At 66.9% G+C, this 56,934-nt stretch carries 49 protein-coding genes and 1 tRNA gene (1 of these 50 only partly in view); 38 read left to right on the top strand and 12 right to left on the bottom strand.

The genetic code is table 11. The features are described 5' to 3' along the window. Positions 1 to 90: 90 nt before the first annotated feature. The 6 genes from ACVOMM_RS13475 to ACVOMM_RS13500 all read right to left on the bottom strand — a co-directional run bounded on the left by ACVOMM_RS13475 (position 91) and on the right by ACVOMM_RS13500 (position 5,925). Positions 91 to 2,280, bottom strand: a complete 2,190-nt coding sequence (locus ACVOMM_RS13475) for a YjbH domain-containing protein (protein ID WP_065175567.1) — start codon at positions 2,278 to 2,280, stop codon at positions 91 to 93. Next, on the bottom strand, positions 2,280 to 3,032 hold the full coding sequence (locus ACVOMM_RS13480) for a capsule biosynthesis GfcC family protein (protein ID WP_481526358.1): 753 nt from the start codon (positions 3,030 to 3,032) through the stop codon (positions 2,280 to 2,282). The genes ACVOMM_RS13475 and ACVOMM_RS13480 overlap by 1 nt, the downstream gene beginning before the upstream one ends. A 5-nt stretch (positions 3,033 to 3,037) precedes the next feature. After that, positions 3,038 to 3,727 (bottom strand): YjbF family lipoprotein, encoded by a 690-nt coding sequence (locus ACVOMM_RS13485; protein ID WP_180875942.1) that lies wholly within the window; start codon positions 3,725 to 3,727, stop codon positions 3,038 to 3,040. A 1-nt stretch (position 3,728) separates the two neighbouring features. Further along, the gene (locus tag ACVOMM_RS13490) at positions 3,729 to 4,835 is read right to left on the bottom strand and encodes a polysaccharide biosynthesis/export family protein (RefSeq protein WP_461289052.1); all 1,107 of its coding nucleotides are present in this window, start codon (positions 4,833 to 4,835) and stop codon (positions 3,729 to 3,731) included. Positions 4,836 to 4,912: 77 nt separating this feature from the next. Beyond that, positions 4,913 to 5,245: a hypothetical protein gene (locus tag ACVOMM_RS13495; RefSeq protein WP_053516758.1), complete on the bottom strand. Its 333-nt coding sequence runs from the start codon at positions 5,243 to 5,245 to the stop codon at positions 4,913 to 4,915. A gap of 77 nt (positions 5,246 to 5,322) precedes the next feature. Further along, complete coding sequence (locus ACVOMM_RS13500; RefSeq protein ID WP_180875943.1) at positions 5,323 to 5,925, bottom strand: phosphatase PAP2 family protein; 603 nt, start codon at positions 5,923 to 5,925, stop codon at positions 5,323 to 5,325. A 109-nt stretch (positions 5,926 to 6,034) separates the two neighbouring features. On the opposite strand from ACVOMM_RS13500, the gene ACVOMM_RS13505 reads away from it, so the two are divergent. The 3 genes from ACVOMM_RS13505 to ACVOMM_RS13515 all read left to right on the top strand — a co-directional run bounded on the left by ACVOMM_RS13505 (position 6,035) and on the right by ACVOMM_RS13515 (position 7,447). Beyond that, positions 6,035 to 6,111, top strand: a tRNA-Arg gene (locus tag ACVOMM_RS13505). 886 nt (positions 6,112 to 6,997) lie between these two features. Beyond that, entirely contained in the window at positions 6,998 to 7,180 is a 183-nt protein-coding gene (locus tag ACVOMM_RS13510) for a hypothetical protein (protein ID WP_053516755.1), read from the top strand. A 132-nt stretch (positions 7,181 to 7,312) separates the two neighbouring features. Continuing rightward, positions 7,313 to 7,447: a hypothetical protein gene (locus ACVOMM_RS13515; RefSeq protein ID WP_258012811.1), complete on the top strand. Its 135-nt coding sequence runs from the start codon at positions 7,313 to 7,315 to the stop codon at positions 7,445 to 7,447. 15 nt (positions 7,448 to 7,462) lie between these two features. Here the strand turns inward: ACVOMM_RS13515 and ACVOMM_RS13520 are convergent, their stop codons facing one another. After that, positions 7,463 to 7,822, bottom strand: a complete 360-nt coding sequence (locus ACVOMM_RS13520) for a response regulator (protein WP_053516753.1) — start codon at positions 7,820 to 7,822, stop codon at positions 7,463 to 7,465. Then, entirely contained in the window at positions 7,819 to 8,973 is a 1,155-nt protein-coding gene (locus ACVOMM_RS13525; protein WP_053516751.1) for a two-component system sensor histidine kinase NtrB, read from the bottom strand. Before ACVOMM_RS13525 ends, ACVOMM_RS13520 begins: the two co-directional genes overlap by 4 nt. A gap of 152 nt (positions 8,974 to 9,125) precedes the next feature. Here ACVOMM_RS13525 and ACVOMM_RS13530 point away from each other — a divergent pair, with 152 nt between their 5' ends. The 6 genes from ACVOMM_RS13530 (at position 9,126) to ACVOMM_RS13555 (ending at position 16,404) form a co-directional block, all read left to right on the top strand. Further along, a complete protein-coding gene (locus tag ACVOMM_RS13530) occupies positions 9,126 to 12,227 on the top strand; it encodes a response regulator (RefSeq protein WP_461289054.1) in 3,102 nt (1,033 codons plus the stop codon). Then, positions 12,224 to 13,048 (top strand): CheR family methyltransferase, encoded by an 825-nt coding sequence (locus ACVOMM_RS13535; protein WP_065175572.1) that lies wholly within the window; start codon positions 12,224 to 12,226, stop codon positions 13,046 to 13,048. Before ACVOMM_RS13530 ends, ACVOMM_RS13535 begins: the two co-directional genes overlap by 4 nt. After that, a complete protein-coding gene (locus ACVOMM_RS13540) occupies positions 13,048 to 13,623 on the top strand; it encodes a chemotaxis protein CheB (protein WP_128988641.1) in 576 nt (191 codons plus the stop codon). The genes ACVOMM_RS13535 and ACVOMM_RS13540 overlap by 1 nt, the downstream gene beginning before the upstream one ends. After that, a complete protein-coding gene (locus tag ACVOMM_RS13545) occupies positions 13,620 to 14,747 on the top strand; it encodes a hybrid sensor histidine kinase/response regulator (protein ID WP_180875945.1) in 1,128 nt (375 codons plus the stop codon). Before ACVOMM_RS13540 ends, ACVOMM_RS13545 begins: the two co-directional genes overlap by 4 nt. A gap of 89 nt (positions 14,748 to 14,836) precedes the next feature. Next, on the top strand, positions 14,837 to 15,265 hold the full coding sequence (locus ACVOMM_RS13550) for a BLUF domain-containing protein (protein ID WP_053516741.1): 429 nt from the start codon (positions 14,837 to 14,839) through the stop codon (positions 15,263 to 15,265). 83 nt (positions 15,266 to 15,348) lie between these two features. Continuing rightward, positions 15,349 to 16,404 carry a linear amide C-N hydrolase gene (locus tag ACVOMM_RS13555; protein ID WP_180875997.1) on the top strand — a complete coding sequence of 352 codons (1,056 nt, stop codon included), beginning with the start codon at positions 15,349 to 15,351 and terminating at the stop codon, positions 16,402 to 16,404. On the opposite strand, the gene ACVOMM_RS13560 is transcribed toward ACVOMM_RS13555, so the two are convergent. Next, on the bottom strand, positions 16,401 to 17,174 hold the full coding sequence (locus tag ACVOMM_RS13560; RefSeq protein ID WP_053516738.1) for a DUF6491 family protein: 774 nt from the start codon (positions 17,172 to 17,174) through the stop codon (positions 16,401 to 16,403). The two genes, ACVOMM_RS13555 and ACVOMM_RS13560, sit on opposite strands and share 4 nt — an antisense overlap. 80 nt (positions 17,175 to 17,254) lie before the next feature. On the opposite strand from ACVOMM_RS13560, the gene ACVOMM_RS13565 reads away from it, so the two are divergent. The 6 genes from ACVOMM_RS13565 to thrC all read left to right on the top strand — a co-directional run bounded on the left by ACVOMM_RS13565 (position 17,255) and on the right by thrC (position 24,116). Beyond that, positions 17,255 to 17,950 (top strand): helix-turn-helix transcriptional regulator, encoded by a 696-nt coding sequence (locus ACVOMM_RS13565; protein WP_481526359.1) that lies wholly within the window; start codon positions 17,255 to 17,257, stop codon positions 17,948 to 17,950. A 126-nt stretch (positions 17,951 to 18,076) separates the two neighbouring features. After that, positions 18,077 to 19,027, top strand: a complete 951-nt coding sequence (locus ACVOMM_RS13570) for a DMT family transporter (protein WP_180875947.1) — start codon at positions 18,077 to 18,079, stop codon at positions 19,025 to 19,027. A 138-nt stretch (positions 19,028 to 19,165) separates the two neighbouring features. Beyond that, complete coding sequence (locus tag ACVOMM_RS13575) at positions 19,166 to 19,300, top strand: hypothetical protein (RefSeq protein ID WP_258391179.1); 135 nt, start codon at positions 19,166 to 19,168, stop codon at positions 19,298 to 19,300. Positions 19,301 to 19,384: 84 nt separating this feature from the next. Then, positions 19,385 to 21,889 carry a bifunctional aspartate kinase/homoserine dehydrogenase I gene (gene thrA / locus ACVOMM_RS13580; protein ID WP_180875951.1) on the top strand — a complete coding sequence of 835 codons (2,505 nt, stop codon included), beginning with the start codon at positions 19,385 to 19,387 and terminating at the stop codon, positions 21,887 to 21,889. Beyond that, positions 21,886 to 22,800: a homoserine kinase gene (locus tag ACVOMM_RS13585; RefSeq protein ID WP_180875952.1), complete on the top strand. Its 915-nt coding sequence runs from the start codon at positions 21,886 to 21,888 to the stop codon at positions 22,798 to 22,800. The genes thrA and ACVOMM_RS13585 overlap by 4 nt, the downstream gene beginning before the upstream one ends. Positions 22,801 to 22,829: 29 nt before the next feature. Continuing rightward, positions 22,830 to 24,116, top strand: a complete 1,287-nt coding sequence (gene thrC / locus ACVOMM_RS13590; RefSeq protein WP_459061950.1) for a threonine synthase — start codon at positions 22,830 to 22,832, stop codon at positions 24,114 to 24,116. 91 nt (positions 24,117 to 24,207) lie between these two features. On the opposite strand, the gene ACVOMM_RS13595 is transcribed toward thrC, so the two are convergent. Then, positions 24,208 to 24,960, bottom strand: coding sequence for a Crp/Fnr family transcriptional regulator (locus ACVOMM_RS13595; RefSeq protein ID WP_053516731.1), 753 nt, complete (start codon positions 24,958 to 24,960; stop codon positions 24,208 to 24,210). A 138-nt stretch (positions 24,961 to 25,098) separates the two neighbouring features. Between ACVOMM_RS13595 and hisS the strand changes: the two genes are divergently transcribed. The 17 genes from hisS (at position 25,099) to cueR (ending at position 45,132) form a co-directional block, all read left to right on the top strand. Beyond that, positions 25,099 to 26,496, top strand: coding sequence for a histidine--tRNA ligase (hisS, locus tag ACVOMM_RS13600; RefSeq protein WP_481526360.1), 1,398 nt, complete (start codon positions 25,099 to 25,101; stop codon positions 26,494 to 26,496). A gap of 188 nt (positions 26,497 to 26,684) precedes the next feature. Next, positions 26,685 to 26,993, top strand: coding sequence for a YerC/YecD family TrpR-related protein (locus ACVOMM_RS13605; protein ID WP_481526361.1), 309 nt, complete (start codon positions 26,685 to 26,687; stop codon positions 26,991 to 26,993). Between the two features lie 33 nt (positions 26,994 to 27,026). Continuing rightward, complete coding sequence (hisG, locus tag ACVOMM_RS13610; RefSeq protein ID WP_053516728.1) at positions 27,027 to 27,938, top strand: ATP phosphoribosyltransferase; 912 nt, start codon at positions 27,027 to 27,029, stop codon at positions 27,936 to 27,938. Beyond that, on the top strand, positions 27,935 to 29,230 hold the full coding sequence (hisD, locus tag ACVOMM_RS13615) for a histidinol dehydrogenase (protein WP_065175580.1): 1,296 nt from the start codon (positions 27,935 to 27,937) through the stop codon (positions 29,228 to 29,230). The genes hisG and hisD overlap by 4 nt, the downstream gene beginning before the upstream one ends. Then, the gene (gene hisC / locus ACVOMM_RS13620) at positions 29,227 to 30,321 is read left to right on the top strand and encodes a histidinol-phosphate transaminase (protein ID WP_481526362.1); all 1,095 of its coding nucleotides are present in this window, start codon (positions 29,227 to 29,229) and stop codon (positions 30,319 to 30,321) included. Before hisD ends, hisC begins: the two co-directional genes overlap by 4 nt. Next, a complete protein-coding gene (hisB, locus tag ACVOMM_RS13625) occupies positions 30,318 to 31,391 on the top strand; it encodes a bifunctional histidinol-phosphatase/imidazoleglycerol-phosphate dehydratase HisB (RefSeq protein WP_283219089.1) in 1,074 nt (357 codons plus the stop codon). Before hisC ends, hisB begins: the two co-directional genes overlap by 4 nt. Continuing rightward, complete coding sequence (gene hisH, locus ACVOMM_RS13630; protein ID WP_053516724.1) at positions 31,388 to 31,990, top strand: imidazole glycerol phosphate synthase subunit HisH; 603 nt, start codon at positions 31,388 to 31,390, stop codon at positions 31,988 to 31,990. The genes hisB and hisH overlap by 4 nt, the downstream gene beginning before the upstream one ends. Then, positions 31,987 to 32,721 carry a 1-(5-phosphoribosyl)-5-[(5-phosphoribosylamino)methylideneamino]imidazole-4-carboxamide isomerase gene (gene hisA / locus ACVOMM_RS13635; RefSeq protein ID WP_053516723.1) on the top strand — a complete coding sequence of 245 codons (735 nt, stop codon included), beginning with the start codon at positions 31,987 to 31,989 and terminating at the stop codon, positions 32,719 to 32,721. The genes hisH and hisA overlap by 4 nt, the downstream gene beginning before the upstream one ends. Then, positions 32,715 to 33,491: an imidazole glycerol phosphate synthase subunit HisF gene (gene hisF / locus ACVOMM_RS13640; protein WP_481526363.1), complete on the top strand. Its 777-nt coding sequence runs from the start codon at positions 32,715 to 32,717 to the stop codon at positions 33,489 to 33,491. Before hisA ends, hisF begins: the two co-directional genes overlap by 7 nt. Beyond that, on the top strand, positions 33,481 to 34,101 hold the full coding sequence (gene hisIE, locus ACVOMM_RS13645; protein WP_461289056.1) for a bifunctional phosphoribosyl-AMP cyclohydrolase/phosphoribosyl-ATP diphosphatase HisIE: 621 nt from the start codon (positions 33,481 to 33,483) through the stop codon (positions 34,099 to 34,101). Before hisF ends, hisIE begins: the two co-directional genes overlap by 11 nt. A gap of 124 nt (positions 34,102 to 34,225) precedes the next feature. Beyond that, complete coding sequence (locus ACVOMM_RS13650) at positions 34,226 to 35,815, top strand: calcineurin-like phosphoesterase C-terminal domain-containing protein (protein ID WP_253118761.1); 1,590 nt, start codon at positions 34,226 to 34,228, stop codon at positions 35,813 to 35,815. Between the two features lie 157 nt (positions 35,816 to 35,972). Continuing rightward, entirely contained in the window at positions 35,973 to 36,995 is a 1,023-nt protein-coding gene (locus tag ACVOMM_RS13655; protein WP_197600508.1) for a glucokinase, read from the top strand. Between the two features lie 50 nt (positions 36,996 to 37,045). Beyond that, entirely contained in the window at positions 37,046 to 38,044 is a 999-nt protein-coding gene (locus ACVOMM_RS13660; protein ID WP_481526364.1) for a glycosylasparaginase, read from the top strand. Next, positions 38,041 to 38,781: a copper homeostasis protein CutC gene (locus ACVOMM_RS13665; protein WP_065182698.1), complete on the top strand. Its 741-nt coding sequence runs from the start codon at positions 38,041 to 38,043 to the stop codon at positions 38,779 to 38,781. Before ACVOMM_RS13660 ends, ACVOMM_RS13665 begins: the two co-directional genes overlap by 4 nt. Before the next feature lie 295 nt (positions 38,782 to 39,076). Continuing rightward, the gene (locus ACVOMM_RS13670) at positions 39,077 to 42,034 is read left to right on the top strand and encodes a TonB-dependent receptor plug domain-containing protein (protein ID WP_481526365.1); all 2,958 of its coding nucleotides are present in this window, start codon (positions 39,077 to 39,079) and stop codon (positions 42,032 to 42,034) included. 151 nt (positions 42,035 to 42,185) lie between these two features. After that, on the top strand, positions 42,186 to 44,678 hold the full coding sequence (locus ACVOMM_RS13675; RefSeq protein WP_481526366.1) for a heavy metal translocating P-type ATPase: 2,493 nt from the start codon (positions 42,186 to 42,188) through the stop codon (positions 44,676 to 44,678). Between the two features lie 13 nt (positions 44,679 to 44,691). Then, the gene (cueR, locus tag ACVOMM_RS13680; RefSeq protein WP_053516714.1) at positions 44,692 to 45,132 is read left to right on the top strand and encodes a Cu(I)-responsive transcriptional regulator; all 441 of its coding nucleotides are present in this window, start codon (positions 44,692 to 44,694) and stop codon (positions 45,130 to 45,132) included. 88 nt (positions 45,133 to 45,220) lie between these two features. On the opposite strand, the gene ACVOMM_RS13685 is transcribed toward cueR, so the two are convergent. Next, entirely contained in the window at positions 45,221 to 45,415 is a 195-nt protein-coding gene (locus tag ACVOMM_RS13685) for a heavy-metal-associated domain-containing protein (RefSeq protein WP_481526367.1), read from the bottom strand. 157 nt (positions 45,416 to 45,572) lie between these two features. After that, entirely contained in the window at positions 45,573 to 48,647 is a 3,075-nt protein-coding gene (locus tag ACVOMM_RS13690) for a TonB-dependent receptor (protein ID WP_481526368.1), read from the bottom strand. 530 nt (positions 48,648 to 49,177) lie between these two features. Between ACVOMM_RS13690 and ACVOMM_RS13695 the strand changes: the two genes are divergently transcribed. The 6 genes from ACVOMM_RS13695 to ACVOMM_RS13720 form a co-directional block, all read left to right on the top strand. Continuing rightward, a complete protein-coding gene (locus ACVOMM_RS13695; protein ID WP_481526369.1) occupies positions 49,178 to 51,643 on the top strand; it encodes a GH92 family glycosyl hydrolase in 2,466 nt (821 codons plus the stop codon). 96 nt (positions 51,644 to 51,739) lie between these two features. After that, positions 51,740 to 52,792: a LacI family DNA-binding transcriptional regulator gene (locus tag ACVOMM_RS13700; RefSeq protein WP_180875969.1), complete on the top strand. Its 1,053-nt coding sequence runs from the start codon at positions 51,740 to 51,742 to the stop codon at positions 52,790 to 52,792. Between the two features lie 59 nt (positions 52,793 to 52,851). Continuing rightward, on the top strand, positions 52,852 to 54,165 hold the full coding sequence (gene fucP, locus ACVOMM_RS13705) for an L-fucose:H+ symporter permease (protein ID WP_053516708.1): 1,314 nt from the start codon (positions 52,852 to 52,854) through the stop codon (positions 54,163 to 54,165). A gap of 7 nt (positions 54,166 to 54,172) precedes the next feature. Beyond that, complete coding sequence (locus ACVOMM_RS13710) at positions 54,173 to 55,168, top strand: carbohydrate kinase family protein (protein WP_481526370.1); 996 nt, start codon at positions 54,173 to 54,175, stop codon at positions 55,166 to 55,168. Further along, a complete protein-coding gene (locus ACVOMM_RS13715; RefSeq protein ID WP_065182689.1) occupies positions 55,165 to 56,391 on the top strand; it encodes an AGE family epimerase/isomerase in 1,227 nt (408 codons plus the stop codon). The genes ACVOMM_RS13710 and ACVOMM_RS13715 overlap by 4 nt, the downstream gene beginning before the upstream one ends. A 36-nt stretch (positions 56,392 to 56,427) precedes the next feature. After that, positions 56,428 to 56,934: the 5' portion of a beta-mannosidase gene (locus ACVOMM_RS13720; RefSeq protein WP_481526371.1), read on the top strand. It continues 2,175 nt past the right edge of the window; 507 of the gene's 2,682 nt are visible here — the first part of the coding sequence; it begins with the start codon at positions 56,428 to 56,430; its stop codon lies off the right edge, out of view.

Genomic DNA, 56,934 nt, shown 5'->3' on the forward strand with positions numbered 1-56,934 from the left:
CATTCAACGGTGGGTCCTCACCCTGGTGGCCCCCCCCGGGGCCCCGGCCCGCCGGGCGGCGTGGGCCCCCCCCTGCTGCGTTCCGGCAGGTCAATCGTCGATCGAGCGGATGTTGTCGTAGAAGAATCGCTCGTCGCGATCGCCGGTGATGTTGTACAGCGAATATTTGCGGCTGAGCATGGCGCCACCGTCGCGGATCAGGGGATTCCAGTTGAACGCGGCTCGTCCGCGTGTCGACCGTGGCAGGAATCCGTCCAGCGGGACGCTTATGTAGATTCCCTTGTCGAAACTGCCTTCGCCGAAATCGCGTGCGGAAACGTTGGTCTTCGTTGCATAGGCACCCATCGTGACGCCATTGTCGAAGACGCGGGCGACGTCCAGGGTTGCGCCCCTGTCCCCGGCCAGATACTGGCCGACGGACAGCGAGCCGACGATGCGCTCGCGGGCGTCGAAACTGTAGTAGAAGGTGGCGTGCCCGGTCGTGACCTTGTAGTCGCGCAGATCCCAGCGCTGATCGAAGTCGCGTTGCTGCACGCGATTCAGGTTCGCGCTGACGGCCCATCGCTCACCGCCGGGACGATACAGCAGTTCACCGCCTACGCCGGCATACATCCACTCCAGATAACCCGCGTAGGCGATGCCATAGAGATCGCGGCCCAGACGCCCAGCCACATTGAACTGCAGATTTGGCAACACTACGTCCGAGTCCACCATGTACCTGCGCAGATCGGTGCGCACGCGCGGGAGTCGACTTGGGGCGTTGTACTTGAACTTGTCGTAATTGTTGATCAGGTTGGCGCTGACGGTTCCTGTAAGCCACATGTTGGGGCGTACGAACAGGCTTCCGGAATAATTGGCGGCAATCTGGTAAAGGATGAAACCATCCGGGCCACCGAGATTCTGTCGGTAGCCGATGTTGAAGCCGCCGCCATAGGGGCGTGTCCTGGGTTCATACAACGTCTGGCGAGTGACGTCGTCGGGAGACTGCACCTCGGTGCTGCGACGTAGCACGTCCTCGCTGACTCGACCATCCAGATAGCCCACGAGGGCATCGCGGGCGACGGAGGTGTCCACGATGGGCATTCCCAGTCGTGTTGTCCGCAGCGTGAACCACTCGTACTCGTCACCCGTCGCATTGGCCAGGATGCGGCCGGCGCGGCCCAGGCCCTTGGCGTTGTGGAGGTATCGGTTCTGGTAGCCGTCCACGTAGAGCTCATCGCCGCGGCGGGAGATGCGCTCGACCCGGAAGCCCGCATTCTGGGTGAGGTCGGCGCTGATGGCAGCCCAGTCCGGGCCGCCTTCTGCTGTCGTGGCGCCGGCGTCGGGCACTGCGGTCGCGGCAACCGCGGCTGCCTGCGGGTCGCGAGGCACGATCCGTTGCGGCGGAGGATCGAAAGGCTTGGGCGCAGACACTGCATGGCCGGGATTGCCGCGCCAGGTCAGCGAGAACATCGCCGCGTCACCGCGTTCCCACGCGGCGGTGAGTTCCACGTTGCGGTTGGGGACGTACACCAGCCCCACGTTGATGGGGGTGCGCTGTTCCAGATTGTTCCCGCGCGGCTCACGGCGGTAGTCGTTACCGTCGTACTCGACCTTGACCAGCAGCGAATCCAGCGGCGTCTGATAGGTGATGCCGCCAAAGACGCCGACCGGGCCCTTGAACATGTTGTCCAGACCAAAGCGACCGGCGTCGTTGATGTTGCTGCCCGCGATGGGGCGTCGATTCTTGAATCGATCGTCGATCGCTCCCAGCGGATTGGCGAAATCGCCGCGGTTGCCGATGTAGCCGGTCGCCAGGCCGATGGAGGCGTCGATGGGCCCCAGATTCTTGCTGGCAACCAGATATTCGCTGGAGAAGAAGCCGGTACCACCGAGGTCGCGTACACCGAAGGCAAGCTCCGGCAGCCATCGTGATTCCTGCCAGAGCCGCAGCTTGAAGTCGATCGATTTGTCCTTGTAGTTCTGGTCTCCCGCGATGTTCGGACCATAGCGGATGTTGGACACGTTGATGTAGCGGAACGTGCTCTCAAGCCAGGGGAACGGTTGCAGCGTGAGGTTGTAGCGGCTGTACGGGGAATTGTGCGAGGCCGTGAAGCTGAGGTCGCCGTCGGGCGCCATGCGTGCCGTCGGTGTCTGCAGGAGGCCGATGCCGCCCCATTCGTTGGCGGTCGGCGGAGGGGCTTCCTGGGCCTGCAACGCGGCACTCAGTGACAAGGCGAGCGCGGTCAGCGCAAAGCGGGCTGGGCGCGGCACGCGTGCACGCTGGGGAATGTCGGTCATTACGGGCTGACAGGCTGGGTGGCGATGAAGGTGGCAAGATCGTTGTTGAATGCCGGGTCGATGGATTTCAGCACCGATTCGCGCAACGGAACATAGATCGAACCGCCAGGGGCGACCGCCTGGGGATCCGCGCGGTTCCAGAGTGCAATGCCCTGTTGCTGAACCCGGCCATCGGGTTGCACGATGTAGAGCGAGTCGGGATCGGCGGCCGCGCTGGGTGGGCAGTCACGCAGATAGTCCCGCGCATCGCGCTGCGGGGAGTGGTGGACAGTGCAGCTGGTTCGGACCGCGCCGAGGACCGTGATGTGATCAGGTCGGACGGGAATGCGGAGTACATCGCCGGCCATGAGCACCGGATTGCTCTGCGGCTGCACCTGCATCAGGCGTGGCGAGATCACCGTCGGTACACGTCCGGTTGCAGCGTGCGCCTGTACCCATTGCTGGATGGCCGCCGCGGTTTCGACGACGGCCGGATCCGCGTTGAGCTGAAGCTGCGTCAGGCCATGCAGGATTCCGGCACGCAGTCGGACCTGTTCAACGAGCGCCTGGCGGCGAAGATAGCTGCTGCCGAGCAGATAGGCGTCGGCCGCAGGCTGGGCCTGGACAACCGCATCGGCCAGTCGCCGCTCCGGCTGGATGGCCTGGTCACCGGGATGGGCCACCGCACCCTCGACGCGGACGGTAGACGGTGCCTGCGCCAAGCACAGTGACGGTAGTGCCGACAGCATCAGGCAGAGAATTCGAGTGTTCATGCCTGTCATCCCTTCGGGGCACGGTAGGGCTTGAGCTGGGTGAGTTCCACGACGTACCCGGGGGCAAGATGCTGCCGGCTCTTCCAGATGAATCCGGTCGCCGGGTCCGCCCAGTAGATGTTCTGCGCGTCCATTCCACCGCCCTGGAGATGCTCGACGAATCGCTGCAGGGTGCGGGTGCGGCCGAGAATCCTGACCTCCTCGGTGGCGCCGGGTGTCAGCGTGCCGGTGACGACAACGCCGAGCTGATACGACGACATCCAGTCGTATTGGCGTTGCACCTGTGCCGGTCCGCTTAACGAAGTCAGGCGGTCGAAGGGGGACGCGCCGATGATCCGCGTCTGCAACTGACGTCCCAGCCCGCTTGAGCCCAGCAGCACGCCGTTGCCGTCCAGCTCGATCACGGCATGCGTGCCGGCGTACCACTGCTGCCGGCCACCATCAACGTAGCCAAGAACGGCCACCGCGGTCAGGTCACGTGTCTCGACCAGCACCTGCGGGAAGCGATTTGCCGCCACGGTAGCGGGGCTGACCTCAACGGGCTTGTGCAGCAACAGCCGGAAGCTGTCCGCCGTTGCCCGGCTGCCGGTGGTGCAACCGGCAAGCACGAGCGCCACGGCGATCAACGCTATGCGCAATAGACGGCTTGAAGTGCGTCGGAATGAACGCACCGAGGCTGCTCCCGTGCGCGCCATGTCAGTTGTCCCTGACTTCGGTTCCGGTGCGCGCGGCCGTGTAGAGGATATTGGTGAAGGGCAGCAGCTGGTTGACGAAGCGGTTCCAGCGGCTCACACCTGCGGCGCCGACAAACACCACGTCCCCGGGCTGCAGCTTGAACTGGCTGCCAACGGCAAATGCTGTTGGTGAGCGTGCTTCCAGCTGATAGATCACCGAAGGCTCCTGCTGCAGATCGGTGCTGCCGCGGATGACGTATACCGCATTGCCATTGGCCGTCTGCTGCAGCAGCCCGCGTGCACGACCGAGCGCCTGGTTCAATGTGACGTCGCCAGTCCGGAAGCTGTACGCGCCTGGCAGGTTGACCTCGCCAACGACGAAGACCTCCTTGCGATCCAGATAGGGGATATAAATTGAATCGCCATCCTTCAGGAACAGCTGGCGCCCACCATGTTCCTTGGCCAGACTTTCAAGGTTGATGGTGTAGCTCACTCCGTCGCGGCTGAACTGGATGCCCGAGAGATCCGCCTGGGCTGCGTTCAGTCCGGCCTGGCTGATGGCATCGGTCAGGGTAAGCGGCGAGGTACCGAGTGGGACGGGCGAGGACCGCTCGGCCGCGCCGGTGACCCACACCCGCTGGCTGCCGTAGTTGAGGACCGACACATCCACCTGCGGCGATTCCACGTACTGCGCGAGGCGCCGGCTGATTTCCTCACGGATCTCAGACGGGGTCTTGCCCGCCGCCTTGACCTTCCCGATGTAGGGGTAGAACAGCGTGCCATCGCTCTGCACCAGACGACCGGCGAGCGCGCCCTGTTGTTGGGAGCCGGCGGGTACGGTGAGTTCAGGGTGATCCCAGACCGTCACGTAGAGGATGTCACCGATGCCGACCTGGTAAGGGGAAGGCTGGTAATCGAAAAGCTCGGCAGGAAGCGTCTGTTCGTTGCGAGCTGCATGCTCCTGGGCGATCAGCTTGGAGGTGATGGTGACGATTTCCAGTCGGCCATCGTCGCTGCTCTGCGAAGTGACATCACTTCGGCGCAGGTGCTGACCTGGCGCGAATGCGCAGCCGGAAACGGCCAGCACAGTGAGTGCAGTGGCGAGAATACGGAGAGGCTTCATGTTCATGTGGTGGGTTTCCGACAGGCATAAAAAACCCCCGCCGTGCATTGCCCGGCGAGGGCTTGCTCGAACAGCAGGGCGAATCAGCCGCCGGTGCCGCCGGTCCCGCCAGTGCCACCCGTACCGCCGGTGCCTGGGCCGCCCGGACCCGGACCACCGGGTTCGCCGCCACCATTGTCGTCGCTGCCGCTGCTGCTGTCGCCACCGATGCTGTAAGCCACAGCTGCGGCTGCAATGCCGACTACAGTGGTGCCGAAAATGGCAGCGTTCGAATAGCCAGCGGCTTCAGCGCCGGCGGTCACTTCGGCAGCCGGGGTCTCGGCGTCAGTGGTTGCCTGCGCGTCCTGCGCGAAGGCCATCATCGGGGAGGCGGAGAATGCCGCCAGGGCCAGAACGGCGATCGTCTTCTTGAACATGGGAGAGGCACCTACTCCGTTAGGGAAAATTTCACCCCAATCTTGCGGCGGAAGGCCCGCAGTGTCAAGCGCCGGGTTCAGTTCCCGAGGTCATGCCGCTCATGCGTGCTGCTTCGCCCCGACAGCAGCTTGGCGGCGTCCCTGATGAGATCGTGTGTCCGAAGATCCGAAATGGCCGCCGGAACCACCAGCCCCGTCACGCAGGCCAGCAACAGCACCCGGACTTTCGGCCGCGAGTGGGCGACCGATGTCCCCAGCACCGCGCAGCTTGCAGCCAGGCCCAGAGCCAGGCCGGAGATGACCTCCGATGTCGAGTGTGCCTGAACAGGCAGTCGTGAATACGCGATTGCACCGGCCAGCAGAGAGCCTGCAGCGAACCAGCGGAGGTCCCTGCGTTCGCCAGTGCTCACCGTCAGCCATAGAGCCACCGGGTACACCACGCTGGACATGGCGGCGTGCCCGGAAATGCCGGTGAAGTCCAGACGCTGAATGCCCAGCCCCCAGCCCATGAACGCCAGCTTGGAGGCCAAGGTCAGTCCGGCGGTCACGGCGATGGCGACGGCCCAGCGTCGCCTCAAGGACGATTCGCTTCGCGGCAATGCCAGCAGCAGCACCATGGCCATGGGCAGCAGCCAGCGGCTGTCGCCCAAATTGGAGAGGAAAAGCCAGAACTCGGACATCCGGTGGGACTGATGTGGGGGCGGCCAGCATACCTGCCGCCGATGGCGCGGCGATCGTCGGTGGCTTGGTCCATTCAGCTGGACGCGGTATGCTTTACCGCTTGCGCAAGGCCCCGTAGCTCAGCTGGATAGAGCGTCCCCCTCCTAAGGGGAAGGTCGCCCGTTCGAATCGGGCCGGGGTCACCATCGGTCAATTGCCCGCAGATGATCAGGCGGGTACCGCTTCTGCTTGCGGCGTGCTGTCTTCGCTGCGGCGTGCTTGCCACCCGCCACAGTGCGTTGGAAAAGGGCGTGCGGCGGCCTGGTCTGCCTTCCGCCAGGCTCACCTAGGGGCGATCCAGGTCCTCTGGCAACAGGCCAGCGAGTGCGAGTATTCGATCGTGCCTGATCTGCTGCACCCAGTGGCCCCAGGCATCCGCCGCCGTCAAGACATCGATCGAGCCGCAGGCGGGACACCTCAGTTGCACACCCCCGTGCACATCGGTGAGCCCGCACCCATGCGACATCCGTGATTCGTCCCCACATGACTTGCACTTGGCCTGCACGGAATCCAGCCGTTCGATGGTGGCATCCAGGCGCAGCAAAGGGCGGATCCGCAGGATCCGGAATGCAACAGGAGTGGTCATGTGTCTTGCCGGTCAGGGGCTGGACACGGAGGCGAGGAATTTCGCGCCGAAGAGAAGCCGAATGCAGTGACCATACAGCATGAACTGTTAAGACTCTCGTTCTTGACAGCCCTTATTTCGTTCTGGTGAGGGCCGAGGGTTCGCGAGAGGGGCGGGGAGCCTGAACATCCAGTCAGGTAAGCAAGCCGTTTTCACACAAGGCTAACTGCTCAGCGCCCAGTTTCACTGCAGCGTGACGGGTCGGCAGGGGGACTCGTGGCAGGCCTTGAGCCTGCCGTGCGCAGCGCTTCCCCCATGACCAGCAGGATCCGAATGAATCGCAATGCCGTGACGTCCGTTGGCGTCGGACCGGGCGCCGTCCCCCTGTGCTGCCGGGTGGGCCATGCCGTCTTCCCTGGACGCGCACGCCGCCCCGCCTTCCCGATCATCCCCCCGGCGGCCGGGTGATGGGGCGTTTCCAGTACGCCTTCCGCAAGGCGCGGGGCTGGCAGGCCTCCCTGGTCGCCGCCGCGTGGGCAGCGCTGCGCTATACCGTCAGCGGGGATACCGGCTACTTCCGTTCCCACGGCGGCTGGCGAAGATCACGGATCAGCCGGAAACCGGGCGAGGCCGACTCTCTGGATGACTGAGTCCGCGGGTGATTCTTGCCGGAAACGCATAGCAGTCTGCGGGCTGCATGGGTTTGCCGGGCCTACAGTGGCCCCCAATGCCGGGAGGGGTACCCGGCCACCTGCACGCCTTCGGTCCAGACGGGAGTCGCCATGCACCTGCTGATCGCCCTTGGCAAAGTGGCCGCGGTGTTCGCCTGCGTGCTCGGAATTCTTGAAATCTGCAGCCGGGTTCACCGTCGGCGCAGGGGCCGCAGCAGGCGTGCGGACAGGGAAAAACTCCCCTGACGCACTTGGCGAGGCTCAGTCCTGCCTGAGCAGCTCCACCAGTTGCCGCAGCCGATAGGGTTTGGGCAGGAACTCGACCTGTTCGGGCAGGGGAGGCAGCTGCGAACGCGCATAGCCGGAGGAGAGGATCATGCGGGCGTGCGGCTGGTCGCGCGCGACGTGTTCGCTCAGTTCAATGCCGGACATGCCATTGGGCATGCTGACGTCGCTGAACACCACGTCGAAGCGGGTATCGCCGCGCAACAGGGCCACTGCTTCATGACCGTCGGCCGTGGTCGCCACGTCGATGCCGAAATCGCGCAGGGCCAGCCCTATCATTTCGCGCAGGTCGGTCTGGTCCTCCACCATCAGCACGCGGATCGGATCATCGGTCATGGGGCGGGTTCCTCTAGTGCGGGTAACAGCAGGCTGACTGTGGTGCCGACGCCTGGCGTGGTGGAGACATCGACGAAGCCGCCGCTCTGGGTGGTGAATCCGAACACCTGGCTCAGGCCCAGTCCGCTGCCTTTGCCGATGTCCTTGGTGGTGAAGAAAGGCTCTGTCGCGCGTTCCGCCACATCGACGGGCATGCCACGCCCCTGGTCACGCACGCTCACCGTCACGTATCGGCGCTGCTGGCCAGCCTCTCCATCCGGATCAAGGCGATGCTCCAGTGCGGTGGCGATCAGCACGTGGCCGCCATCGGCCGTGGCTTCGACAGCGTTCGCGACCAGGTTCGCCAGGGCGGTCTGCAGCTGCAGCGCGTCGGTGCAGACCGGCGGCAGATCGTGAGCCAGTTCCGTGCCCAGCAGTGTACCCGAGGCATGCGCGCGCCGCAGGCCCGGCAAGGACTCGACGATCAGTTCGTTGACGTCCACCGGTTCACGGATCAGGGTCTGCCCGGTGCTGAAGGCAAGCAACTGGCGGGTCAACAATGCGCCGCGGTCGGTCGCCGTCTGTGCAGTGGAAAGCAGTTCGTGGGCCCGCGGATCACTGCCCACGCGCAGCGCCAGCAGATCCAGTGCGTTGCCGATGGTGGTCAACAGATTATTGAATTCATGCGAGAGCCCACGACTCAACCGGCCGACCGTCTCGAACTGCTGGGTCTGCCGGAGTGCACGCTGTGCGTCACGCAGCAGGCGCTGCGCCTGCCATTGTTCGGTGATGTCGCGGGTGATCTTGACGTAGCCGAGCAGTTCGCCGTTCTCCAGCACCGGCTCGATCACGATGCTGGCGCGGAACGAGGCGCCGTCGCGACGGACGCGCCAGCCTTCGGCGGAGCAATGACCCTGCTGCGCGGCCAGCCGGAGCAGCCGCTGCGGCTCGCCGGCGTCGCGGTCTGCTGGCAGGTAGAAGCGTCCGAAGTGGGTCCCGATGACTTCCTCGGCTGCATACCCCTTGATGCGTTCGGCCCCGGGGTTCCAGCTGCAGACGATGCCCTCGGGATCGAGCAGATACAGCGCATGGTCCCGCACGCTGTCTATCAGCAGGCGCAGCTGTTGGGAAGTGTCCGTCAGAGCGGACCTCGTAGAAGCGGGTGCGTCCACGTGGAAATGAGCATTACCCCTGTGAGGGCCGGAAAGCTAGGCACTGCAGTGTGAAGGATGTGTGCAGGGATGACCCGTGCCATTGGTCGTATGCGGCTGAATACGACACGGGGTACCATCACGCACTTCTTTGCCTTCTGGAATCGCCCCGTATGCGTCCCGGTGCAACCTCGCGCGACCGCTGGATATGGATGACTGCTGCCGCATTGCTGGCCGCAACCATCGCACTGGAACTTGTCGTGCCTCTGGGTTATGCGGTGTGGCTGGCCTACTTCCTGGCCGTTGGCGTGACGGTGTTCCAGCGGAGTGCACGCGCACCGTTCGTGGTCGCGGTGCTGGCCTGCGCGCTGCTGATGGTGGGCTATCACATCGCCCCGGCAAGCACGAATTCGGCATTCTCGCTGGTGAATCGCACCATCGGCGGTGCGGCCTTCCTGATGATCGCGCTGATCGTGTCCCGCGCCATCCAGGCGCGCCGGCAGGCCATGCGCGCCCTGTGGCTGCAGGAGGCGGAGAACGCCGTGGCCATGAGCCTGCGGGGAGACCTGGGGCCGGAGCAGATCGCCGAGGCGGCGGCGACCAGCCTGGCCTCGCAGCTGCAGGCCGATGTCGGCGCCGTGTACCGGCTTGAGGGCGGCCGTCTGCAACTGACGGGCGGACTGGCGTTGCCGGCCGGCATGCCGACGTCGCTGGCGCTGCAGGAGGGGCTGGCCGGACAGGTCGCGCGCGACCTGCGCACCCGCCACCTGCAGGGCGATGAGGCCTCGGTACTTGAACTCCAGAGCAGCCTGGGGCGGGTTCCGGTGCGTGAGCGGATCCTTGCACCGATCACCAGTGACGGTGCCGTGGTCGGCATCGTCGAGCTGGGTCGATCCAGCGTCGGCGAACAGCGTGATCTGGACCGCGAACTGCTGGAGCGCTGTGGCGACACCATCGGCATGGCCCTGCGGGCGTCGCTGCTGCGCGCGCAGCTGGTCGTGCTGCTGGAGGAGTCGCAGCGCCAGGGAGAGGAGCTGCAGGCCCAGCAGGAAGAACTGCGCGTGGCCAACGAGGAGCTGGAAGAGCAGAGCCGCAGCCTGCTGCAGTCGCAGACCCATCTGGAACAGCAGCAGGCCGAACTGGAGCAGAGCAACGTACAGCTTGAGGAGCGCACGCACGAGCTGGAGGCGCAGAAGCAGGCCCTACTGGTTGCGCAGAGCCAGCTGGTGCGCAACAGCAACGAGCTGGCGGCGACGTCGCGCTACAAGTCCGAGTTCCTGGCCAACATGTCGCACGAGCTGCGTACGCCGCTGAACAGCTCGTTGATCCTGGCCAAGCTGCTGGCCGACAACAAGGACGGTACGCTCACCGAAGAGCAGGTGAAGTACGCACGGGCAATCCTGTCGTCGAACAACGATCTGCTGGCGCTGATCAATGACATTCTCGACCTGTCGCGCATCGAAGCCGGGCATGTCGAACTGAGCGATGAAGTGGTCGCGGTCGACAGCGCGCTGCAGCGGCTGCGCGAGACCTTCGATCCGATCGCGCGGCAGAAGGGGCTTGCCCTGGAGATCAGCGCCGATGCGCTGGCGCCGGGTCAGCTGGTGGTGGACAGCCAGCGCCTGCAGCAGATTCTGAAGAACCTTCTGGCCAATGCACTGAAGTTCACCGAGCACGGCAAGGTCAGCCTGCACGTGCGTCCCGGCGGCAGTGGCCGCATCCGCTTCGAGGTCTGTGATACGGGCATCGGCATCGCGCGGGAGCAGTTGCAGGTGATCTTCGAGGCTTTCCGCCAGGCTGATGGCAGCACCCGCCGGCGCTATGGCGGCACCGGGTTGGGCCTGTCGATCTCGCGCGACCTGGCTGCCCGCATGGGCGGCGAAATCCAGGTGGACAGCGAACCGGGGCGTGGCAGCTGCTTCGTGCTGGAGCTTCCGCTGCAGGGCGCCCCCGTGTCCGCGCCGGAGCCGGGAGCGGAGCCCGCGCGCGTGGCCACTCCGGCAGCGCGTCCGGTGGTTGCACAGATGGCGCCGACTGCGCCTGCGCCCCCGCCCGCAGCTGCCACACACGTTCCAGATGATCGTGGCCGGCGGCAGCGCATGGGACGCCTGATCCTGGCGGTGGAGGACGACGTGGCATTCGCCGAAGCGCTGGTGGTGCTGGCGCATGAACTGGACTTCGACTGCGTGGTTGCCGGCACGGCAGAGGAAGCGCTGGCGCTGGCTGCCGAACTACGGCCGAACGGCATCCTGCTCGACATCGGCCTGCCCGACGTGTCAGGTCTGAGCGTGCTGGAGCGTCTGAAGCGCAACCCGGACACGCGGCACATCCCCGTGCACGTGGTCTCGGCGATGGACCGCAGCCAAGTGGCCCGTGAGCTGGGCGCGATCGGCTATGCGATCAAGCCGACCACGCGCGAGCGGCTGGCGGCGGCCATCGAGCAGCTCGAGCAGACCAGCCAACGCGATGTCAGGCGCCTGCTGATCGTCGAGGATGACAGCGAGCTGAGGCGCAATCTGGAGCTGCTGCTGGGGCGTGATCAACTGCAGATCGTCGCCGTCGGCACACTGGCCGCAGCGCTGGAGCAGCTCAGCAGTGTCACGTTCGACTGCATGGTGATGGATCTTTCCCTGCCGGACGGCAGCGGTTACGACCTGCTTGAACACATGGCCGGCAATGATGACGTCGGCTTCCCGCCGGTGATCGTCTACACCGGACGTGCGCTCAGCCGCGAGGAAGAACAACGGCTGCGTCGTTATTCCAAGAGCATCATCATCAAGGGTGCGCGCTCTCCCGAGCGCCTGCTGGACGAGGTCACCCTGTTCCTGCACAGCGTGGAGGCGAGCCTGCCCACCGATCAGCAGCGCCTGCTGCGCGAGGCGCGCCGGCGCGACACCATCCTTGATGGGCGCACCGTACTGCTGGCCGAGGATGATGTGCGCAACATCTTCGCGCTGTCGAGCGTGCTCGAGCCGCTGGGTGTCAACCTGGAGATCGCGCGCAACGGCCAGGAGGCGGTCGATCGGCTGGCGCAGCGCGAGGTGGACCTGGTGCTGATGGACATCATGATGCCGGAGAAGGATGGTCTGACGGCGATGCGCGAGATCCGGGCGCAGCGCCACCTGCAGGACCTCCCGATCATCGCGTTGACCGCGAAAGCCATGCCCGATGACCGCGAGCGTTGCCTGCAGGCCGGCGCCAACGACTACATCGCCAAGCCGATCGATGTCGACAAGCTGGTCTCGCTGTGCCGGGTGTGGTGCTCGCGTCAATGAACGAGCAGGCCTTGTTCGACCTGGAGCTGAAGGTGCTGCTGGAGGCGATCTATCAGCGCTACCACTACGACTTCCGCAGCTACGCGGTGTCGTCGCTGCGACGGCGCATGCGTCAGGCCATGCAGCGCTACGAGTGCGAGAAGCTGTCGGACCTGCAGCATCGCCTGCTCCACGAGCCGGAGCTTTTCACTCAGGCGATGCAGTTCTTCACCGTGCAGGTCTCGGAAATGTTCCGGGACCCGGCATATTTCCGCACCCTGCGCGAGCAGGTGGTGCCGGTGCTGCGCACCTATCCTTCGGTGAAGCTGTGGGTGGCGGGCTGCAGCACGGGCGAGGAAGTGTGGTCGTTGGCGGTGCTGCTGCACGAAGAAGGGCTGCTGGAGCGCAGCATCGTCTATGCCACCGATATCAATCCCGGGGCCCTGGTGACCGCCGAGGCCGGCGCCTACCCGATCGATCGCCTGGCGCAGTTCAGCCGCAATTATCTGGCGGCGGGGGGCAGGGCGTCGTTGTCGGACTACTATTCGACGGCGTATGACGGGGCCGTGTTCGACCGTCACCTGCGACGCAACATCATGTTCGCCGACCACAGCCTGGCGACGGACACGGTGTTCTCCGAGGTGCACCTGGTGTCGTGCCGGAATGTGCTGATCTATTTCAACCGGGACCTGCAGGACCGGGCCGTGGGGTTGTTCCGGGAAGCGCTCGTGCATCGTGGCTTCCTCGGCCTGGGCAGCAAGGAGTCGCTGCAGTTCGGTTGCCATCACGACGCGTTCGACGTGTGTTCGCGCGAACATCGGCTGTACCGGAAGGTCGCCTGATGAATGACGCCGGTCTGCCGGAGGTGATAGTGGTCGGTGCATCCGCTGGCGGGGTCGCTGCCCTGCAGGCCATCGTGCAGGCGCTGCCGGCGGGCCTGTCGGTGCCGGTGCTGGTGGTTCTGCATGTGCCCCGTGACCGCAACAGCCGCATCGTCGAGGTGCTGGCGCCGCATTGCGCGGTGCCGGTGCGCGAGGCGGAGGACAAGCAGCCGATAGAGCGCGGTACGGTGACGTTTGCGCCGCCGGACTATCACCTGCTGGTGGAAGACCGGTCCTCGGTTGCCCTGTCGATCGATCCCCCTGTGCTGTATTCGCGTCCGGCCATCGACCCCCTGTTTGAATCGGCCGCGGCGGTGTTTGGTCCGCGCGTGCTGGCACTGCTGCTGACCGGCGCCAGCAGTGATGGCTCCGAGGGCGTGGCGGCAGTGCGCGAGGCGGGAGGTCGCGCCTGGCTGCAATGCCCCGAAGAGGCCGAAGCTTCGATGATGCCGGCCTCGGCCCTGCAGCATGCCGGCGCCGATGCGGTGCTGCCCCTTGAACTGATGTGTCGCCGCTTGAAGGAGTTGTTTTCATGAACCTGTTGCCACCGGACCCTGCGCAGTCCCAGGCCCCGGTCAACCTGTTGATCGTCGATGACGTTGCACAGAACCTGGTGGCCATGCAGGCACTGCTGCAGCGCGAGGGGGTCAACCTGCTGCTGGCCAGCTCCGGCGCCCAGGCGCTTGAACTGCTGCTTGAGCACGAGGTGGCGCTGGCGCTGCTGGATGTGCACATGCCAGAGATCGATGGCTTCACACTGGCGGAACTGATGCGGGGCTCGCTGCGCAGCCGCGACGTGCCGATCATCTTTCTCACCGCGTCGCCGGATGATCCGGTGCGCGCGTTCAAGGGATACGAAACCGGCGCGGTGGATTTCCTGCACAAGCCGGTGGCGCCGCAGGTGATCCTCGGAAAGGTCAATGTGTTCATCGAGCTGTACCAGCAGCGGCAGCTGCTGAAGGTGCGCAACGAAGCCCTGGAGCGCGCGCTGAAGTTGAACGAGACCATGGCCGCGGTGCTTACCCACGACCTGCGGACGCCGCTGTCCGCCATCCTGCTCTGCGCGGACAAGCTCAGCCTGGAACTGCCTGCGGGCAATTCCGCTGCGCAGCAGACATTGCAGCACCTGGAAGCAAGCACGCTGCGCATGGCACGGATGGTCGAGCAGCTGCTGGACTTCTCGCGCATCCGCAGCGGCGGCCTGCGATTGCAGACCACGACCTGCGACCTCGACGCCCTGGCCCGCGCGGTCATTGCGGAGGCGGGCAGTGCCCACGGACTCGAGCGGATCCGCTTCCAGGCGCAGGGCGATACCGTCCTGCAGGGCGACATGGATCGGTTGGGGCAGGTCGCATCGAACCTGATCGGCAATGCACTGACGCATGCCGGCGAAGCACATGTCCAACTGGACGGGCGTGACCCGCAGCGGGTGGTGCTGCGGGTCAGCAATGCCGGCCACATCGACGCGGCGCTGCTGCCGCGGCTGTTCGAGCCCTTCAAGGCCAGCTTCCACCAGAGCAAGGGCCTCGGCCTGGGGCTGTACATCGTCGATCAGTTCGTGCGCGCTCACGGCGGTCGATTGACCGCGCGCAACGACGCAGGGCAGGTCGTGCTGGAGGCAGCACTGCCACGGCGCTGCGGTGGGCCGGACATGGCCTGAATCTGAATTCTTCAGGAAGCGGGGCGCGCGCTTATGACGGGCTCATCCGCAACTGCTACCGTGGCTGCACATCTTGCCAGGGAAGCGCTATGCCATTGCGAGCCATCGCCTACGTCAGCCAGGCGCTGCCGGATCTTTCCGCAGATCGCCTGCAGGCGCTGGTGGACGACGCCGCCCGTTTCAACAAGCTGGCTGGCGTGACCGGGGTGCTGCTGCATGATGGCGGGCGCTTCCTGCAGTACATCGAAGGGCCGCCGGATGGTATTGATTCGGTGTATGAGCGCATCCTGCAGGCCGGCAGCCATGTCGACATCGTCGAGCTGGCGCGCAGCAGGCTTGGCCAGCGCCAGTTTCCCTATTGGGCGATGCGTGTCCTGCAGGTGGAGGCGTCCATGCTGCATGGACTCACGGTGGGCGACTGGGCCGGATTCAGCCGTGCGCTGCAGGGCGACCGCGCGGCGCCGACGGCGGTGGACCTGCTCGCCGACATCGTGCAGCCGGCGCTCCACGCCGGCTGAGTCGCGGCAGGGGCGCCGGGCTTCACCGCTGTCTCACCCTGCATGCGCTGAGATTGGACCTCCAGGGCATGGACGGGGGCAACATGGTACGGATGATGAAGCACACAGGGGCCGCGCTGCTGGTGGCGGCCCTGGCAGGCGCTGCAATGCCTGCCTTGGCCTGCACACGTGCGGTCTATCTGGGTGACAACGGCGATGTGATCACGGCGCGGTCGATGGACTGGAAGGTCGATGTGGCGACCAACCTGTACGTGTTGCCGCGCGGAATTGCACGGACCGGCGAGGCCGGGCCGAAGTCGTTGGCATGGACTGCACGGTACGGCAGCGTGGTGGCCACCGGCTACGACGTGTCGACCACCGATGGCATGAACGAGAAGGGGCTGGTCGCCAATCTGCTATGGCTGGTGGAATCGGAGTATCCGCAGCAGCGCGGCAGCAAGCCCGGCCTGGCCATTTCATTGTGGGCGCAGTACGTGCTGGATAATTTTGCGACAGTTGCAGAGGCCGTGGCGGCGCTGCAGCGTGAGCCGTACTCCATCGTCACCGACAAGGTGCCCGGCGAGGACCGGCAGGCGACCCTGCATCTCTCTCTGTCCGATGCCAGCGGCGACAGCGCGATCGTGGAATACATCGGTGGCCGTCAGGTCATCCATCATGATCGCCGCTACCAGGTGATGACGAATTCGCCCATCTTCGAGCATCAGCTTGCGCTCAACAGCTACTGGCAGCAGATCGGCGGCACGGTGATGCTGCCGGGCACCAACCGATCGGCCGACCGTTTTGCACGCGCGTCGTTCTACATCAATGCGATTCCCAAGGCGGAAGACCCCGTGGTGGCACTGGCCAGTGTGTTCAGTGTGATCCGCAATGTCTCGGTGCCGTACGGAATCACCACGCCGGGCGAGCCCAATATCTCGTCCACGCGCTGGCGCACCGTGGCCGACCACAAGCGACGCCTGTACTTCTTCGAGTCCGCGATGACGCCGAATACGTTCTGGGTGGACCTCAACAGGATCGACTTCGGTGGCAAGGTGCTCAAGCTGGACCTGGGCAAGGACCAGCGCAACACCTTCTCCGGCGATGCGCTGGAGCATTTCGTTCCCAGCGCACCGTTCACCTTCCTCGGTGTCGGGAGCTAGTTCGACGCCTGGGTCGCGGCCGGGTAGACCGCCTGGATCTGGCAGCTGCCGCGGGTGTACAGCGGCAGCGGCCCCAGGCCGCGCTCGTCGCCGGGCTCGAACTCGGCACTGAGGATGCGATCACCCGGATTGCCGCAGATCAGGCCGTTCTGCAGCCCGGACTGGAAGCTGACCTGAGGCGCGCGGTCCAGCTGGCGGCAACTGCCGCCCAGTTCGACGCGGTAGTAGCGGTGGCCGCCATTGCGGCGTGGATTGGTCTCCACCAGCAGCCCCTGCTGATCGGAGGACCAGGCACGGACGTTGCGGGTTGCAAAACAGTAGGCGGGCGATCCGCCGAAGCTGCGGCGCTGCTCGCGCCGCTCGCTGATGGTCACCGCAGGCAGGGTCGCGGTGCTCAGGCGGTCACTGTCACGGGCGACAGTGGCGTAGTCGCGGTTCTGCACTGGACTGACCGCGCTGACCGCGCAGCTGTGCCCGTCCACGACAACGCGTTCGCTGGGGCGGCCGCAGGCCCAGCCTGCCGGCGCTTCCAGCTTCAGGGAGGTGGCGGCACGCACGTTCGGGCAGTCTTCGCTGAAGTCGATCCGGTAGGCCTGGCCGGAAGCGGCACGGACGGCGATCGAGCGCGGCGAGGCCTGCTCCACCTCCTGCACGCCCACGGCGTCGAGGCAGTGCGGTGCCGGCGCCCGGCGTTCCTGCCCGCTGGCGGTGACGGAAAGGGACAGGCCGATGCTCGCGGCCAGAGCCAGGGAAACCTGTCGATATGCCATGACCTGCACTCCTTGCTGGATAGACGGCCCGACTATAGCAGTGAATTGCACCGCCGGTGCCAGGCGCGCAGACTTGCCGAATGGGCGCCATTTTCCACCTCCGGCACTATGGCCAGGCCACCGGCCTGGATCGCCACGACTACGCGCAATGGGTGCTGCCACTGCAGGGCGAGCTGCAGTTCGAGCTGGAAGGGCGGGGCGGCCGGCTGGACCTTCTGCAGGGCGCATTCGTGGCCGCCGGCGAGGCGCATGACCAGAAGGCGGAGGGTCCGAACGGTTTCGTGATCGTTGATTGCGGTCCGGATGTTCTGGACGACGACACGCAGGAGCACCTGTGCAGGCAGCGGTGGCTGCATCTGCCGCTGGCCCTGCGCCAGGGGCTGGCCGAGGTGCGGCAGGGGCAGCCGCTGCCGTTGCTGCTGCCTGCATTGCTGAGGGTGTTTGCACCGGCAGGCAGTGGCGCGCGCATGCAGGGGCTGTGCACGGCGGTACAGGCCGACCCGGGGCAGCCCTGGCCGGTCGCGCGCATGGCGGCATTCGTCGGCGTCAGCGAAAGCCGGCTGCATGCGTTGTTCCAGCGCGAATTCGGCTTGAGTCCGCAGGCCTGGGTCAGTGCCTGCCGCCTGCGCTGGGCCAAGCACCAGCTGCGGACCACTGCGCTGCCGATCAGCGAGATTGCGCTGGCCGCGGGGTATTCCGAACAGAGCGCATTGACCCGAGCCCTGCGCCGGGAGAGCGGCGTAACCCCTGCGGCCTGGCGGCGGGGCAGCCTCTGATCCATGGCGCTGCGGGAACGCCGCCGAGTGCGTCCGGCTCTGCCGGGACAGCAATAGCCTGGGTCAAGAGAGGTCGTCCGGTGGGCGGCTACACTGCGCGGCCTCTTCTCCCCCGAAGAATCCGCAATGCGCAACAATCCAATGGTCCTGGGCATCGCCAATGGCGTAGCCGCGGGCGCGCTGTGGGGCGTGGTGTTCCTGGCGCCTGCCGTGCTGCACACGTTCAACGCCCTGCAGCTGTCTGCCGGCCGTTATCTGGTCTATGGCCTCATCGCCGTGATCCTGCTGCTGCCGCGCTGGAGGCGGCTGGCATCGAGGCTGGGGCGCGCAGAATGGTACGGCCTGCTGTGGCTGAGCCTGGCGGGCAACCTGGTGTACTTCCTGCTGCTGGCCACGGCCGTGCAGTGGGCCGGTGGCGCTGCGGCCTCGCTGATCGTCGGCCTGATTCCGGTCGTGGTGACCCTGGTGGGCGTGCGCGAGCAGGGGGCGGTGCCCCTGAAGCAGCTGTTGCCCGCCTTGGCGCTGTGCGTGCTCGGCGTGGCCCTGGTCGGGTGGGAGGCGCTGATGTCCGAACACCTGGCGACGCCCTGGCGGCAGCGCCTGATCGGCCTGCTGTGTGCCTTCGGCGCACTGTTCTCGTGGGCGTTGTACTCGATCGGCAACAGCCGCTGGCTGGCGCGGCGCCCGGATCTGTCCAGCCATGACTGGTCGTTGCTGACGGGTGTCACCACCGGCGGACTGTCCCTGCTGCTGGTACCGCTGGCCTTCGCCGGGTCTGCCGGCAGCCACGCGACCGCACAATGGGGCGCATTCTGGGCCATCAGCGCAGGTGTCGCGGTCGTGGCGTCGATCGTGGGCAACGCATTCTGGAACCGTGCCAGCCGTCTGCTGCCGCTGACCCTGACCGGGCAGATGATCGTGTTCGAAACCCTGTTCGCGCTGCTGTACGCATTTGCCTGGCAGCAGCGCTGGCCAACCGTGCTGGAGGCATTGGCGATCGTGTTCCTGGTCGCCGGGGTGATGCTGTGCGCGCACGCCCACCGTGCGCCACGCGCGATCGCCGAACATGCCGGCTGAATGGACATCTCAGAGTCGACGATCGCTGCTTTGTCTCAGTTGCAACCAAATGACGGCACGTTGACAGATGATCGGCGCAGGGAGTTTTTGCGCTGCAGCACTTGACAGCAGCGGGGCGAACAGTGTTTTCTGTCCGCCATGGTCCTTGATGCCGCCACCGCCAGCCTGATTGCACCCGCTACCGCGGGCCGTCCGACTGCACCGGTCGCCATCACCACCATTACCACCACCACCGTCACCACTGCCCTGGTGCGGCCCGTCGTCTTCGTGTAACTCCCGAAAACCACGGCCCCGCACCATCCAGGTGGCGGGGAAACTCGACACCTGCATGCGACGGGGCCTCCTGCCGAGGTCTGCATGTCTTCCCACGTTCTCCCCCCTCCTGTTGCCCCGGCCGAGCTGGCCGCGCCGTCCACGGTCGTGCACAAGTTCGGCGGCACTTCGGTGGCCGACGCCGAGCGCTACCGCCATGTCGGCAGCCTGCTGCGGGCCCGCCCCGAATCGCAGCAGGTCACCGTTGTCTCGGCCATGAAGGGCGTCACCGATGCGTTGATTGAACTGGCCCAGCTTGCGGCGCGGGGAGACGAGGGGTGGCGCGAGGCCTGGCATGCGTTGCGTGCCCGCCATCGTGGGGCCGCGGTGGCCCTGCTCGGCGAACAGGTGGGCGACACCGTGGAGTGGATCGATGCGCGTTTCGAGCAGCTGTCCGAAGTACTGGCCGCGCTGACCGTGATCGGCGAGTTGCCGCGTGAAGTGCTCGACCGCGTGCAGGGCCTGGGCGAGGTGTTCTCCGCGCAGCTGCTCGGTACGTACCTGCGCGCATGTGGCGAGGACTGCGCCGTCCTTGATGCACGCGACGTGCTCGTGGTCGGCCACGGCGAGCTGGGCGTGGATGTGGACTGGGAAGCCAGTGCCGACCGTCTGGCCAAGTGGCGCCTGCAGCATCCGCAGACGCGCGTGGTCGCCACCGGGTTCGTCGCCCGGGACCGCAACGACCGCATCACCACCCTCGGCCGCAACGGCAGTGACTACTCCGGCGCGATCTTCGCCGCGCTGTTCAATGCCGACGAGCTGCACATCTGGACCGATGTCGATGGTGTGTTGTCGGCTGACCCGCGCCTGGTGCCGGAGGCGGTGCAGCTGGAGTCGCTGAGCTACGACGAAGCCTGTGAGCTGGCGTACTTCGGCGCGAAAGTGGTGCACCCGCAGACGATGTCGCCGGCGATCCGGCTGGGGCTGCCGATCTTCATCCGCAACACCTTCCAGCCGGCCCATCCGGGTACGCGCATCAGCGCCGAGCGCTCGCCGCGCGGACCGGTGAAGGGGCTCACGCTGAGTCCCGACCTGGCCCTGCTGAATCTCGAGGGGACTGGCCTGATCGGTGTGCCCGGCACCGCCGAGCGCGTATTCGCAGCGTTGCGCCAGGCGCAGGTGTCGGTGGTGATGATCTCGCAGGGTTCTTCGGAGCACTCGATCTGCTGCGTGGTGCGGGCTGCCGAAGCGGGCCGTGGCCGCGGAGCATTGCTGCAGGCCTTTGCCCATGAACTGTCGGTCGGCCAGGTGCAGCGCGTGCAGGTCCACGAAGGGGTCAGCGTGCTGGCGGCGGTGGGCGATGGCATGGCGGGCCAGCCAGGTGTGGCTGCGCGCCTGTTCGAGGCGCTCGGCCGGGCGCAGGTCAATATCCTGGCGATCGCCCAGGGTTCCTCCGAGCGCAACATCTCGGTGGCCGTGGACAGCGCTGACGCGACGCGCGCGCTGCGCGCCGCCCACGCCGGATTCTGGTTGTCGCCGCAGACGTTCGCGGTGGGCGTGATCGGGCCGGGCAACGTCGGTGCCGCGCTGCTGGATCAGTTGCTGGCGGCGCGCCCGCAGCTGCTGGCCAAGGCCAATGTCGATCTGCGCCTGCGTGCACTGGCATCGCGTTCGCGGATGCGGCTGGAGGCCGATGGTCTGCATGCCGACTGGCGGCAGGCGCTGCAGGCGGGCGGTGAGGCCAGCGATCTCGACCGCTTCACCGAGCATCTGCTGGCCGCGCACCTGCCGCATGCGGTGGTGATCGACTGCAGTGGCAGCAGCGAGGTCGCCGAGCGCTATGCCGATTGGCTGGCCGCGGGCATCCATGTGGTCACCCCGAACAAACAGGCAGGCGCCGGCCCGCTGTCGCGCTACCAGCGGATCCGTGCGGCGGCGGCGGCCAGCGGCGCGCGCTTCCGCTATGAGGCGACGGTGGGCGCCGGCCTGCCGGTGATCACCACGCTGCGCGACCTGGTCGATACCGGCGACGAGGTGCTGGCCATCGAAGGCATTTTCTCGGGCACGCTGGCCTGGCTGTTCAACCGCTTCGACGGCAGCCAGCCGTTCTCCTCGCTGGTGGCGCAGGCGCGTTCGATGGGCTACACCGAGCCGGATCCCCGCGATGACCTGTCGGGCGTGGATGTCGCGCGCAAGCTGGTGATCCTGGCGCGCGAGGCCGGCCACGCACTCAGTCTTGAACAGGTGCAGGTGGAAAGCCTGGTGCCGGCGCTGCTTCGCGAAGGCAGCGTCGAGGACTTCATGGCCCGCCTGGGCGAGTCTGATGCATCACTGCAGCAACGCCTGCAGGACGCGCGCGAGCGCGGCGCAGTGCTGCGCTATGTGGCCAGGCTTGACGCGGACGGCGCGTCGGTGGGTCTGCACGAGCTGCCGGCGGCACACGCGTTCGCCAACCTGCGCCTGACCGACAACGTGGTGCAGTTCCGCACCCGCCGCTACTGTGAGAATCCGCTGGTGGTGCAGGGGCCCGGCGCGGGACCGGAGGTCACGGCTGCAGGCGTGTTTGCCGACCTGCTGCGGGTGGCGGCCGGTGAAGGGGCGCGCCTGTGATCGCACGTGCATTCGCACCGGCGTCGGTGGCCAATGTGGCAGTGGGGTTCGACATTCTGGGCCATGCCATCGCCGGTATCGGCGACACGGTCAGCGTGCGCCGCATCGATGAGCCTGTGGTGCGTATCGCGGCGATCCGTGGCAGTGCGGTCGAGCTTCCACTGGAGGCAGCGGGCAACACGGCTGGCGCGGCACTGCTGTCACTGCGCGAGGGCCTGGGCCTGGGCTACGGGTTCGAGCTGGAGATCGACAAGGGCATTCCGTTCGGCTCCGGCATGGGTGGCTCAGCGGCATCCTGCGTCGCGGCACTGGTTGCAGCCAACGCGCTGCTGGATGCGCCGCTGCCACGCGCCGCCCTGTATCCGCACGCGCTCGACGGCGAAGCGGTGGCCAGCGGCGGTCGCCATGGCGACAACGTCGGCCCCTTGCTGGCGGGCGGGCTGGCGCTGTGCACCGCCGACAGGGTGGTGTCGGTGCCGGTGCCTGCGTGCTGGCACAGCCTGCTGGTGCATCCGCATGCCGTGCTGGAAACGCGCAGGGCACGGCAGGCACTGCAGGGCAGTTATGAGCTGCGCGAGTTTGTCGCCCAGAGCGCGAATCTGGCCCTGGTCCTCAGCGGCTGCCATCGCGGCGATGCCACGCTGGTGCGCGCAGGCTTGCGCGATGTGCTGATCGAGCCGCGCCGCGCCGGCCTGATCGCTGGATTCGAGGCAGCGCGTGACGCCGCGCTGTCGGCGGGCGCAATGGGCGCGGGTATTTCCGGTGCCGGTCCCAGCGTGTTTGCCTGGTTCGAAGATGCGGTGCAGGCACAGGCTGCCGCAGGGCAGGTCCGCGCGGCATTTGCGGCTGCCGGCTTCGACAGTGACGCCTGGGTCTCGCCGCTGGACGCGGCGGGAGCACGACTGTGCTGACTTCTTTCCTCTCATTGGATACCGATCCCATGCAATTCGTTTCCACCCGCGGCCAGTCGCCGGCCGTCGGCCTGAGTGCCGCCATCGCCGCCGGCCTCGCCCCCGATGGGGGGCTGTATGTGCCCAGCGCCTTGCCTGCGCCGCATCATGTGCAGCAGGGCGAGACCCTCGCCGAAACCGCCGCCGATCTGCTGGCACCCTTCTTCGACGGCGACGCGCTGCAGGAGGCGCTGCCTTCGATCTGCCGTGAGGCGTTCGATTTTCCGGTGCCGTTACGTCCGCTTGGCGGTGGCGACTACGTCCTCGAGCTGTTCCATGGTCCCACTGCGGCCTTCAAGGACATCGGCGCACGTTTCCTGGCAGGCGCGCTGTCGAGGCTGCAGGCGGGCAAGGGACGCGACCTGACGATCGTCGTTGCCACGTCCGGTGATACCGGTGCCGCCGTGGCGGCGGCCTTCCATCGCCAACCGGGCGTGCGCGTGGTGGTGCTGTATCCGGATAGCCGGGTATCGCCGCGCCAGGCGCACCAGCTCGGCTGCTTCGGCGACAACATCCAGGCGCTGCGCGTGGCGGGTTCGTTCGACGACTGCCAGGCCATGGTCAAGCAGGCGCTGGCCGATCGGGCGTTGCAGGCGGACGTGCCGCTGAGTTCGGCCAACAGCATCAGCCTGGGGCGTCTTCTGCCACAGATGAGCTACTACGCGCATGCGGCACTGGCCCATCATGGGCAGCATCGGCGCCGGCTCAATCTGGTGGTGCCGACCGGCAACCTGGGCAACGCGATGGCTGCGGTGCTCGCACGCACGCTGGGGGTTCCCATCGGCCAGATCGTGCTGGCCACCAATGCCAATGATGTGCTGCCGAAGTACTTCGAGGGCGGCGCGTATCAGCCGCAGGCCAGTGTCGCCACGGTCGCCAATGCGATGGATGTGGGCGCGCCGAGCAACTTCGAGCGCCTGCGCTGGCTGTACGACGGCGACGATGCCGAACTGCGCGCAGCCTTCCGTGCTTTCGCGGTGGATGATGTGACCATCCGCGCCACCATCGCCAGTGCGCACGCCAGCGGGGGCGAGCTGTTCTGCCCGCATACCGCGACGGCAGTGAAGGTGCTGAAGGACCTCCGCGCGGGCGGGGCGAAGGGCGACTGGGCGGTGGTGGCAACCGCGCACCCGGCCAAGTTCGAGGCGGTGGTGGAGCCATTGATCGGCGAAGCAGTGCCGGTGCCTCCGGCGCTGGCGGCGCTGCTGCAGCGTCCCGCGCATGCGGAACCGCTGGCTGCCGACTATGCGGCGCTGCGCGAGGTGCTGCTGCGCTGACGCACAGGTGCCGGGCATGGCGCGGTGTCGTCTGAAGCAAGGGGCAGGGTGGGGCGCCCGGTACCACCGGGCGCAGGTCGCGGCGCGACGCTCAACCCTGGACGTCGCCCGCCAACTGGCGCAGCCCGTCCTCGTCGAGGATCTCCACGACGTTCAGGTGCGGCAGCGCGATCAGCGCCTGCTGACGCAGCTTGGTGAAGGTGCGGCTGACCGTCTCCATGGTCAGGCCGAGGTGGTCGGCGATGTCGCCGCGCCCCATCGGCAGCGAGACGCGCAGGCCGTCGCCGCCCAGCCGCGCCTCGCGCGCGGCCAGGCGCAGCAGGAAGTCAGCCAGCTTTTCCGCGGGCTGCAGCCGCGCCAGGGCGAGGGCCGCATCCTGCGCAGCGTCCAGCTCCTGGCAGGCACGTTGCAGCAGCTTGCGCTCCAGGTGCGGATAACGCCCGCGCAGCGCCTTCATCTGCGGCAGCGCGACGCGGCAGACCCGGCTGTCAGCGATCGCCTCGATGTCATAGCGGTGATGGTCGCTGCCGCTCAGGCCCAGGTAGTCGCCCGGCAGCACGAAGCCATTGATCTGGCGGCGGCCGTCGGCCAGCGTCCGCACCAGGCGCAGTGCGCCGGCGGTCAATGTATAGACATGCTGGCGCTCTTCGCCGGTGCGGGCGAGGGTGCTGCCCATCGTCACCGCCTGCGAGACGGTCACCTGTTCAAGTGCCTGCACTTCGTCAGGAGACAGCGCCGAACACACCGCCAGGTGGCGGACCGAGCAGTGCAGGCAGTCCAGCGTGGAGCAGGACTGCCCGGCGGTGTCGTTGTTGGCGGACGGGGCGCCGGAAGGCCGGGACATGGTGCGTGGGCGTATCGCGGGCGGGGAGGGCCTTATGATACTTCAAGCGGCTGCTCGACCCTGCGTCAGGCGGCCGCGCGCTCCAGGGCGCTAGAATGTCGCCCCCTCCCACGTCCCGTTCCAGCAGGAGTTGCTCCCGTGATCAAGCCCCGTACCCCGCCCGGCACCCTTGAGCTGCTGCCGCGCGAGCAGATTGCGTTCCAGCGCATGCTGGACGTCATTCGCCGCAACTACGAGCGCTTCGGGTTCCTGCCGGTGGAGACGCCGGTGTTCGAGCTGTCCGATGTGCTGCTGACCAAGTCCGGTGGCGAGACCGAGCGCCAGGTGTACTTCGTGCAGTCCACAGGTGCGCTGGCCAATGCCGCCGAGTCGGGTGACCGCTCGCTTCCGGAAATGGCCCTACGCTTCGACCTGACCGTGCCGCTGGCGCGCTATGTGGCTGAGCATGAGCACGAACTGACATTCCCGTTCCGGCGCTACCAGATGCAGCGGGTGTACCGTGGTGAGCGTGCCCAGCGCGGCCGCTTCCGCGAGTTCTACCAGTGCGACATCGACGTGATCGGCAAGGACAGCCTGAGCGTGCGGTACGACGCCGAAGTGCTGGCGGTGATCCACGCGGTGTTCTCGGAGCTGCGCATCGGAGACTTCAGCATCCAGTTGAACAACCGCAAGCTGATGCGTGGCTTCTTCGAAAGCCTGGGCGTGGCCGAGGGCGAGCGCCAGCTGGCGGTGCTGCGTGAAGTGGACAAGCTGGACAAGCGGGGCGCCGACTACGTGCGCGAGACGCTGGTGGGCGACGGGTTCGGCATTCCGGCCGGACCGGTCGAGAAGATCCTGGCATTCGTGGCCGTGCGTTCGCAGGGGCATGCCGATGCGCTGGCCCAGCTTTCGGCGCTGGAGGACGCTGCGGGGTCCTCGGAAACGCTGCGTGCCGGCGTTGCAGAGCTGCGCGAAGTGCTGCAGCTGGTGCAGGCGCTGGGTGTGCCGGAGAGTGCCTACTGCCTCAACTTCTCCATCGCCCGTGGCCTGGATTACTACACCGGCACCGTCTATGAGACCACGCTGACCGACCACCCGCAGATCGGTTCGATCTGCTCCGGCGGCCGCTATGAAGACCTGGCCAGCCACTACAGCAAGTCGAAGCTGCCCGGCGTCGGCATTTCGATCGGCCTGTCGCGCCTGTTCTGGCAGCTGCGTGAGGCGGGCCTGATCGACGGGATCGAGGCCAGCAGCGTGCAGGCGCTGGTGGCGCTGATGGACGAGCAGGGCATGGCGCAGTCACTGGATATCGCCCGCCGCCTGCGGGCCGGTGGCATCAACACCGAAGTGCAGATGGAGCCGAAGAAGATCGGCAAGCAGTTCCAGTACGCGGCCAAGGCGGGCATCCGCTTCGTGGCGCTCGCCGGCGAGGACGAACTGGCGCGCGGGGTGGTGGCGGTGAAGGATCTGCTCCGCGAGCAGCAGTTCGAGGTATCCCGCGAGGAGCTGGCCAGCACCCTGCAGGTGGAACTGGAGCAGTCGAAGGTGATGGTGTGAACTGACATTGCCGTGCCGCCGCTCTCCCGGTGGGGCGGCGCTGACCTGGATGACGCCCGCCTCTGGCGGGCGTTTTTCGTTTCCGGAACCTGAATGCTCGGGTGGAGGCGGTGGGGTGGTTTGACGCACTGCGCAAGAATGCGCTAATGTACTAGCGCGCTATTACATTGATGCAAGAGATCCGCCCCGTGAAAGCTCGCCCCGACATCGCCGCCAAAGACCCCCAGGCCGATCTGGAAGCCCTGGCCCAGGCGTTCGCGGCCCTGCAGGAGCCGGAGCAGGTCATAGCTTTCCTGCGTGACCTGTGTACTCCGGCCGAGCTGGAGGCCATGGCCGACCGCTGGAAAGTGGTGCCGCTGCTGCAGCAGGGGGTGCCATACCGCGAGATCCACGAGCGCACCGGGGTCAGCGTGACCACCACCGGACGGGTGGCGCGCTCGCTCGAGCATGGCCATCGAGGCTATGCCGCTGCCATCGACCGTCTGGCCTCGCGCTGATCCGCGCCCCGTACCGAACTTCGAGACCTTCCCATGAGTGCAACCCAGGCAGCCCCGGCACGAGACCGGCTGCGTATCGCCATCCAGAAGAGCGGGCGGCTTGCCGAGCCCGCCCGCAACCTGCTCAGTGCCTGCGGCTTGAGCTGGCGCGAAAGCCGCGACAAGCTGTTCTGCTACGGAGAATCGTTGCCGGTGGACCTGCTGCTGGTGCGCGACGACGACATTCCTGGCCTGATTGCCGACGGTGTCTGCGACCTGGGCATCGTCGGTCGCAACGAACTGGACGAGCAGGCCGCCGCGCGTCGCCAGATCGGCCTGCCGGATGCCTATCAGGCCCTGCGGGGGCTGGGTTTCGGCCAGTGCCGGCTGATGCTGGCGGTGCCGGAGGACTGGCAATGGCAGGGGCCGGCACAGCTGGCCGGCATGCGGATCGCCACCAGCTATCCCGCCATCCTCAAGGCATGGCTGGTTGAGCAGGGCGTGGACGCGCAGGTGGTGGAGCTGTCCGGTTCGGTTGAGATCGCCCCACGGCTGGGCACGGCCGACCTGATCTGCGATCTGGTGTCGAGTGGTGCCACCCTGCGTGCCAACCAGCTTGTGCCGGTGCACAACCTGCTGGACAGCGAGGCGGTGCTGGCCGGTGCGGTGCGCGTGCCCGATGACGCTCGAGCGGGCCTGCGCGCCATGCTGCTGCGCCGTCTCGATGGCGTGGTACAGAAGCAGGACCGCAAGCTGCTGATGTTCCGCGCCAGCGAAGACCGTGTTGATGCCCTGGCCCAGCTGCTGGCCGATGCCGGGCCGCTGGAGCGCCTGCCGGCTGACGGCGGCACGCTGCGGCTGCAGACCATGTGCCCCGGACCACTGAGCTGGCAGCGCATGGAAGAGCTTGAGCGTGCGGGCGCGCAGGGCCTGATGGTGTTGAGCGTGGAGCGGTCGCTGGCATGAATCGTCTGATCTGGTCGCAACTTGATGAGGCTGCGCGCAGCGCGGCACTGACCCGCCCGGTGCAGGCCGTGGCCCAGCAGACGCGCGATGCGGTCGCGACCCTGATCGCGCAGGTGCGCGCGCAGGGCGACGAGGCGCTGCGTGTGATCACCGCACGCTTTGACGGTGTGCAACTGCCGTCTTTTGAAGTGTCTGACGCCGAATTCGCGACTGCCGAAGCGGCGGTGCCAGGCGATCTGCGCCAGGCCATGGTGGAAGCGGCTGGGCGCATCGCGCGCTTCCACAGCGCAGGCATGGGCCAGGGCTATGCGGTGGAGACCGCGCCGGGCGTGGTCTGTGAACGCATGCTGCGGCCGATCGGCCGGGTCGGCCTGTATGTGCCGGCCGGCAGCGCACCGTTGCCGTCCACGGCGTTGATGCTGGGCGTGCCGGCGCAGCTGGCCGGGTGCCCGCAGGTGGTGCTGTGCACACCACCGCGCGCCGACGGCAGCGCCGATCCGGCGGTGCTGGTGGCTGCCCGGCTGACCGGCGTGCAACGCGTTTTCAAGCTGGGCGGCGCGCAGGCGATCGCTGCGATGGCCTATGGCACCGCCAGCGTTCCGGCCTGCGACAAACTGTTCGGGCCCGGCAACAGCTTCGTCACCGAAGCCAAGCAGCAGGTCGCGCAGAACGGTGCAGCGGCGATCGACATGCCTGCAGGGCCGTCGGAAGTTCTGGTGATTGCCGATGCCGGTGCCAATCCGGCGTTTGTGGCTGCCGATCTGCTGTCGCAGGCCGAACACGGCCCCGATTCGCAGGTGCTGCTGCTGACCGATGATGCCGCGATGCTGGCCGCGGTCGAGGCCGAAGTGGAACGCCAGGTCGCGCTGCTGCCGCGGCAGGATATCGCCCGCCAGGCGCTTTCGGCGTCGCGCCTGATCCTGGTCGACACGCTGGCCGATGCCTTCGCGATCAGCAACCGCTACGCCCCTGAGCACCTGATCCTGGCCCTGCGCGAACCACGCGGCTGGCTTGATCGGGTGCAGGCTGCAGGCTCGGTGTTCCTGGGTGATTACACCCCCGAGGCATTGGGCGACTACTGCAGTGGTACCAACCATGTGCTGCCCACCGCAGGCGCCGCACGTGCGTACAGTGGTGTCAGCGTGGCCAGCTTCCAGAACTTCATCAGCGTGCAGAGTGCCAGCGCCGCCGGGTTGGCGGCGATCGGCGGCTGCGCGCGCACCCTTGCCAGCGCCGAAGGGCTGGACGCGCACGAGCGCGCCGTTGCCCTGCGCATGGAGGTGGCTGCATGAATGCCGGGATCGACGAGGTACTGGCGCTGGTGCGCCCCGACCTGCAGGCCTTTGCAGGTTACAGCTCGGCGCGCAGTGCGGCAGTGCAGGGCGATGTCTGGCTGAACGCCAACGAATCGGCCTGGGCCAACCCCGCGGACGCCGAGGGCCACAGCCGGCGCTATCCAGAGCCCCAGCCACAGGCGTTGCGCGATGGACTGGCTTCGCTGTACGGCGTGCAGCCGCAACAGGTGCTGGTTGGGCGTGGCAGCGATGAAGCCATCGACCTGCTGGTGCGTGCGCTGTGCGTGCCGGGGCGCGATGGTGTGCTGGTCACGCCGCCGGTGTTCGGTATGTATGCAGTCTGTGCACGGCTGCAGGGCGCGCCTCTGATCGAAGTGCCCCTGGTCGATGCCGTCGACGGCCTGCACGCCGACCTGGATGCGGTGATCGAATCGGCCAGAGCACGCAATGCGAAGCTGGTGTTTCTGTGCGCGCCCTCCAATCCGGCCGGCAGCGATATCGCCCTGGCCGACATCGAGCGTGTGGCCGAAGCCTTGCGCGGTCGGGCGCTTGTCGTGGTCGATGAAGCCTATGTCGAGTACGCGCAGCGTCCTTCGGCGACCTCCCTGCTTGCCACGCACGCCAATGTGGCAGTGCTGCGTACGCTTTCAAAGGCCCATGCGCTGGCGGCGGCACGGATCGGAACGTTGATCGCCGCAGCGGAACTGATCGCGGTGCTGCGTCGCTGCCAGGCACCGTATCCGGTGCCAACGCCGTGCGCGGAACTGGCGGTGCAGGCGCTGCAGCCGGCGGCGCTGGCACGCACACGCGAGCGCGTGGCCACCGTGATCGCCGAACGCGAGCGCCTGCGCACTGCGCTGCAGGGCCTGCCTGGCGTACGCCAGGTCCATGCGTCCGCAGGCAACTACCTGCTGGTGCGCTTTGCCGATGCCCAGGGCGCGTTCGATGCGTTGCTGGCGGCCGGCGTGGTGGTGCGCGACCAGCGTGCAGCCCCGCAGCTGGAGGATGCGCTGCGGATCAGCATCGGCAGCCCCGAAGAGAATGACCGCGTGCTTGCGGCCCTGTCGGCCCGGAGGGCCGTTGCATGACCCCGATCCTGTTCATCGACCGCGACGGTACCCTCATCGAGGAACCTTCCGACTTCCAGATCGACGCCTACGAGAAGCTGCGCTTCGTGCCGCAGGTGATTCCGGCACTGCTGAAGCTGCGTGATGCCGGCTACCAGTTCGTCATCGTCACCAACCAGGATGGCCTCGGCAGCGAGGGCTATCCGCGCGCCAGCTTCGACGGACCGAACGATCTGATGCTGCAGATCTTCGAAAGCCAGGGCATCGTGTTTCGTGACGTGCTGATCGACTGCAGCTGGCCGCAGGACAATGCCCCGACCCGAAAGCCCGGCATCGGCCTGATGACGGCCTACCTGCAGGACCGCAGCATCGACTGGGCACGCTCGGCGATGGTCGGCGACCGCATCACCGACCTGCAGTTCGCCGACAACCTCAACATCCGTGGCTTCCAGTTGCGCACGGAGCAGTTCGGCGGTGACTGGGACTGGCCGGGCATCGCCCACGCACTGGCCGATGCGCCGCGCACGGCCGTGGTCCAGCGCAACACGAAGGAAACGAAGATCCGCGTCGAGCTGGATCTGGATCGCGCCGGTGACGCCAACATCCGCACCGGGTTGCCGTTCTTCGATCACATGCTGGAACAGATCGGCAAGCACGGTGGTTTTGCGCTGGACATCCGCGCCGAGGGCGACCTGCACATCGACGAGCATCACACCATCGAGGACACAGGGCTGGCGCTGGGCCAGGCGCTGCGCGAAGCCTTGGGTGACAAGCGCGGCATCGGCCGCTACGGGTTCACCCTGCCGATGGACGAGACCCTGGCCAGCGCAGCGCTGGACTTCAGTGGCCGGCCCTATTTCGTCTTCGAGGGCGAGTTCAAGCGTGAGCGCGTTGGCGACATGCCGACCGAACTGGTGCCGCATTTCTTCCGCTCGCTGTGCGATGCAAGTGGATTGAACCTCAATCTGCAGGTGCGCGGTGACAATGACCACCACAAGGTGGAGGCCTGTTTCAAGGCGCTGGCCCGCGCGCTGCGCCCGGCACTGGCGCGCCAGGGCACGGCGCTGCCCTCGACCAAGGGGGCCCTGTGAGCGAAGTCGCGCTGATCGATGCCGGCGGCGCCAATCTGGGTTCCGTGCGCTATGCACTGGAACGGCTGGGGGCCAGTGTCCGCCTGGTACGCGACGCAGAGGGGCTGGCGGGCGCACGGCGGGTGATCCTGCCCGGCGTCGGTGCGGCAGGGCCGGGCATGCAGCGCCTGCACGCGCAGGGACTGGTGGAGCCGTTGCGACGGATCGAGGTGCCGTTGATGGGCATCTGCCTGGGCATGCAGCTGCTGTTCGAGCGCTCGGAAGAAGCCGGCGTGGAAGCGCTCGGCCTGATTCCCGGGGTGGTGCGCAAGCTGGTACCGGCGTGCGGCATCCGCGTGCCGCACATGGGCTGGAACCGCCTGCTGCCACTGCGGTCCTCGCTGCTGCTGCGCGATGTGCCTGATCGCGCAAGCGCCTACTTCGTGCACAGCTATGCGGCGCCATTGAACAGCCACACGGTGGCCGCCTGCGATCACGGCGGCCTGTTCACTGCCGTGGTGGAGCAGGGGCGCTACTTCGGTGCGCAGTTCCATCCCGAACGCTCCGGCGATACCGGATCGCTGATGTTGCGCAACTTCCTCGAGGGCACCGCTGCATGAGTTTCACCGTCTACCCCGCACTGGATATCCGCGAAGGCCGTGTGGTGCGGCTGCGGCAGGGCGATTACGCGCAGGAAACGCACTACGGCGACGATCCCCTGCCGCGCGCGCAGGCATTCGCCGCGCAGGGCGCGCGTTGGATGCATCTGGTCGATCTGGACGCAGCCCGTGCCGGTGGCTACACGCTGGCCCCGCTGCTGGCGGCGGTTCGCACGCAGACGACGTTGCAGGTGCAGACCGGCGGCGGTGTGCGTGGGCGTGATGATGTGGCGCGCATTCTCGATGCGGGCGCGAGCCGGGTGGTGGTAGGGTCGCTGGCAGTGCGCAGGCCCGATGAAGTGGTCGGCTGGCTGCAGGCGTTCGGTGCCGATCACATCACCATCGCGCTGGATGCACGCCAGGACCCTCAGGGCCAGTGGCAGCTGCCGGTGCATGGCTGGACCGAGAACGCGGGCGTGACCCTGGATGACCTTGCGCTGCGGTATGCACGGGCGGGCATGCGCCACCTGTTGTGTACCGATATCGCCCGCGACGGCATGCTGGCCGGGCCGAACATCGGCCTGTACCAGCACCTGGTGTCGCTGCTGCCGGGCGTGCAGGTGCAGGCCTCCGGTGGCATCCGCGATGTGGCCGACGTGGCCGATGCGCGTGCTGCCGGCTGTGGCGGCGCCATCCTTGGCAAGGCGCTGCTGGAACAGCGCATGGACCTGGCGGAGGCGCTGGCATGCTGAGTCGCCGCATCATTCCCTGCCTGGACGTGCGCGAAGGACGGGTGGTCAAGGGGGTGCGCTTCCGTGACCACGTGGACATGGGGGATATCGCCGAGCTGGCGCAGCGTTACCGCGACCAGGGGGCCGATGAGCTGGTGTTCTACGACATCGGCGCCAGCCCCGAGGCGCGTTCGGTCGATGTGGCCTGGGTCGAGCGCATCGCACGGCTGATCGATATCCCGTTCTGCGTAGCCGGTGGCATCGACAGCGTGGAAACCGCACGGCGGGTGCTGTTTGCCGGTGCCGACAAGATCTCGATCAATTCGCCGGCACTGGGCCGTCCCGCACTGATCGACGAGCTGGCTGCCGAGTTCGGCGTGCAGTGCGTGGTGGTCGGCGTCGACTCGGTGCGCGAGGCCGATGGCGAATGGCGGGTGCGCCGCTTCAGCGGCGACCCGGACAAGACCCGGGCGGTACCCATACGGACGCTGGATTGGATCGTCGAGGCACAGCGCCGCGGCGCAGGCGAGATCGTGCTGAACTGCATGGACAGCGATGGGGTGCGCCGCGGCTACGATGTGGCCCAGCTGCAGCAGGCGCGTGCGTTGTGCCAGGTGCCGCTGATCGCGTCGGGCGGTGCGGGCACGATGGAGCATTTCGCCGAGGCCTTCGACCGCTCCGACGTGGATGGTGCGCTGGCCGCCAGCGTGTTCCACAGCGGCGCCATCGCCATTGCAGACCTGAAGCGCTACCTGCGCGAACAGCAGATCGAGGTACGGGATGTCTATTGAGGTGCGACCGTCGCTGGAGGCCCTGCAGGGGCTGGACTGGAGCAAGGGGGACGGCCTGCTGCCCGCGGTGGTGCAGGACGCCGATACCCTGCAGGTGCTGATGCTGGGTTACGTCAGCGCGGAGTCGCTGGCCGCGACGCTTGCCGTCGGGCACATGACCTTCTACAGCCGCAGCAGGCAGCGCCTGTGGACCAAGGGCGAGCAGTCCGGCAACGTGCTGGCGGTGCAGTCCATCAGCGTGGACTGCGATGCCGATACGCTGCTGGTGCTGGCCCGCCCGGCAGGACCGACCTGCCACACCGGTGCGGAGAGCTGCTTCGACCAGGCGCCGAAGGATTTCCTGGGCGGGCTGGGGCAACTGGTGGCCCTGCGTGAAGCCCAGCGTCCACCCGGCAGTTACACCACCCGCCTGTTCGAGGACGGCATCCGCCGTATCGCGCAGAAGGTGGGCGAGGAGGGCGTGGAAACCGCTCTGGCCGCGGTCGCACAGGATGACGCGGCGCTGCTGGGCGAGGCTTCGGACCTGCTGTACCACCTGCTGGTGCTGCTGCGCGCACGCGGCCTGTCGCTTGACGACGCCCGGCGGGTGCTGGAAATGCGCCATCGTTGATGGCTGCATGTGGCCTGCGGTCCGCACGCGCTTTCGGCGCCGGCGCCGGCCCGGCTGCATCCGGGCGGCAGACAGCCATGGCTCCGCTCTACAATAGGTAGTCTTCTTCTTTGCCGGATTGCCCATGAAATCGCCCGCTGCGTGGCTGTGCTGCCTGTTGCTGACCTCGCCGGCCTGGGCTGCGGATGCGGTTGTCAGCGGCAAGGTCTACCTGGAACGCGACGGCAGGCCCGGCCGTGGTGCGACCGACCCGGGCCTGGCCGGGGTGCAGGTGTCCAACGGCGAGCGCATCGTGAAGACCGCAGCCGATGGCAGCTACAGCCTGCCCGTGCGCGAGGGCCAGACGGTGTTCGTGATCAAGCCGGATGCGTACGCGTTCCCGAAGGCGAGCGACGGGCTCCCGTCATTCTGGCGTCATTTCCAGCCCAACGGCTCGCCTGCACTGAAGTACGGTGGCATCGCCGCAACCGGCGACGCCACCCGCAACTGGGACTTCGCGCTGCAGACGGATCGTCATGACAACCGGCGTGGTTTCCAGATGCTGGTGTTCACTGATTCACAGACCGCAAGCCTCAAGGACATCGGCTACTACCAGCAGTCCATCGTGGCGCCGCTGGTCGGCCAGACCCGGGCGCGGCTTGGCACGACGCTCGGCGATATCGTCAATGATGACCTGACGCTGTATCCGGCCATCAACAAGGTCACCACGCAGCTGGGCGTGCCGTGGTTCCATGTGCCGGGCAACCACGATCTCGATTTCGATGCCGCCGTCGACGAGCATTCGCTGGACAGCTGGCGCAACGTCTACGGCCCGGACACGTACGCCGTGGAGGAGGGCGGTGCCAGCTTCGTGTTCCTCGATGATGTGGTGTACGACCCGAAGGCGAGGCCGAGCTACGTCGGTGGCCTGCGCGAGGATCAGTTCGCGTTCCTTGCCGCCTACCTCAAGGGTCTGCATCGCGACCGCCTGCTGGTGCTGGGCATGCACATTCCGCTGTTCGATGCAGCGCCGGGTCGTGAGAGCTTCCGGCACGCCGACCGGCAGCGCCTGTTCGACCTGCTCAAGGACTTCCGCAACGTGCTGGTCCTGAGCGGCCACAGCCACACCCAGCAGCATGTCTACCATGGCAAGGCCGAGGGCTGGCACGGCGAAAAACCGCTGCACGAGTACAACGTCGGTGCCAACTGCGGCGCGTTCTGGTCCGGTGTGAAAGATGCTGCCGGTGTGCCGGACAGCACCATGAGCGACGGCACGCCAAAGGGCTACGCGTTGCTGGATGTGGCTGGCAACGGCAGCTATCGCCTGCAGTATCGTGTGGCCGGCGCGCCAGCCAGCGAACAGATCGGCCTGCATGCGCCGAAGGTGCTGCGCCAGGGCGCGTATCCGGCGTGGGGCGTTTACGCCAACGTGTACATGGGTGAGGACGCGAGCGTGGTCGAGTACCGCGTGGACGGTGGGGCATGGCAGCCGATGAAGCAGGTCCGCCAGCCCGACCCGCGGCTGCTGGTGGAGAATGCGGCGGACGACCTGTCCAGCGTGCTGCGCGGTTACGATCGCTCGCCGGAGGCCACCGCTTCGCCGCATCTGTGGCGCGGCGCGCTGCCCACCCACCTGGCCGTGGGCGACCACAGGATCGACGTGCGTTCGACCCAGCCGGATGGTGCGGTATTCACCGCCACCACCCGTTATAGTCTGCAGACCGCAGAGCCCTGATCTGCAGGTGCCGCCGCGCGCTGCGTCCGGGCTGCCGCCACCCGGGCGCTGCGGACAGGGCCCTGGCAGGGCCGGCATGCCGGCGCGGCGCCGCGCTAGGCAAAGCGACCCTGATGCCTGAGAATCGGTGCGATTCAATCGATTCAAGCAGGCCAGAGTGACCATCGCAGCAGTGCCCCCGGTTTCCACCGACTCCCCCCGCGGCGGTCTTCCGCGAAGCCTGGTCGTCGCCGATGTCGGCGGTACCTTTGCCCGTCTGGCGCTGGCTGAAACGCTGCCCGGGCAGGCGCCACGGCTTGGACGTCATCGCACCTACGCGTGTGCCGATCATTCCAGCCTGGCGGCGATTCTGGCCGACTTCACCCGGAGCCTCGCACTGCCGGTGCGGTCGGCGGTGGTCGCCATCGCCGGCCTGCTCGATGGCGATGTGCTGATCAATGCCAATCTGCCGTGGACGGTTTCGTTGTCCGCCACCCGCGCACAGTCCGGTCTGGGCGATCTGCAGCTGATCAATGATTTCGAGGCGGTGGCACTGGCCATTCCCTACCTGCAGGCCGACACCCTGGTTCCATTGAACGGCGATGCCGACCCGGCGATGGCGTTCCCGGCGCTGGTGCTGGGGGCCGGTACCGGCCTGGGCGCGGCGCTGCGCTTCGCCGATGGCGGGCGTCCGGTGCTGCCCAGCGAGATCGGCCACGCTGCCCTGGGGGCCGGCAACGCGCTGGAGCTGGAGGTGCTGGGCAGGCTGCTGCAGCGGTGGCCACATGTGGACAACGAGCGTGTGCTGTCCGGCAGCGGTCTGATGAATCTGTATCCGTGCCTGTGCGAGCTGCGTGGCGTCACTCCGGTGTGGTCCAGCACCGAAGCGCTGATCGGCGCCGCACGCAGCGGCGAAGACGCACTTGCAGTGGAGACGCTGCAGGTGTTCTGCGCCTGGCTGGGCAGCCTGGCCGGCGATGCCGCCATCGCCGTGGGGGCCCGCTCGGTGTACCTGGCGGGCGGCATTTCCACCCACGTGCAGGATTTCCTTGCCGATGGCCGCTTCCGCGAGCGCTTCCTCAACAAGGGCGTGCTGGCCGACGTGCTGCGGCAGGTGCCGGTATGGCGGGTGGAACATGGCCAACTGGGCGTGCTGGGCGCCGCCGTCTGGCACGCGGCGCGGTACCCCGTACACGATTGATCGGTGCTGCCGGCATCGGGCCGGCGACACGTTGCAGACTGGGAGGCAACATGGTGGATCGCAGGCAGTTCCTGCAGGCCGGAGCGCTGGCGGCAGGCATGGCCGCCCTGCCGGGCGTACAGGCACGTGTGCAGGGCGGAGCGAAGGTGGTCTCGACCTGGGACTTCGGTGTGCCGGCCAACCAGGCGGCATGGAAGGTCCTGGCGCAGGGCGGCAGTGCCCTGGACGCAGTGGAGGCCGGCGCACGCTGGGCCGAGAGCGAGCTGTGCAATCCCACCGTGGGCCATTGCGGCAATCCGGATCGGGACGGCGTGCTGAGCCTGGACGCGAGCATCATGGACGGCGGTGGCCGCTGCGGTGCGGTGGCCGCGCTGGTCGACATCCCGCACCCGGTGTCGGTGGCCCGCAAAGTGATGGAAAACAGCCCGCACGTGTTGCTGGTGGGTGAAGGGGCGCAGCAGTTCGCCGTGCAGCAGGGCTTCGAGCGCAGGCGTCTGCTGACGCCGCAGGCCGAAGCGGCCTGGCGCGAGTGGTTGAAGACCGAGAAGTACCAGCCCCAGATCAACGCCGAGCGACGTGGCCTTCCCGGCAACAGCGACAACCACGACACCATCGGCATGCTGGCGCTGGATGCCCGGGGCCATCTCGCCGGTGCCTGCACCACCAGCGGCATGGCCTGGAAACTGCACGGCCGGGTCGGCGACAGTCCGATCATCGGCGCCGGCCTGTACGTCGACAACGAGGTCGGTGCCGCCACCGCATCGGGCGTGGGCGAAGAGATGATCCGCAATGCGGCCTCGTTCCTGGTGGTCGAGCTGATGCGCCAGGGTCGAACGCCCGCCCAGGCCTGCCGTGAGGCGATCGACCGCGTGGTACGCAAGCGTCCCGAGGCAAGCAGGACCCTGCAGGTGTGCTTCCTGGCCATGAACAAGCAGGGCGAGGTGGGCGCCTATGCGCTGCATCGCGGTTTCGTCTATGCCGTCTGCGATGCGCAGCGCCAGGACGACCTGCGCGATTCACCGTCGATCTACACGAGCACACAGGCGTGAGCACGCGGCTCACCCTGGAGATCGCCAGCAACTCGCTGGCTTCGGCGTTGGCCGCGCAGGCCGGTGGTGCCGACCGCATCGAACTGTTCGACAACCTTGCCGAGGGCGGCACCACACCGTCGTTCGCCAGCATCGCCATGGCCCGCGAACGCCTGTCGATTCCGCTGTTCGTGCTGGTGCGGCCGCGGCCGGGTGATTTCCACTACGACGCCCTGGAGGCCGAGCTGATGCTGCGCGATATCGCACAGTGCCGTGCGCTGGGCTGCGATGGCGTGGTGATCGGTGCGTTGGACCGGCAGGGCGATATCGATCTGCCCCTGTGCCGCGCGCTCATCCAGGCGGCGGGTCCGCTGCAGGTGACGTTCCACCGTGCCTTCGACGCCGCGCGTGACCTTCCGGCGGCGTTGGAGCAGGTGATCGCTCTGGGGTGCAGCCGTGTATTGACGTCCGGGGGACAGGCCAGCGCGGCTGCCGGTGTCGACGTGCTGGAAGGCCTGGTCGCCCGGGCGGCGGGGCGCATCAGCGTGATGGCGGGTGCTGGCCTGGACCCGGCCAACATCGCTGCGGTGGCGCGGCACAGCGGCTGCGTTGAGCTGCACGCGTCGGCCAAGCGCCGCCGGCACTCGGCCATGCAGTTCCACAACCCGGCACTGCGCGGGCTGGACCCGCACTGGGATCAGACCGATGCCGCAATCGTGGCGGGGCTGCGGCGGGCGCTGGACGGCGATCTGTCCTGATACCGGGCGAAGTCGGTTCCGCGCGGGTCTGCCGCTCGCGTGTCATCAGTTCATCTCCGGCCTGCGGCGGCCAACCTGCGCAAGCCACTGATTCATCGACTTTTCAAGCGGGGATGGCAGCGGATCCGCAGCGGCGTGTTGCGCCGCGGAATGCTCTCTCCGGTTCAGCCGTGCTTTAGTTTGGATCGATCCACAGGGGGGTGCCGGAACCGGCTTGAACCGACCCGGCACCTGGATCTTCCGTAGTGCCGCGCCACCACCCATCCGTGCGACCACACCCTCCGAGAGCGACCACATGGCTCAGTTCGTCCGCAATCGTCGTCACCTGCTGTCCCAGGCCCTGGTCCTGGCCCTGCTTCCGCTGGCTGCCAATGCACAGGAAGTCTCAGGTTCGTCCACCAAGGATCTCGACGCGGTCACCGTCACTGGCTCGCGCATCAAGCGCGCCAGCGTCGAAGGCCCAGCTCCCGTCAACGTGATCACCGCGCAGCAGATCCAGAAGGAAGGCTTTGTCAGCGTGTACGATGCGCTGAAGACATTGACCGAAGCCACCGGCACCGTGGAGGCGGCGTCGCAGTGGGGCTCGCACACGCCCAACGCCAGCGGCCTGAATCTGCGCGGGATGGGCCCCAACCGCTCACTGCTGCTGGTCAATGGCCGTCGCGTGGCCGACTACCCGTTGCCCTATGGCGGGGAGACCAATTTCTCCAACTACGGCAACATTCCCGCCGCTGCGGTGGAGCGCATCGAGGTCCTGACCGGCGGCGCCTCTGCGATCTACGGCTCGGATGCCATTGCAGGCGTGGTCAACGTCATCCTGAAGACCCACTACGACGGCGACGAAGTGCGCGTGCGCGGCGGCACCTCCACTGAAGGTGGTCGCGATACCTGGGATCTGTCGTGGGCGGGTGGCAGGACCGGAGACAACTGGAGCGTGACCTACGCGCTGCAGTACACCAAGCGCGATCCGCTGTTCGGCCGTGACCGGCCGCAGATGGATGATGCCGATGATGCGCCGCGCCCCTCCTGGAACATGGAACAGCGCAAGGTCGGTTTCCGTCCTACCGCCGGCCTGGCCCTGATCGATCCGGGTACCGGCCAGCGACTGGCGCCGCCGACCGGCACCTGCGAGAAGTTCGACGGCGAGTACTACACCGCCGATCGACTGGTCTACAACTACAACACCGATACGATCACCAATACCGGGCAGTTGTGTGGCATGACGGCCGACTATGCCAACTGGCTGCTGACCGGTGGTGCCGAGAATGTGTCCGGCAATCTGTATGCCACGTTCGATTTCGACAGCGACCTGCAGGGCTGGACCAACCTGGCGGTGTACCGGTCGGAGGCGATCTGGGGGACCAATCCGCCCAGCGTGACGCTCATCGATGATGACAACGGCTACTACTGGGATGCCAACCGCAACCGCGCGATCCTGGGCGTGCGCCAGTTCACGCCCAACGAAGTGGGCGGCCTGGACACCCTGCGCAACACCAACCGCGAGCTGTCCTGGGACTGGAGTGCAGGCCTGCGCGGGCGCCTGGCGGACCGCTTCGACTGGAGTGCCACCATCGGCCGTTCCTACTACCGCGTGGAAGAGCGGCAGAATGTAGTGGACGAGCAGAAGTCCTATGACTTCTTCCTCGGCCCGCGCCTGGGTACGACGGCGGATGGTGAAGCGATCTACGCACTGGACGAAGCACGCTGGTGGAACCCGCTCACGCCGGACCAGTACTGGCAGATGGGTACGGTGGCGAAGAACCGTGCGTCTTCCTGGGTCAACCAGGCGTCGGCGGACATCACCGGTGAGTTGTTCCAGGGCTGGGCGGGGCCTGTTTCGTTCGCGGCGGTGGCCGAGGTGGCGCAACAGGGATATCACCTCGCTCCCGACCCTCGCGCCGGCATCGATTTCGACCTGCAGAACGTTGATCGCGGTGGCGGCGAGCGCACGCGCTACTCGGCGGGCGTGGAGTTCAAGATTCCACTGCTGGACAGCGTGATCGCCACCGCGGCGGCACGCTATGACCGTTACGGCAGTTACAAGGCCGACGCCAATGCAGAGGCGCTGGACATCGGCAGCCAGAAGGAGACCACCTGGAATGTCGGTCTGGAATGGCGGCCGGTGGAGTCGCTGCTGGTACGCGGTTCCTACGCCACCAGCTTCCACGCGCCTGACATGCACTACCTGCTGGGGCAGCCCAGCAGTTCCGAGGTGCAGACCTATGACCGCCTGCGTTGCATCGAAAGCGGTGCCTATCTGGTCAACAACTGTGGAGTGGGCAATACCGATGTCTGGTACACGTTCGACGTGAATCGTCGCGGTACTCCGCTGCTGCGCTCGGAAACGGGGGATTCATGGACGGTCGGATTCGTCTGGGATGTGATGTCCAATCTTTCGATCAGTGCCGACTACTGGGCGATCAAGCTGGAGGACATGATCGTCGATGTCGGCGCCGACGAGGTGCTGGCCAGCGAAGCGGGCTGCCGCACGGGACTGAACATCGACGGCACGCCGTGGGCCAATCCGGCCGGTGCCGACTACTGCGCCGGCATCCTCGCGCGCGTGAACCGCGACAGCAATGGCCGCCTGGTGTCGATCGAGCGGGGGCCGTTCAACCTGGCCAGCCGGGAGGTCCGCGGTATCGACCTGACCGCGCGTTACCGGTGGGACAGCGCGGCATGGGGAAGCTTCCAGTTCGGCGTGAACTACACCAACCAGCTGTCGACCAAGGAGCAGCGCTATGCCGCGGATCCGAATCCGCAGCGCCGTGACCGCGACCTGCGCAGCAAGCTGCGAGCGAGCCTGGCCTGGCAGCGTGGTCACTGGAACGCGAATGTGTACGCCGACCGCATCGGCTCGGTGCCGGGCGTGCGTTACCACTGGGGCACCGACCGCCTGGACAATCCCGGCGGCTGCCTGCCGTTCGCCGATGGCTACGTACCCAGCGACAGTCCTTCGCTGGACTGCCTGGAACCTGCCACGCGTCCCGATGGTTCGCCGAATCCGAATCCGAACGCCGGCCAGCGCACGGCGCGCTACTACGGCCGGGTTGGACCGTTCATCACCTGGAACGTCAATGTGGGCTATCAGGTGACTGAACGCGCCAAGGTCAATGTGTACGTCAACAACGTCTTCAACTCGGCCAGCTGGAACCACAAGGATCCCTACAAGCTGGACTACGATTTCGCGCCGACCCGGCTGCTCGGTGCGGTCGGCCGCGAGTTGGCGCTGGAATACGTTTTCACGTTCTGAGCCCGCGCCATGGATCCACCCTCGACCGGTGGATCCATGCCCCGCGGATGAACTGACCGCTGGGCCGCCGGACAGGACAGGCTGGATTTGACCTTCCCACGATGGCAAGGTTTAGCCTGTTCCGGTCCAGAAGGAACCCGGGAATCCAGTCATGAGCCTGTCGCACGCCACCACCGCCGCTTCCGTGCCTGATCCGATCAGCCTGCCCATCGAAGGCATGACCTGCGCGAGCTGCGTAGGCCGGGTCGAGGCCGCGCTGGCCAAGGTGGAGGGGGTCGGCAGCGTCTCGGTGAACCTGGCCACGGAACGTGCCGATATCCGTCCGTCGGGGCCGGTGGACCGCGCCGCCTTGATCCAGGCGGTGCACAAGGTCGGCTATGAGGTTGCGGCCACGACCGTGGAGCTGGCCGTGGAGGGCATGACCTGCGCGTCCTGCGTGGGCCGGGTCGAACGCGCGCTGCTGGCCGTGCCGGGCGTGAGCGCGGCGAGCGTCAACCTGGCCACCGAGCGTGCCACCGTTCGCGGCGCAGCAGACGTGGAGGCGCTGCTGGCGGCGATCGACAGGGCGGGCTACGGCGCTCGTCTTCTCGATGGCAGCGCGCAGGCCGATGACGGCGGGGAGAAGAAGGACGCCGAGCGTGCTGAACTCAAACACGCGCTGATACTGGCCAGCGTGCTGGCCCTGCCGGTGTTCGTACTGGAAATGGGATCGCATCTGATCCCGGGCATGCACCACTGGGTGATGTCGACCATCGGGTTGCAGGCCAGCTGGTATGTGCAGTTCGTGCTGACCACGCTGGTTCTGGTGATTCCCGGCCGGCGCTTCTACCAGAAGGGCATTCCGGCACTGCTGCGTTTGGCACCGGACATGAACTCGCTGGTCGCGGTGGGCACCGCGGCGGCGTTCGGCTACTCGGTGATCGCGACCTTCGCACCGCGGCTGCTGCCGCCCGGCACGGTGAACGTCTATTACGAAGCTGCGGCGGTGATCGTCGCGCTGATCCTGCTGGGCCGCTTTCTCGAGGCGCGTGCCAAGGGCCGTACGTCGGAAGCCATCAAGCGGCTGGTCAAGCTGCAGGCCAAGGTCGCCCACGTAGTACGCGATGGTCGGGTGGTCGACGTCCCGGTGGGCGAGGTGGTCAGTGACGACCTCGTGGAAATACGTCCTGGCGAACGCGTCCCGGTGGATGGCGAGGTGGTCGAGGGGCGCAGCTTCGTGGATGAGTCGATGATCAGCGGTGAGCCGGTTCCGGTTGAAAAGGCATCGGGCGCGGCCGTGGTCGGTGGTACGGTCAACCAGCAGGGAGCACTGACCGTGCGTGCCACGGCGGTAGGTGCGCAGACCGTGCTTGCGCAGATCATCCGCCTGGTTGAACAGGCACAGGGGTCGAAACTCCCGATCCAGGCCGTGGTCGACAGGGTCACGCTGTGGTTCGTGCCTGCGGTGATGCTGGCCGCGTTGGCCACCTTCGTGGCGTGGCTGCTGCTCGGGCCGTCCCCGGCGCTTACCTTCGCCCTGGTCAATGCCGTGGCCGTGCTGATCATTGCGTGCCCCTGTGCGATGGGGCTGGCAACGCCGACCTCGATCATGGTCGGCACCGGGCGGGGCGCGGAGATGGGCGTGCTGTTCCGCAAGGGCGAGGCACTGCAGTTGCTGAAGGATGCGCGGGTGGTGGCGGTGGACAAGACCGGAACCCTGACCGAGGGCCGCCCGCGATTGACCGATCTGGAACTGAGCAACGGTTTTGCGCGAGCGGCGGTGCTGGGCGCGGTCGCGGCCGTTGAATCGCGCTCGGAGCATCCGATCGCACGCGCGATCGTGATGGCCGCCGAGGAGGAGGGCATCTCCGTGCCGGCCCTGCAGGAGTTCGAATCGGTCACCGGCATGGGGGTGCGTGCGATCGTGCAGGGAAGCCGCATTGAAGTCGGGGCCGACCGGTTCATGCGAACGCAGGGCGTTGATATCGATGGCGTTGCCGCGCTGGTGCAGCGTCTGGGAGGTGAAGGAAAGTCGCCGCTGTACGCCGCCTTCGATGGCCGGCTGGCAGCGGTGATCGCAGTGTCCGACCCGATCAGGACGAGCACGCCGGCCGCCATCACCGCACTGCATGCGCTGGGACTGAAGGTGGCGATGATCACCGGCGACAATGCGCGCACCGCACAGGCGATCGCACGCCAGCTGGGCATCGACGAGGTCGTGGCCGAAGTGCTGCCCGAAGGCAAGGTGGAAGCGGTGCGACGCCTCAAGGCTGCGCATGGTCACGTCGCCTTCGTCGGCGACGGCATCAACGATGCGCCGGCGCTGGCGGAGGCGGATGTGGGCCTGGCCATCGGCACCGGTACCGATGTGGCGGTGGAATCGGCCGATGTAGTGCTGATGTCCGGCAGTCTGCTGGGCGTGCCCAATGCCATCGCGCTGTCCAGGGCCACCCTTGGCAACATCCGGCAGAATCTGTTCTGGGCCTTCGCCTACAACACCGCTCTGATTCCGGTGGCCGCCGGCGTGCTGTATCCGGCTTTCGGCATCCTGCTGTCGCCGGTATTCGCCGCCGGTGCGATGGCACTGTCCAGCGTGTTCGTGCTGGGCAATGCACTGCGCCTGCGTCGCTTCCGGGCGCCGATGGCCGACGCCGCCAGCCACTGAGAAGGAGACTGTCTTGAACATCGGTGAGGCCGCGAAGGCATCGAGCGTTTCGGCGAAGATGATCCGCTACTACGAGCAGATCGGGCTGATTCCTGCTGCCGACCGTACGGCGTCCGGCTACCGGGCCTATTCGCACGCCGACGTGCATCGACTGCGGTTCATACGCCGCGCGCGGGACCTGGGATTCTCGGTCGCCGAGATCACGGATCTGCTGGGCCTGTGGAACGATACCTCGCGCCACAGCGCCGACGTCAAGCGCCTGGCCGAGCAGCACATCGATGATCTCGAGCAGCGCATCGACCACATGCGGCAGATGGCCGATACGCTGAAGTCGCTGATCAGCTGCTGTGCGGGCGACGAGCGGCCGGAGTGCCCGATCCTGCAGCGGCTGGAGGAGGGCGAGGAAGGCGCGGAGCCAGTCGCGGCGCGGCGGCGGCAGGCGCGCCGGAGCTGAGCCGCGGGGCGCAGGGGCCTTCGCACCTGCGCGGCGGGAGTGCTGTGGCTCCTTCAGAAGGACGTGAGCATCGCGCGGAGCCGGGCGATCAGGCGGTGCGCGGCGGGAAGCCTGCGTCCTTCACAGCGGCGAAGATCTCCGCTTCGCTGGCCGTGGTCTGCACCTGCACGCGGCCTGTCGGCGGATCGGCGACCACGCGGGCCTGCGGATCAACGCTCTGGATCGCGCGGGTCACGCTGCGCGCGCATCCGCCGCAGGTCATGCCTTCAACATGGAAGTCCATCTGTAGCTCCTTCGGTTCCGGGGAATGCAGCCAGTGTGCACCTTCCAACGATGGCAGGGTCAAGTGAAGCCTCCGCGGTGCCCATGAAAAACGGCAGCCACCTGTACCAGCGTGGCTGCCGTGGAGGAATGTCCCCGCGCCAGGCGGGGCGACTGCCTTAGAACTTCCAGGTCGCGCCGAAGTACAGCTGGCGGCCCGCGTAGGTATTGGAGATCAGGCGGGCCTTGGTGTCATTGCCCAGATGCACGCGCTGCTCGGACTTGGTGGCGTTGATCACCGACGCGGTCAGGGTCCACTCCGGGGTGAGGTTGTAGGCCACGTTGAGATCAAGCTGGTCGTACGGCTCGGTGTAGACCGTCATGCCGTTGTTCAGTCCGCCGACCACCTGGCCGCGACGGTTGTACGAGGCGCGGGCAAGGAACTTGTCGTTCTCGTAGAACACCGTCACGTTGGCCTGGTTCTTGGCGCTGCCGACCAGCGGCGACGAGCCGATGTTCTGCCCATCCAGCACGATCGAGGCCAGGTTGGTGTCGTTGTAGGTGTAGTTCGCCTGCACGCCGACGCCGAAATCGAAGGTGTACTGGCCGTACAGCTCCACGCCCTGCGACACACCGTCCTGGCCGTTGGCACGGGTCTCGTAGTCCTGCACGGTCACGGTTTCGCCACCGACCTGCATCTGCATGTCGCGCACGACAGGCACGGTGAAGTTGTCCACGTTCTTGCGGAACAGACCCACGCCGGCCACCGCGCCAGGCTGGAAGTACCACTCCAGGCCGAGGTCGAACTGGGTGGCCTCAAAGGGTTCAAGCTGCTTGTTGCTGCCGTCGCCGGTCCAGCCCGGGGTCGGTGCACCGCCGGCCACGCGGCGGTCATTGACGTACTCCTCGCTGTAGTAGCGCAGGCTGCCCGGAGCGCCGATCTCGGTGTAGCCGGGGCGTGCGATGACCTTCGAGGCGGCACCGCGCAGCAGCAGGGTATCGGTGATGTCCCAGGCGATGTTGAAGCTCGGCAGGACGTCGGTGTAGATGCGGTCCACGCCCAGCAGCTCGAAACTCTTGCTCTGTGCCAGGTTGTACGGCAGGCGCACGAAACCGCTCTCGCAGCTGTAGTTCGGGTAGGCCGCCGCGGCCGGGTCGGAGCACGCCATCGGTGCGCCTGCGGCGTTGTCGAGGAAGTAGTCGTCGAAACGCTCGATCGAATCGGTGGACTGCGCCAGCTGCTTGGTGCGCACCACGCGCACGCCCACGTTGCCGCGCACCCGCTCGGTGCGGAAGTTGGCCTGGAAGTAGCCCGAGTAGATCTTCTCGTTGACGTTGTAGATGAAGTCGTCCTCGACACGGTTGTGCGAACCGCCGTAGGTCTTGTTCAGGTAATCGATGTAGGCCGGATAGTTGATGCCCGGGAACACGTTGGTATTGAAGCCGCCGGGGATGTTGTTGATCGGGTTGGACAGGAAGAAGCCGGGCTGGGCGATATTGGCCGTAGGGTCGCAGCCGCTCTGGTAGCGGTTGTTGTCGTAGTCCGACGGGTCTCGGCCCTGGCACACCCAGTAGGTATTGCCGGTGTTGCGGTGCACCGTGCCGTCACGATACTTGGCACCGAACTGGATCGAGTCCAGCCAGCCGGATTCGAACAGCTTGGTGACATCGGCCTGGAAATAGTTCTGCTTGATCTCGGTCTGCTTCCAGGACGAGTCGGTCGAACCGGTGTCGATCTCGGCGATGCCGGCCATGAGCTGCTGCTGCAGGTCGGGAGCGAAGGTGCCCGACGGCGTGCCGGTCAGGTCCCAGGAGGTGCTGCTGGACGATTCCCACACGCCATTGGTCTGCCGACGCGGTTTGGCCGACATGCGGAAGTTCATCGAGGGACCGCCTTCGGACCAGGTACGGCCGCCGGTGAACGACGCCTTCCACAGCGGGCTGATGTCCCAGTCGATGCTGAGGTCGGCGGTCTGCGAGAGCGCCTTTTCGCGGCTGTAGCCGCCGGTGAGCTGCGGGGTCGGAATGGTGCAGTCATCGGGGCCCCAGCCCCCCGGCTCGAGCCCGGCCGCTTCGGCCTCGGCTTCATTGCAGTAATAGGTCTTGCCGGCCAGCTTCTCGAACTGCGCGCCGGTGACGACGGTGCCGCTGGGATCGAAGTCCAGCCCGTTGAGCATGCGGCCGCCGGCCCAGTTGCCGTCACCATTGAAGCGGGCCATGCTCCACTCCGGCACCTTCAGCATGTGCTGGGCGTAGTTGCCCTCCAGCTCGAAGCGGAAGTAGTTGGCCGTCATGGTCACGTTGTCGACCGGCTTGAACTGGAAGGTCAGCTGCCCGCCCTTGCGCTCGCGCGTTTCCTCCTTCACCGCGAAATTGACCGAGGTCGGCATGAAGAAGTCGGTGTAGTTGCGACCGTTCTGGTTGTTGAAGCCGGAGTTGCCCCACCAGTACTCGATGCCGTCCTGCAGCATGGGGTTGCCATGCACGTCGCGCGCATCGGTATCGGTGCCGTACCACTGATAGTTCTCGGTGGTGACTTCCATGGTGCGGCTGGTGCGCTTCTGCTGGGTCACGCCGACCAGCACGCCGAAACGCTCGTCCTTGCTGTGCCACGAGTACAGTGCGGAGGCCTGCGGATCGATGTCGTGACTGGTATCCGACGAGGTGCCTTCGAGGGTGACGAAGCCCGAGTTGGACTCCATGTCCAGAGGGCGCCGGGTGTGCAGGATGACCGTGCCGCCGATGCCGCCTTCATCGATGCGCGCTTCCGGCGATTTGAACAGCTCGGCGCTGGACAGCATGTTGGACGGCAGAAGGGTGTAGTTGAAAGAGCGGGTCGCCTCGTCGTTGGTCTCGGAGGTGGCGACGTAGTTGCCGTTCAACTGGGTCAGCGTCAGGTCTGCAGCGAGGCCGCGCACGCTGACCGTCTTGCCTTCGCCGCCGTCGCGGGTGATGACCACGCCCGGTACGCGCTGCAGCGCGTCGGCCACGTTCTTGTCGGGGAACTTGCCGACGTCTTCGGCCGTGATTACTTCGACCACGGCGTTGGCGTCGCGCTTCTGCTCAAGGCTCTTTTCGATGGCGTAGCGGTAGCCGGTGACCTGGACGCTGTCCAGGGTGGTGGCATCGGGCGTGCCGGTGGTGGCCTGCTGCGCCGCGGCGCCCGCCGGCAGGACGGCAGCGGCCAATGCCAGCGCGATGGCCAGCGACAGTGCGTCCTGGCCATGCATGCGTTTTGAGTGACTCATTCCCATCTCTCCCTCTCTCCTGGATTGATCCGCTGACGTGTGACGTGGTGCGGATGACTTGAATCGATCTAATCTGTGGTGATGCCGGTGCGGTCGCTACGCAGTTGCAACTGCATCCTGTGTCTGTGCCGGCCCGTCCTGTCGCTGCTTCCCCAAACTCCCGGCCACCGCAACGTCGTCTTGGATCGATCTAAGCGATGGGCGGGCGTTTTTTAGCATGGGTTGCCCGTCGGCGCATGCTGCTGCGCAATATGGTATTGCCGTGGCGGGGGTGTGACGTTTTTCTGAATCTGCTGGAAACGTTTGCTCGCGCGACTCCCCGGCAGGCCGGCCAGGAGGCCGCGCGGCGGGACGTATGCTGCGGCGCAGAATGCATTGGCGCGAATCGCCATGCTCTACTTGAATCGATCTAAATTCACGGTTGCGCGGGTCTCGCGCCATTCCACGGGGAGCAGGCTGCCGGCAGGCAGCGCTCAGCGGAAGGCGTTGCAGGCTCCAGCCGTCTGCCACCGCACCATCGACCACAGGAACCCGACATGCGCCCAGTGCCGTCCGCTCCCGCTGTCCCCTCGACGCCGCGCCCGTTGACGCGATTGGCCTGGCTGCTCGCACTGGCGATGTCGCCGGTGATGCTGCAGGCCGCCCCGGCCGCACTCGAGCGCGAGGTGAACACCTTCATCGGCAGCAAGGACGATGGCAACACGTTCCCGGGCGCCTCGGCACCCTTCGGCCTGATCCAGGTCAGCCCCATCGGCAGCCACTATTCGGGGTGGCGCTACGACGACGAGAAGATCCGTGGCTTCGGCCACTCCTTCCTGTCCGGTGCCGGGTGCTGGGAGCAGGGCGGCCAGGTCTCGGTCCTGCCCGTGACCGGCAGCATCGGTCCCGGTGGCGATTTCGACACCGCCGACGCCAAGAGCTTCAACCACAAGACCTATGCCGCGTCGTACACGCATGACGGCGAAATCGGCCAGGCCGGCTACTACAAGGTGCGCCTGACCAGCTACGGTGGCATCGATGCCGAGGCGACCGCGCGCACCCGTGCCGCCGCCGAGCGCTACACCTTCAGCCAGCGAAGCGGCGATGGCCACGTGCTGGTGAATGTCGGCCAGGCGAATGAACGCCATTCGGTGATCGGCAGCGTGATCGACGTGGTCGGCGACCGCGTGGTCGAGGGCAAGCTGGTCACCAAGAGTTTCTGCGGTGGCCACCAGTACACGACGTGGTTCCGCATCGAGTTCGATCGCCCGTTCAAGGCGCATGGTACCTGGGGCGAGGCCGGTGGCCTGCCGGGGGCGCGCCACAGCATGGAAGGCGAGCAGAAGCCGAACGGTGCCTGGTTGAGCTTCGACCTGGCCAAGGGGCAGTCGGTCACGGCGGTGAGCGCGATTTCGCATGTCGATGCCGAAGGCGCGCGCACCAACCTGCGCACCGAGGGCATGCAGGGCGGAGCGCTGATGGGCTTCGACCGCATGCGCGCGCTGTCGCAGCAGGCGTGGCGCGAGGAGCTGGGCCGGGTGCGCGTGCAGGGCGGCAGTGCTGATGACCGCACGGTGTTCTACAGCGCCGCCTACCACGCGCTGCTGCAGCCGCTGACCGGCAGCGATGCCGACGGCCGCTACCGCGGCTACGACGATGGCATCCATCGCGCGGATGGCTGGACCTACTACGAGTACTTCTCGCTGTGGGATACCTACCGCGCGCAGAACCAATGGCTGGCGTTGACCCGCCCCGATGTGGCGCGTGACATCGGCCGCACGCTGCTGGCGATCGACGAGCAGGGGGGCTGGCTGCCACGCTGGGGTTACGCCAACTTTGAGACGAACATCATGACCGGCGATCCGGTGACCCCGTTCATGGTCGACCTGTGGCGTTTCGGTGCGTTCAAGGGCCGTGAATCGCAGGCGTGGGATGCGCTGCGCCGCAATGCGTTCGGCATCCCGCCGTTGAATTCCCGTCATGCGGGCCGGTCGGGCAATCCGACCTATCTGGACAAGGGCTACGTGGTCTACGACCGTGCGTTTCCGTCCAAGGGCATGGACGTCGATCCGCATCACGGCGGCTCGGCCACTCTGGAATATGCACTGGCCGACTGCGCGCTTTCGCAGATGGCCGATGGCCTGGGTCACGCCCGGGATGCGGCGACGCTGCGAGAGCGCGGCCGCAACTGGCGCAAGGTGTGGGACCCTCAGGTCCGCGACGCCGAGACCGGCTTCAGCGGCTTCCCGCGGCCTCGCACCGAGGACGGGCAGTGGTACACCCCGGCCGACGGGCACTACAGCCCACGTTCCCACCACGGCTTCCATGAAGGCACCGCGTGGCAGTACCAGTGGCTGGCGCAGCAGGACATGCCGGGGCTGGTCGAGGCGATGGACGGTCGTGAGCAGGCCGGGCGCCGGCTCGATGCCTTCTTCGCGATGGATGCACTGCAGGCCGACCCGCTCAATGCCGCGCGGCGCGAATGGGTGGTCGGGCCCTACAGCTACTACAACCAGTTCCGCTACAACCCGAACAACGAACCCGATCTGCACGCGCCGTGGCTCTACACCCTGATCGGCCAGCCGTGGAAGACCGCCGCGGTGGTGCGGGCCGCGCAGCAGCTGTTCACCAATGCGCCCAATGGTGTGACCGGCAACGACGATCTTGGAACGATGTCGGCGTGGTACCTGTTCAGTGCGATCGGCATGTACCCGGCAGTACCGGGCAGTGGCCAGTTCCTGCTGCATACGCCGCGCTTTGCCCGGGTCGAGGTCGACATGGGCAATGGCCGCACCCTGCGCATCAATGCCCCGGGGGCGGACGGCCGCCGCCTGCAGTACGTGCAGGGCGTGCAGGTCGATGGCCAGGCGCATGCCCCGGTCTGGCTGGACTGGGAGCGCCTGCAGCAGGGCCCGCGCCTGCACTTCGCCCTCGACGCGCAGGCGCCGACCCAGGGGTGGGGCACGGCGGTCAAGGATCTGCCGGTGTCCTGGTGCGCGGCACCTGGCAGCCAGCTGCGTTGATCGGGGCTGTGCCGTTCGCGGCGACCCAGCGAACGGCACGGCACGAGACGGCCGCGATCCATTAGGCTTGAGCCCTCAGCGGAGCCCGGGAATACGATGAACGACAACGGCAGCAGCACTTCCAGCAAACGCGCCGGCAAGGCAGTGACGGTGACCGACATCGCGCGCGCCATCGGCGTGTCGCGGGCGACCGTGTCGCTGGTGCTGCGCGGCAGCCCGCTGGTCAACGTCGATACCCGGGCCAAGGTCGAGGCCGAGCTGCGGCGCCAGCGCTATGTCTACAACCGCGCAGCAGCCAACCTGCGGCGGCGCACGTCCTCCAGCATCGCACTGGTGATCAACGACCTGTCCAATCCGTTCTTCGCCGAATTCGCCTCCGGCGTCGACGAGGCGCTGGGTGGGCGTGGCTACGTGACCCTGCTGGGCAGCACCGGCGAATCGCCGGAACGCCAGCAGGCGGTGCTGTCCACGCTGATGGAGCACACCCCGGCGGGGCTGATCCTGTCGCCGGCCGAAGGCAGCGATGCCACGCAGCTGCGCCAGGCACTGGGAGCCAATGCCAACGTCCTGCTGTTCAACCGTGAGCTGGACGGGGCCGATTGGGACTTCCTGACGCTGGACAACCAGCATGGGGCCTATCTGGCCACCCGCCACCTGATCGAGCGCGGCCATCGCCATATCGCCTTCTTCGGCGGCCACGCGGCGTCCAGTTCCTGCCACCAGCGCCGTGCCGGCTTCCAGCAGGCGCTGGCTGAGGCTGGACTGTCGCTGCCACCCGGCTGGATGATCGAATCGGCGCCGAACCGGCTGGAGGCGGCTGCACGCACCGACGAACTGTTCGCCGATGGCCATCGGCCGAGCGCAGCGGTCTGCTACAACGACACCGTCGCGCTGGGGCTGATGCTGGGCTTGAACTCGCGCGGCATCCGGCCGGGCGGCGATTTCGCTGTCACCGGCTTCGACGATATTTCCGAGGCTTCGGTGGCGGTGCCACCGTTGACGACGCTGACCGCCGACCCGCGCGAGCGTGGCCGGCAGGCGGCGGCACTGCTGCTGCAGCGCCTGGAAGAACCGGATGCGCCGCCACGGCGCACGGTGGCTCCGGTGCAGCTGCGGATCCGCGAAAGCAGTGCCGCCCGGCCGACCTGATTTCACTGCCGTTACTCCTTCCACGCAACAACGATTCCGCGCAACGAGGCGCGTTCCGCATGCCGATCTCAGCAACGCCCCGTCCGTCGGGTTCCCCGGGCAACGCACCGGCCGTCACCAACGGCAAGGCCCTGGCCGTGGTGACCACCATCTTCTTCATGTGGGGCTTCCTGACCTGCCTCAACGACATCCTGATTCCACACCTGAAGGCGGTGTTCGAGCTGAACTACGCGCGGGCGATGCTGGTGCAGTTCACCTTCTTCGGTACGTACTTCCTGATGTCGCTGCCCGCTGGCCGCCTGGTCGCGGCTCTCGGCTACAAGAAGGGCATCGTGGCCGGCCTGCTGATTGCAGGTGTGGGCGCGCTGGGCTTCTGGCCGGCGGCCGAACTGCGGATCTACGGCGCCTTCCTGGGTGCATTGTTCGTGCTCGCCACCGGCATCACCGTGCTGCAGGTGGCGGCCAATCCCTATGTGGCGCTGCTGGGCCCGGAGCAGACCAGCTCCAGCCGGCTGACCCTGGCGCAGGCGTTGAACTCGCTGGGTACGGCGATCGCGCCGATCTTCGGCGGCATGCTGATTCTTTCCAATACGGTCAAGAGCGCCGATGAAATGGCGGCGATGCCGGCCGCCGAACAGCTGGCCTATCGCGCTGCCGAGGCGCAGGCCGTGCAGGGCCCGTATGTGGGCCTCGCGGTGGCGCTGGTGCTGCTGGCGCTGTTCGTGTTCCTGTTCCGCCTGCCGGCGCTGAGCGATGCGACCGAACAGGCCGACCAGGGGCATCACCACAGCTATCTGGATGCGCTGCGCCAGCGTCATCTGCTGCTGGGCGTGCTTGGCATCTTCTTCTATGTCGGTGCGGAAGTGTCGATCGGCAGCTTCCTGGTGAACTACCTGTCGATGCCGGACATCGGCGGATTCAGCGAGCAGGAGGCCACACACTACGTTTCCGCCTACTGGACGATGGCGATGGTCGGCCGCTTTGCCGGCTCGGCGCTGCTGGCACGCTTCTCGCCGAGCCGCCTGCTGGCGATCTTCGCACTGGTCAACGTCGGCCTGCTGGCGCTGACCATGGCCAGCGCCGGCAGTGTCGCGCTGTACTCGGTGGTGGCGATCGGCCTGTTCAACTCGATCATGTTCCCCACCATCTTCGCGCTCAGCATCGAGCGCCTGGGGCCGCTGACCAACAAGGGCTCGAGCCTGCTGATCATGGCCATCGTCGGCGGCGCCGTGGTGCCGTACCTGCAGGGCGTGCTGGCCGACCACATCGGGGTGCAGGCCAGCTTCATCCTGCCGCTGCTGTGCTACGTCTACATCATTTTCTACGGACTGGTCGGCGCACGTACGCCGGCCTCCGCAACGCAGGGAGGCTGAGTCCGGAATGGGTGCGATTGTCTGCTTCGGCGAAATTTTGATCGATCTACTGGCGCAGCCGCCGGCCACTGCGGACACGCCGCGCGCGTTCCTGCAGTACGCCGGCGGAGCACCGGCCAACGTCGCGGTGGCTGCCGCGCGGTTGGGCGCGAAGACCCAGTTCGTCGGCATGCTGGGCCGCGACATGTTCGGCGACTTCCTGGCCGAAAGCCTGGCCGAGCACGGTGTCGGTACCGACTACATCGTCCGCACCGATGCCGCCAAGACCGCGCTGGCGTTCGTCGCTCTCGATGCAGAGGGGGAGCGCAGCTTCAGCTTCTACCGTCCGCCGGCGGCTGATCTGCTGTTCCGCGACAGTGATTTCCAGGCCGCCTGCTTCGACAGTGCGCAGTGCTTCCACGTCTGCTCCAACAGCCTGACCGAGGCGGCCATCGCGGACGCAACCTTCGCGGGCATGGAGCGCGCGCGCGCTGCCGGGGCTGTGGTCAGCCTCGACCTCAACCTGCGGCCGGCGCTGTGGCCGGCCGATGTCGATCCGTCGCCGCGCCTGTGGCAGGCGCTCGAACGCGCGGACCTGGTCAAACTGTCGCGCGAAGAACTGGACTACCTGGCGGCGCCCCTGGGCGACGGCGGCGAGGACGCGGTGCTGCAGCGGCTGCTGGCGGCGCAGGCTCGCTGGGTGATCGTGACCGATGGTGCGGCCACGCTGCGCTGGTACACCCGCCAAGCGCAGGGCACGGTGACCAGCTTCCAGGTCGCCGCTGTCGATACCACCGCAGCCGGTGATGCCTTCGTGGGAGGCGTGCTGGTGGGACTGCTGGAGCGGGGTGGCGCAGGCGCGGGATTCAGCGCGTTCTGCCGGGACCCGCAGGCCATCGACGCCACGCTGCGCTTCGGTGCCGCGGTCGGCGCGCTGGCCGTTACCCGCAAGGGCGCGTTCGCCGCGATGCCCTCGCTCGACGAAGTGCAGCAGCTGCTGCAGGCACAGGACATTACCGCATGAGCACCTCGCCCGACTTCCGTTCGCCCGCGTTCCTGCGCGCGCATATCGCCGATACCCTGGCGTTCTATCATCCGCGCTGCATCGATCCGGCCGGTGGTTTCTTCCATTATTTCCGTGACGACGGCAGCGTCTACGATGCCAGCCATCGCCATCTGGTAAGCAGCACCCGTTTCGTCTTCAACTACGCGATGGCCTATCGCGAGTTCGGCAAGGCCGAGTACCGCGAGGCCGTCGAGCATGGCGTGCGCTATCTGCGTGAGGTGCACCGCAATCCGGCCACCGGTGGCTATGCCTGGACCCTGCGCGATGGCCAGGTCGAGGACGACATGAATCACTGCTATGGCGTGGCGTTCGTCCTGCTGGCCTACAGCTGCGCGTTGAAGGCCGGCATCGAGCAGGCCCGCGCGTGGATGGATGAGACCTGGCAGCTGCTGGAGGCGCGCTTCTGGGAGCCGCAGCACGGTCTGTACCGGGACGAGGCGGACGGCCAGTGGAACTTCACCGGTTACCGTGGACAGAACGCCAACATGCACATGTGCGAGGCCATGCTGGCTGCGTTCGAGGCCAGTGGCGAACAGCGCTATGTGGAACGTGCCCTGCAGCTGGCCGACAACATGACCCGTCGCCAGGCAGCCAAGGCCGGTGGCCTGGTATGGGAGCACTACGATTCCAACTGGGAGATCGACTGGAACTACAACCTGGACGACCCCAAGCATCTGTTCCGTCCCTGGGGCTTCCAGCCGGGCCACCAGACGGAGTGGGCCAAACTGCTGCTGATCCTGGATCGGCACGTGCAGGCCGACTGGCTGGTGCCGACGGCGCGTCATCTGTTCGACGTGGCCGTGGAGCGCAGCTGGGACGAGGCCCGTGGTGGCCTGTACTACGGTTTCGCGCCGGAGTCACGACGGCAGCCGGGCATGGACGGCGCGCCGATCGGCGGCGACAGCTTCGTCTGCGACGACGACAAGTACTTCTGGGTACAGGCCGAAACCCTGGCAACCGCTGCGCTGATGGCTGCGCGCACCGGTGATGACCGCTACTGGCAGTGGTACGACCGCATCTGGGCCTATTCCTGGGAGCACTTTGTCGATCACCGCTACGGCGCCTGGTTCCGCATCCTCGATGCAGACAACCGCAAGTACAGCGATGAAAAGAGCCCCGCAGGCAAGGTGGATTACCACACCATGGGTGCCTGCTACGAAGTGCTGAACGTCGTGCGTTGAGCATGACCGGCAGCGCCGGGCCATGCCCGGCGAAGCATGATCGGTAGCGCCGGGCCATGCCTGGCGGACACAACAGGAGTCCCGCCCGTGCATCGCCCTTTCCGTGCCGTTTGCCCATTCGCCTCTCTGGCCCTGTTGTGGATTGCCACTCTCGTATTCCCGGCAGCGGCCGCTCCGTTACAGGCAAGCTGGGAGTTCCGCATGCTGCCGGGCGACGTGCAGGGCGCGGCGCATCCCGGCCTGCAGCAATGGCGCAGCGCGCAGGTGCCGGGCAGCATCCACACCGACCTGCTGGCGCATGAACTGATCCGTGATCCTTACGTCGGCGCCGCCGAGGCCGAGCTGCAGTGGATCGGCCTGGCGGCATGGGAATACCGTGCACGCTTCGATGTGGACGCCGCGACCCTGGCCAGGCCGAACGCGGAACTGCGCTTTGACGGTCTGGATACGTACGCGGAAGTCACCCTCAACGGCAGGCCGCTGCTGCGCGCCGACAACGCTCACCGCAGCTGGCGCGTGCGCGTGGACGGCCGCCTGAAGGCG

The sequence above is a fragment of the Stenotrophomonas sp. STEN009 genome (assembly GCF_056760395.1).

Excerpts from the sequence above, each read along its gene's own strand:
- ACVOMM_RS13670 (WP_481526365.1), top strand. The coding sequence starts at position 39,077 with ATGGCTCAGTTCGTCCGCAATCGTCGTCACCTGCTGTCCCAGGCCCTG.
- ACVOMM_RS13520 (WP_053516753.1), bottom strand. The coding sequence starts at position 7,822 with ATGACCGATGATCCGATCCGCGTGCTGATGGTGGAGGACCAGACCGAC.
- ACVOMM_RS13715 (WP_065182689.1), top strand. The coding sequence starts at position 55,165 with ATGAGCACCTCGCCCGACTTCCGTTCGCCCGCGTTCCTGCGCGCGCAT.
- ACVOMM_RS13660 (WP_481526364.1), top strand. The coding sequence starts at position 37,046 with ATGGTGGATCGCAGGCAGTTCCTGCAGGCCGGAGCGCTGGCGGCAGGC.
- thrA (WP_180875951.1), top strand. The coding sequence starts at position 19,385 with ATGTCTTCCCACGTTCTCCCCCCTCCTGTTGCCCCGGCCGAGCTGGCC.
- fucP (WP_053516708.1), top strand. The coding sequence starts at position 52,852 with ATGCCGATCTCAGCAACGCCCCGTCCGTCGGGTTCCCCGGGCAACGCA.
- ACVOMM_RS13515 (WP_258012811.1), top strand. The coding sequence starts at position 7,313 with ATGCACCTGCTGATCGCCCTTGGCAAAGTGGCCGCGGTGTTCGCCTGC.
- ACVOMM_RS13495 (WP_053516758.1), bottom strand. The coding sequence starts at position 5,245 with ATGTTCAAGAAGACGATCGCCGTTCTGGCCCTGGCGGCATTCTCCGCC.
- ACVOMM_RS13560 (WP_053516738.1), bottom strand. The coding sequence starts at position 17,174 with ATGGCATATCGACAGGTTTCCCTGGCTCTGGCCGCGAGCATCGGCCTG.
- ACVOMM_RS13690 (WP_481526368.1), bottom strand. The coding sequence starts at position 48,647 with ATGGGAATGAGTCACTCAAAACGCATGCATGGCCAGGACGCACTGTCG.
- ACVOMM_RS13700 (WP_180875969.1), top strand. The coding sequence starts at position 51,740 with ATGAACGACAACGGCAGCAGCACTTCCAGCAAACGCGCCGGCAAGGCA.
- hisA (WP_053516723.1), top strand. The coding sequence starts at position 31,987 with ATGAGTTTCACCGTCTACCCCGCACTGGATATCCGCGAAGGCCGTGTG.
- ACVOMM_RS13685 (WP_481526367.1), bottom strand. The coding sequence starts at position 45,415 with ATGGACTTCCATGTTGAAGGCATGACCTGCGGCGGATGCGCGCGCAGC.
- ACVOMM_RS13710 (WP_481526370.1), top strand. The coding sequence starts at position 54,173 with ATGGGTGCGATTGTCTGCTTCGGCGAAATTTTGATCGATCTACTGGCG.
- ACVOMM_RS13510 (WP_053516755.1), top strand. The coding sequence starts at position 6,998 with ATGGGGCGTTTCCAGTACGCCTTCCGCAAGGCGCGGGGCTGGCAGGCC.
- ACVOMM_RS13490 (WP_461289052.1), bottom strand. The coding sequence starts at position 4,835 with ATGAACATGAAGCCTCTCCGTATTCTCGCCACTGCACTCACTGTGCTG.
- ACVOMM_RS13530 (WP_461289054.1), top strand. The coding sequence starts at position 9,126 with ATGCGTCCCGGTGCAACCTCGCGCGACCGCTGGATATGGATGACTGCT.
- hisC (WP_481526362.1), top strand. The coding sequence starts at position 29,227 with ATGAATGCCGGGATCGACGAGGTACTGGCGCTGGTGCGCCCCGACCTG.
- ACVOMM_RS13595 (WP_053516731.1), bottom strand. The coding sequence starts at position 24,960 with ATGTCCCGGCCTTCCGGCGCCCCGTCCGCCAACAACGACACCGCCGGG.
- hisF (WP_481526363.1), top strand. The coding sequence starts at position 32,715 with ATGCTGAGTCGCCGCATCATTCCCTGCCTGGACGTGCGCGAAGGACGG.
- ACVOMM_RS13675 (WP_481526366.1), top strand. The coding sequence starts at position 42,186 with ATGAGCCTGTCGCACGCCACCACCGCCGCTTCCGTGCCTGATCCGATC.
- ACVOMM_RS13485 (WP_180875942.1), bottom strand. The coding sequence starts at position 3,727 with ATGGCGCGCACGGGAGCAGCCTCGGTGCGTTCATTCCGACGCACTTCA.
- ACVOMM_RS13555 (WP_180875997.1), top strand. The coding sequence starts at position 15,349 with ATGGTACGGATGATGAAGCACACAGGGGCCGCGCTGCTGGTGGCGGCC.
- ACVOMM_RS13475 (WP_065175567.1), bottom strand. The coding sequence starts at position 2,280 with ATGACCGACATTCCCCAGCGTGCACGCGTGCCGCGCCCAGCCCGCTTT.
- ACVOMM_RS13575 (WP_258391179.1), top strand. The coding sequence starts at position 19,166 with ATGGTCCTTGATGCCGCCACCGCCAGCCTGATTGCACCCGCTACCGCG.
- ACVOMM_RS13480 (WP_481526358.1), bottom strand. The coding sequence starts at position 3,032 with ATGAACACTCGAATTCTCTGCCTGATGCTGTCGGCACTACCGTCACTG.
- ACVOMM_RS13535 (WP_065175572.1), top strand. The coding sequence starts at position 12,224 with ATGAACGAGCAGGCCTTGTTCGACCTGGAGCTGAAGGTGCTGCTGGAG.
- hisIE (WP_461289056.1), top strand. The coding sequence starts at position 33,481 with ATGTCTATTGAGGTGCGACCGTCGCTGGAGGCCCTGCAGGGGCTGGAC.
- hisD (WP_065175580.1), top strand. The coding sequence starts at position 27,935 with ATGAATCGTCTGATCTGGTCGCAACTTGATGAGGCTGCGCGCAGCGCG.
- ACVOMM_RS13695 (WP_481526369.1), top strand. The coding sequence starts at position 49,178 with ATGCGCCCAGTGCCGTCCGCTCCCGCTGTCCCCTCGACGCCGCGCCCG.
- ACVOMM_RS13650 (WP_253118761.1), top strand. The coding sequence starts at position 34,226 with ATGAAATCGCCCGCTGCGTGGCTGTGCTGCCTGTTGCTGACCTCGCCG.
- thrC (WP_459061950.1), top strand. The coding sequence starts at position 22,830 with ATGCAATTCGTTTCCACCCGCGGCCAGTCGCCGGCCGTCGGCCTGAGT.
- ACVOMM_RS13565 (WP_481526359.1), top strand. The coding sequence starts at position 17,255 with ATGGGCGCCATTTTCCACCTCCGGCACTATGGCCAGGCCACCGGCCTG.
- ACVOMM_RS13550 (WP_053516741.1), top strand. The coding sequence starts at position 14,837 with ATGCCATTGCGAGCCATCGCCTACGTCAGCCAGGCGCTGCCGGATCTT.
- ACVOMM_RS13540 (WP_128988641.1), top strand. The coding sequence starts at position 13,048 with ATGAATGACGCCGGTCTGCCGGAGGTGATAGTGGTCGGTGCATCCGCT.
- ACVOMM_RS13545 (WP_180875945.1), top strand. The coding sequence starts at position 13,620 with ATGAACCTGTTGCCACCGGACCCTGCGCAGTCCCAGGCCCCGGTCAAC.
- hisB (WP_283219089.1), top strand. The coding sequence starts at position 30,318 with ATGACCCCGATCCTGTTCATCGACCGCGACGGTACCCTCATCGAGGAA.
- ACVOMM_RS13570 (WP_180875947.1), top strand. The coding sequence starts at position 18,077 with ATGCGCAACAATCCAATGGTCCTGGGCATCGCCAATGGCGTAGCCGCG.
- ACVOMM_RS13500 (WP_180875943.1), bottom strand. The coding sequence starts at position 5,925 with ATGTCCGAGTTCTGGCTTTTCCTCTCCAATTTGGGCGACAGCCGCTGG.
- hisG (WP_053516728.1), top strand. The coding sequence starts at position 27,027 with ATGAGTGCAACCCAGGCAGCCCCGGCACGAGACCGGCTGCGTATCGCC.